Origin of the sequence: Psychrobacter cibarius, from assembly GCF_904845955.1 — a bacterium.
Lineage (GTDB): Bacteria > Pseudomonadota > Gammaproteobacteria > Pseudomonadales > Moraxellaceae > Psychrobacter > Psychrobacter cibarius_B.
Map to the genome: position 1 here is coordinate 692,057 of NZ_CAJGYX010000001.1, position 57,671 is coordinate 749,727.

General features: G+C 42.2%; 47 protein-coding genes, 2 tRNA genes, 3 pseudogenes and 1 other annotated feature (2 of these 53 running past the window's edge). Of the genes and pseudogenes, 20 read left to right on the plus strand and 32 right to left on the minus strand.

Going from position 1 to position 57,671, the window contains the following annotated elements:
- The 8 genes and pseudogenes from JMV76_RS02710 to JMV76_RS02745 all read left to right on the plus strand — a co-directional run.
- On the plus strand, positions 1–123 hold the 3' portion of the coding sequence (locus tag JMV76_RS02710; RefSeq protein WP_227675911.1) for a cytochrome c. 1,254 nt of this gene lie to the left of the window's left edge; only the last 123 of its 1,377 coding nucleotides appear in the window; its start codon lies beyond the left edge, outside the window; the stop codon is at positions 121–123.
- Complete coding sequence (locus tag JMV76_RS02715) at positions 123–1,091, plus strand: c-type cytochrome (protein WP_226950204.1); 969 nt, start codon at positions 123–125, stop codon at positions 1,089–1,091. Before JMV76_RS02710 ends, JMV76_RS02715 begins: the two co-directional genes overlap by 1 nt.
- 287 nt (positions 1,092–1,378) lie before the next feature.
- Complete coding sequence (locus tag JMV76_RS02720) at positions 1,379–2,686, plus strand: RNA-guided endonuclease InsQ/TnpB family protein (protein ID WP_201501519.1); 1,308 nt, start codon at positions 1,379–1,381, stop codon at positions 2,684–2,686.
- A 146-nt stretch (positions 2,687–2,832) separates the two neighbouring features.
- Positions 2,833–5,203: pseudogene (locus JMV76_RS15225) on the plus strand (FdhF/YdeP family oxidoreductase).
- Positions 5,204–5,288: 85 nt separating this feature from the next.
- Positions 5,289–6,386, plus strand: coding sequence for a formate dehydrogenase accessory sulfurtransferase FdhD (locus JMV76_RS02730; protein ID WP_087815049.1), 1,098 nt, complete (start codon positions 5,289–5,291; stop codon positions 6,384–6,386).
- 396 nt (positions 6,387–6,782) lie between these two features.
- Positions 6,783–6,856, plus strand: a tRNA-Cys gene (locus JMV76_RS02735).
- 123 nt (positions 6,857–6,979) lie between these two features.
- Positions 6,980–7,066 (plus strand) — tRNA-Leu (locus JMV76_RS02740).
- A gap of 165 nt (positions 7,067–7,231) precedes the next feature.
- Positions 7,232–8,590 carry a tyrosine-type recombinase/integrase gene (locus tag JMV76_RS02745; RefSeq protein ID WP_201501520.1) on the plus strand — a complete coding sequence of 453 codons (1,359 nt, stop codon included), beginning with the start codon at positions 7,232–7,234 and terminating at the stop codon, positions 8,588–8,590.
- Positions 8,591–9,298: 708 nt separating this feature from the next.
- On the opposite strand, the gene JMV76_RS02750 is transcribed toward JMV76_RS02745, so the two are convergent.
- The 7 genes and pseudogenes from JMV76_RS02750 to JMV76_RS15045 form a co-directional block, all read right to left on the minus strand.
- Positions 9,299–12,481 (minus strand): type I restriction endonuclease subunit R, encoded by a 3,183-nt coding sequence (locus JMV76_RS02750; RefSeq protein ID WP_201501521.1) that lies wholly within the window; start codon positions 12,479–12,481, stop codon positions 9,299–9,301.
- 45 nt (positions 12,482–12,526) lie between these two features.
- On the minus strand, positions 12,527–12,985 hold the full coding sequence (locus JMV76_RS02755; protein ID WP_201501522.1) for a hypothetical protein: 459 nt from the start codon (positions 12,983–12,985) through the stop codon (positions 12,527–12,529).
- Positions 12,986–13,071: 86 nt separating this feature from the next.
- Positions 13,072–14,430: a restriction endonuclease subunit S gene (locus JMV76_RS02760; RefSeq protein WP_201501523.1), complete on the minus strand. Its 1,359-nt coding sequence runs from the start codon at positions 14,428–14,430 to the stop codon at positions 13,072–13,074.
- Positions 14,420–15,499 carry an SAM-dependent methyltransferase gene (locus tag JMV76_RS02765; protein ID WP_265090261.1) on the minus strand — a complete coding sequence of 360 codons (1,080 nt, stop codon included), beginning with the start codon at positions 15,497–15,499 and terminating at the stop codon, positions 14,420–14,422. The genes JMV76_RS02760 and JMV76_RS02765 overlap by 11 nt, the downstream gene beginning before the upstream one ends.
- On the minus strand, positions 15,477–16,178 hold the full coding sequence (locus JMV76_RS02770) for an IS1 family transposase (RefSeq protein ID WP_201501524.1): 702 nt from the start codon (positions 16,176–16,178) through the stop codon (positions 15,477–15,479). Before JMV76_RS02770 ends, JMV76_RS02765 begins: the two co-directional genes overlap by 23 nt.
- The gene (locus JMV76_RS15040) at positions 16,175–16,387 is read right to left on the minus strand and encodes an SAM-dependent methyltransferase (RefSeq protein ID WP_265090269.1); all 213 of its coding nucleotides are present in this window, start codon (positions 16,385–16,387) and stop codon (positions 16,175–16,177) included. The genes JMV76_RS02770 and JMV76_RS15040 overlap by 4 nt, the downstream gene beginning before the upstream one ends.
- Positions 16,388–16,747, minus strand: a pseudogene (locus JMV76_RS15045) (type I restriction-modification system subunit M N-terminal domain-containing protein); the annotation flags it as partial.
- A 564-nt stretch (positions 16,748–17,311) separates the two neighbouring features.
- Here JMV76_RS15045 and JMV76_RS02780 point away from each other — a divergent pair.
- The 3 genes from JMV76_RS02780 to JMV76_RS02790 all read left to right on the plus strand — a co-directional run bounded on the left by JMV76_RS02780 (position 17,312) and on the right by JMV76_RS02790 (position 19,115).
- Positions 17,312–17,920, plus strand: coding sequence for a DUF2939 domain-containing protein (locus JMV76_RS02780; RefSeq protein WP_201501525.1), 609 nt, complete (start codon positions 17,312–17,314; stop codon positions 17,918–17,920).
- A gap of 13 nt (positions 17,921–17,933) precedes the next feature.
- A complete protein-coding gene (locus JMV76_RS02785) occupies positions 17,934–18,635 on the plus strand; it encodes an IS1 family transposase (RefSeq protein WP_201501526.1) in 702 nt (233 codons plus the stop codon).
- 150 nt (positions 18,636–18,785) lie between these two features.
- Positions 18,786–19,115, plus strand: a complete 330-nt coding sequence (locus JMV76_RS02790) for a hypothetical protein (RefSeq protein WP_201501527.1) — start codon at positions 18,786–18,788, stop codon at positions 19,113–19,115.
- Positions 19,116–19,240: 125 nt separating this feature from the next.
- Here the strand turns inward: JMV76_RS02790 and JMV76_RS02795 are convergent, their stop codons facing one another.
- From JMV76_RS02795 to JMV76_RS02805, 3 genes are all read right to left on the minus strand, one after another.
- Positions 19,241–20,455 (minus strand): IS256 family transposase, encoded by a 1,215-nt coding sequence (locus tag JMV76_RS02795; protein ID WP_201501528.1) that lies wholly within the window; start codon positions 20,453–20,455, stop codon positions 19,241–19,243.
- A 70-nt stretch (positions 20,456–20,525) separates the two neighbouring features.
- A complete protein-coding gene (locus JMV76_RS02800) occupies positions 20,526–21,332 on the minus strand; it encodes a tetratricopeptide repeat protein (protein ID WP_227690035.1) in 807 nt (268 codons plus the stop codon).
- 134 nt (positions 21,333–21,466) lie between these two features.
- Positions 21,467–22,561 (minus strand): hypothetical protein, encoded by a 1,095-nt coding sequence (locus JMV76_RS02805; RefSeq protein ID WP_201501529.1) that lies wholly within the window; start codon positions 22,559–22,561, stop codon positions 21,467–21,469.
- Positions 22,562–22,672: 111 nt separating this feature from the next.
- On the opposite strand from JMV76_RS02805, the gene JMV76_RS02810 reads away from it, so the two are divergent.
- From JMV76_RS02810 to JMV76_RS02825, 4 genes are all read left to right on the plus strand, one after another.
- The gene (locus JMV76_RS02810; RefSeq protein ID WP_201501530.1) at positions 22,673–23,569 is read left to right on the plus strand and encodes a competence protein CoiA family protein; all 897 of its coding nucleotides are present in this window, start codon (positions 22,673–22,675) and stop codon (positions 23,567–23,569) included.
- 50 nt (positions 23,570–23,619) lie between these two features.
- Complete coding sequence (locus tag JMV76_RS02815) at positions 23,620–24,141, plus strand: Holliday junction resolvase-like protein (protein ID WP_227690065.1); 522 nt, start codon at positions 23,620–23,622, stop codon at positions 24,139–24,141.
- Between the two features lie 70 nt (positions 24,142–24,211).
- Entirely contained in the window at positions 24,212–25,447 is a 1,236-nt protein-coding gene (locus tag JMV76_RS02820) for an AAA family ATPase (RefSeq protein WP_227690037.1), read from the plus strand.
- The gene (locus tag JMV76_RS02825) at positions 25,425–25,946 is read left to right on the plus strand and encodes a hypothetical protein (protein WP_201501532.1); all 522 of its coding nucleotides are present in this window, start codon (positions 25,425–25,427) and stop codon (positions 25,944–25,946) included. The genes JMV76_RS02820 and JMV76_RS02825 overlap by 23 nt, the downstream gene beginning before the upstream one ends.
- A gap of 36 nt (positions 25,947–25,982) precedes the next feature.
- Here the strand turns inward: JMV76_RS02825 and JMV76_RS02830 are convergent, their stop codons facing one another.
- The 6 genes and pseudogenes from JMV76_RS02830 to JMV76_RS02855 all read right to left on the minus strand — a co-directional run bounded on the left by JMV76_RS02830 (position 25,983) and on the right by JMV76_RS02855 (position 31,059).
- Positions 25,983–26,234 (minus strand): helix-turn-helix transcriptional regulator, encoded by a 252-nt coding sequence (locus JMV76_RS02830; RefSeq protein ID WP_227690039.1) that lies wholly within the window; start codon positions 26,232–26,234, stop codon positions 25,983–25,985.
- 165 nt (positions 26,235–26,399) lie between these two features.
- The gene (locus JMV76_RS02835) at positions 26,400–27,311 is read right to left on the minus strand and encodes a recombination directionality factor (protein WP_201501534.1); all 912 of its coding nucleotides are present in this window, start codon (positions 27,309–27,311) and stop codon (positions 26,400–26,402) included.
- Positions 27,312–27,450: 139 nt separating this feature from the next.
- Positions 27,451–28,572 carry a YqaJ viral recombinase family nuclease gene (locus JMV76_RS02840; protein ID WP_201501535.1) on the minus strand — a complete coding sequence of 374 codons (1,122 nt, stop codon included), beginning with the start codon at positions 28,570–28,572 and terminating at the stop codon, positions 27,451–27,453.
- 105 nt (positions 28,573–28,677) lie between these two features.
- A pseudogene (locus tag JMV76_RS02845) lies at positions 28,678–29,670 on the minus strand (DUF932 domain-containing protein).
- A gap of 36 nt (positions 29,671–29,706) precedes the next feature.
- Positions 29,707–30,018, minus strand: coding sequence for a hypothetical protein (locus tag JMV76_RS02850; protein ID WP_201501536.1), 312 nt, complete (start codon positions 30,016–30,018; stop codon positions 29,707–29,709).
- Between the two features lie 150 nt (positions 30,019–30,168).
- Positions 30,169–31,059, minus strand: a complete 891-nt coding sequence (locus JMV76_RS02855) for a YagK/YfjJ domain-containing protein (protein WP_201501537.1) — start codon at positions 31,057–31,059, stop codon at positions 30,169–30,171.
- A gap of 442 nt (positions 31,060–31,501) precedes the next feature.
- On the opposite strand from JMV76_RS02855, the gene JMV76_RS02860 reads away from it, so the two are divergent.
- The 3 genes from JMV76_RS02860 to JMV76_RS02870 all read left to right on the plus strand — a co-directional run bounded on the left by JMV76_RS02860 (position 31,502) and on the right by JMV76_RS02870 (position 34,170).
- Entirely contained in the window at positions 31,502–32,611 is a 1,110-nt protein-coding gene (locus JMV76_RS02860) for a hypothetical protein (RefSeq protein WP_201501538.1), read from the plus strand.
- 709 nt (positions 32,612–33,320) lie between these two features.
- Positions 33,321–33,671: an IS630 transposase-related protein gene (locus JMV76_RS02865; protein ID WP_201501539.1), complete on the plus strand. Its 351-nt coding sequence runs from the start codon at positions 33,321–33,323 to the stop codon at positions 33,669–33,671.
- A complete protein-coding gene (locus JMV76_RS02870) occupies positions 33,658–34,170 on the plus strand; it encodes an IS630 family transposase (protein ID WP_265090268.1) in 513 nt (170 codons plus the stop codon). The genes JMV76_RS02865 and JMV76_RS02870 overlap by 14 nt, the downstream gene beginning before the upstream one ends.
- Here the strand turns inward: JMV76_RS02870 and JMV76_RS02875 are convergent.
- The 7 genes from JMV76_RS02875 to JMV76_RS02905 all read right to left on the minus strand — a co-directional run bounded on the left by JMV76_RS02875 (position 34,157) and on the right by JMV76_RS02905 (position 43,637).
- Complete coding sequence (locus JMV76_RS02875) at positions 34,157–35,218, minus strand: hypothetical protein (protein WP_201501540.1); 1,062 nt, start codon at positions 35,216–35,218, stop codon at positions 34,157–34,159. The two genes, JMV76_RS02870 and JMV76_RS02875, sit on opposite strands and share 14 nt — an antisense overlap.
- 50 nt (positions 35,219–35,268) lie before the next feature.
- Entirely contained in the window at positions 35,269–36,330 is a 1,062-nt protein-coding gene (locus JMV76_RS02880) for a DUF6708 domain-containing protein (RefSeq protein WP_201501541.1), read from the minus strand.
- A 21-nt stretch (positions 36,331–36,351) separates the two neighbouring features.
- Positions 36,352–36,657: a hypothetical protein gene (locus tag JMV76_RS02885; RefSeq protein WP_201501542.1), complete on the minus strand. Its 306-nt coding sequence runs from the start codon at positions 36,655–36,657 to the stop codon at positions 36,352–36,354.
- Positions 36,658–36,736: 79 nt separating this feature from the next.
- Positions 36,737–37,956 (minus strand): IS3 family transposase gene (locus JMV76_RS02890; RefSeq protein WP_193837136.1). Its coding sequence is split into 2 segments (ribosomal slippage): positions 36,737–37,680 and positions 37,680–37,956, totalling 1,221 coding nucleotides; the frame shifts between segments, so codons are not numbered across the junction.
- Positions 37,565–37,681 (minus strand) — a sequence feature (AL1L pseudoknot). Its footprint overlaps the gene before it by 117 nt.
- Positions 37,957–38,146: 190 nt before the next feature.
- Positions 38,147–39,211, minus strand: a complete 1,065-nt coding sequence (locus JMV76_RS02895) for a DUF2304 domain-containing protein (protein ID WP_201501544.1) — start codon at positions 39,209–39,211, stop codon at positions 38,147–38,149.
- Between the two features lie 20 nt (positions 39,212–39,231).
- The gene (locus JMV76_RS02900) at positions 39,232–42,765 is read right to left on the minus strand and encodes a toxin VasX (RefSeq protein ID WP_201501545.1); all 3,534 of its coding nucleotides are present in this window, start codon (positions 42,763–42,765) and stop codon (positions 39,232–39,234) included.
- Positions 42,762–43,637 (minus strand): hypothetical protein, encoded by an 876-nt coding sequence (locus tag JMV76_RS02905; protein ID WP_055124373.1) that lies wholly within the window; start codon positions 43,635–43,637, stop codon positions 42,762–42,764. Before JMV76_RS02905 ends, JMV76_RS02900 begins: the two co-directional genes overlap by 4 nt.
- Positions 43,638–43,738: 101 nt before the next feature.
- On the opposite strand from JMV76_RS02905, the gene JMV76_RS02910 reads away from it, so the two are divergent.
- Together JMV76_RS02910 and JMV76_RS02915 are read left to right on the plus strand one after the other, a co-directional pair.
- Positions 43,739–44,050: a transposase gene (locus JMV76_RS02910; RefSeq protein WP_201501546.1), complete on the plus strand. Its 312-nt coding sequence runs from the start codon at positions 43,739–43,741 to the stop codon at positions 44,048–44,050.
- Between the two features lie 44 nt (positions 44,051–44,094).
- Positions 44,095–44,928 carry an IS3 family transposase gene (locus tag JMV76_RS02915; RefSeq protein ID WP_265090078.1) on the plus strand — a complete coding sequence of 278 codons (834 nt, stop codon included), beginning with the start codon at positions 44,095–44,097 and terminating at the stop codon, positions 44,926–44,928.
- On the opposite strand, the gene JMV76_RS02920 is transcribed toward JMV76_RS02915, so the two are convergent.
- From JMV76_RS02920 to tssB, 9 genes are all read right to left on the minus strand, one after another.
- The gene (locus tag JMV76_RS02920; RefSeq protein ID WP_201501547.1) at positions 44,920–47,622 is read right to left on the minus strand and encodes a type VI secretion system Vgr family protein; all 2,703 of its coding nucleotides are present in this window, start codon (positions 47,620–47,622) and stop codon (positions 44,920–44,922) included. The genes JMV76_RS02915 and JMV76_RS02920 overlap by 9 nt on opposite strands.
- 106 nt (positions 47,623–47,728) lie before the next feature.
- Complete coding sequence (gene tssA, locus JMV76_RS02925; RefSeq protein ID WP_201501548.1) at positions 47,729–48,877, minus strand: type VI secretion system protein TssA; 1,149 nt, start codon at positions 48,875–48,877, stop codon at positions 47,729–47,731.
- Positions 48,877–51,810, minus strand: a complete 2,934-nt coding sequence (gene tssH / locus JMV76_RS02930) for a type VI secretion system ATPase TssH (protein WP_201501549.1) — start codon at positions 51,808–51,810, stop codon at positions 48,877–48,879. Before tssH ends, tssA begins: the two co-directional genes overlap by 1 nt.
- A 221-nt stretch (positions 51,811–52,031) precedes the next feature.
- Positions 52,032–53,072, minus strand: a complete 1,041-nt coding sequence (gene tssG, locus JMV76_RS02935; RefSeq protein WP_193009439.1) for a type VI secretion system baseplate subunit TssG — start codon at positions 53,070–53,072, stop codon at positions 52,032–52,034.
- Positions 53,036–54,859 (minus strand): type VI secretion system baseplate subunit TssF, encoded by a 1,824-nt coding sequence (gene tssF / locus JMV76_RS02940; protein WP_201501550.1) that lies wholly within the window; start codon positions 54,857–54,859, stop codon positions 53,036–53,038. The genes tssG and tssF overlap by 37 nt, the downstream gene beginning before the upstream one ends.
- Positions 54,860–54,936: 77 nt before the next feature.
- The gene (tssE, locus tag JMV76_RS02945) at positions 54,937–55,428 is read right to left on the minus strand and encodes a type VI secretion system baseplate subunit TssE (protein WP_193009440.1); all 492 of its coding nucleotides are present in this window, start codon (positions 55,426–55,428) and stop codon (positions 54,937–54,939) included.
- 100 nt (positions 55,429–55,528) lie between these two features.
- Positions 55,529–56,032, minus strand: coding sequence for an Hcp family type VI secretion system effector (locus tag JMV76_RS02950; protein WP_025651832.1), 504 nt, complete (start codon positions 56,030–56,032; stop codon positions 55,529–55,531).
- 52 nt (positions 56,033–56,084) lie between these two features.
- The gene (gene tssC / locus JMV76_RS02955; protein WP_201501551.1) at positions 56,085–57,575 is read right to left on the minus strand and encodes a type VI secretion system contractile sheath large subunit; all 1,491 of its coding nucleotides are present in this window, start codon (positions 57,573–57,575) and stop codon (positions 56,085–56,087) included.
- 3 nt (positions 57,576–57,578) lie between these two features.
- On the minus strand, positions 57,579–57,671 hold the 3' end of the coding sequence (tssB, locus tag JMV76_RS02960; protein WP_045451928.1) for a type VI secretion system contractile sheath small subunit. The gene runs 420 nt beyond the window's last position; only the last 93 of its 513 coding nucleotides appear in the window; its start codon lies beyond the right edge, outside the window; its stop codon occupies positions 57,579–57,581.

Below are 57,671 nucleotides of genomic sequence, written 5' to 3' on the forward strand. Positions count from 1 at the left end.
GCGCCTGAAATCGATGTCAATGACGTGGTAAAAATGCGGGCTTTCCTCGCCAAAAAACCAAAAACCAGTACGGATATTGCTCCAGACTTAAGTATTGACGCGCAAACAAAAGGAGCAAAATAATGAAAAAATCTCCACTCAACTTGCCTACTATTGCTCGCGTTATCTCTCAAAAAATGACCATAGGCAACTTAACCACCGCTATCCTTACTGCTTCAGCGCTTAGTATCGCCGCTATCAGTAGTGGTTGCTCGCAGCCCGAGCCTATCGAGCAGAATGCACCTGAGTACGGCTTAGTCACCACTGATGATGCCAACGAAGATATCGGCACTTATGTGCTGCCGCAAGATACGGCTATCTTGGATGAACCAAATGCTGATGAGATATTTTATGGTAAACGCTTATTAAACGAAACTAAGCGCTTACTGCCAGAGCATGTGGGCGCGCAAATGAACTGTAACAGCTGCCATATTTCACAAGGTAAAATTCCACTGGGTGATCCGTACATCAATAGTTATAACTTCTATCCGCGCGTGATGCCACGATCTGGTAAGGAAGTTGATTTAACCAAACGTATTAATGGCTGCTTCCAGCGCTCAATGAATGGCAAACCGTTGAAACCTGAATCCCCTGAAATGCTGGCAATGTTGGCTTATATGAAGTGGCTATCGCAAAACACCCCAAAAGAGCAAAAAGTCGATATCCAAAATACGGGTAAAGTGGATGAATCATTAACCCCAGACCCTGTCCGCGGCGAACAAATTTATAAAGCTCAATGTGCAACTTGTCATGGTGATAATGGCGAAGGCATCAAAGACAGTCGCGGCGATATCGTGTTCCCGCCACTGTGGGGCGATGAATCCTTTAATATCGGTGCTGGTATGGCACGTACTTACAAGGCGGCAGCCTTTGTAAAATACAACATGCCCATGGGTATTCAGACCAAAGGCTTATGGGGTCACGGAAATGTGCTGAGCGATCAAGATGCCGTCGATGTGGCGCACTTCTTTACTCATCAGCCGCGCCCTGACTTTGCTGGTAAGGTCAATGATTGGCCAAATGGTAAAAAACCTAAAGACGCGCGTTACTGATATCTTAAGAAGACGGTATTTATAAAGACTTTACTTAAGAGGACTTCACTTAGCAGACATCATTCTATGCTCGCTTGTGAGTGAGCATTGACACGATAAACCTTTAAGAAAATGCATTTTTCTTAAAGGTTTTTTTGTTATCTATCAAACCCGCGAAAGAGGACGCCATCCGACATTAGGGTGGCGGTGAATTTCGCATCATTTTCAATGTTTAAATTACATAATATGCGCCTGAATCCAGTATAATAATTAATTATTGTAATACTTATAACTCACCACGAGCATTTATGAAAATCAACAAAGCGTATAAATTTAGGCTTGAGCCTAATACGGAGCAAGAGGTTATTTTAAATAATCTTGTCGGCTCTGCACGTTTTGTTTGGAATCAAATGCTGGCAATCTCATTTGAGATGTTTGCTAAAGATGAGTTTATTAATGCCACCAATCTGGTTAATAAAATTATAGATTTAAAAAGTAATCCTGATTTTAACTTCCTAAAAAGCAGCTCAAACGCTGTGTCTTTACAACAAAAAGTACGCGATCTGGCATCGGCTTGGTCGCGGTTCTTTGATCCTAAAGTACATGCCAGATTAAAAGACAATAAAAAGAAACCTCGCAAACCCAAGTTCTTTAAACTGGCTGACGGCACAGAAATCCAGCTACGCTCGTTGATGCCAAGATTTAAGCGCAAATCCGATGGCTGCGACTCAATTCGCTTGGTTCAGTTTGATAAATATTGCCGTGTTGAAGGTAATCGAGTAAAACTGCCTAATGGCATTGGCCTGGTGAAGTTTAGGAAGTCGCAAGACATCATTGGTACAATTAAAAATGTCACCATCAGCAAGAAATCAGGGCACTGGTACGTGTCTTTTGGTACGGAGCGAGAACTGGATGAGAACCCTCGTCACCATGCCACAAGCGCCATTGGCTTGGACATGGGTATCAGCAAACTACTCACCACTTCAAACGGTCAGTACATCAAACCGAAAAACAGTTTTAAAACCAATCAACCCAAACTTGCCAAATTGCAACGAGGGTTAGCAAAGAAAGTAAAATTCAGTGAAAACTGGAAAAAGCAAAACCGCAAGATTCAAAAGCTACACAGCCACATTGCTAATATTCGCCATGACTACTTGCATAAAGTCACCACCCGCATCAGCAAAAACCACGCCATGATTGCTTGTGAGGATTTAAAGGTCGCTAATATGTCGAAATCAGCCAGCGGGTCGGTGGAGAACAAAGGTCGTCATGTTAAAGCCAAGTCGGGATTAAACAAATCAATCCTAGATCAAGGCTGGGGCATGATGGTTAATATGCTTGAGTACAAACAGCAATGGCGCGGTGGGTTACTGATCAAGGTAAACCCACACTACACCAGTCAAACCTGTTCTCAATGTCAGCATATTGCTAAAGAGAATAGACAAACTCAGTCTAAATTTGAGTGCGTCAAATGTAGGTATGTTGCGAACGCTGATTTTAATGCGGCTCGTAATATATTAGCGGCAGGACATGCCGTTTTGTCTGCGGAAGGAGGATGCAGTAAGGGTCGCCCGTTGAAACAGAAAACAAGCGACCTTCGTGAGAAAGTCGCCTAAGAGCATCTGCTTTTAGAATCCCCCACTTGAGCTTGGCGAAAGTGGTGGGAGTATGTCAAAGTTAATGCTTCTACAAACTTCTCGCTCGTCACTATATAGTTGCTGTATATCAAAGTTCGCTACCGCCATTTACTATGAGGTCTGTCATGCGCAAAATTCCTGTCTACTCCCACCCTGCTGCCGGTTGGCCTGCGCTGATTTCCTCTACTCGTAAGCTGATGGATTATCAGACTTTTTTACGGGGTAGCGTAAGTGTGCTAAAAAGCAACCAACCTAAAGGCGGATTCGACTGTCCGGGCTGCGCTTGGCCTGACCACAAATCACATAAAGCCATCGACGTCTGTGAAAATGGTATCAAAGTCATTGCTAGTGAGACCATGACAAAAAAAGCCGATGCGCAGTTTTTTGCGCGACATAGCGTCACTGAATTACAAGGCTGGTCGGGCTATGAGCTTGAGCATAGTGGTCGTTTATCAGAGCCTGTATATTATGATGCCGCGCAAGACCGCTACTTACCAATCTCTTGGGAAGCTGCTTATCAATGTATCGCTGAGCAGTTAGGACAGCTTGATTCGCCAGATGAGGCGCTATTTTATACCTCAGGCCGTGTGACCAACGAGCCCGCCTTTATGTATCAGCTGTTTGTGCGCTGTTTTGGCACCAATAATTTACCAGATTGCTCCAATATGTGTCACGAACCAACGTCGGTAATGCTCGGTAGACAGTTGGGTATTGGCAAAGCGACCGTGAAATTGGAAGACTTTGAGCAAGCCAAACTGATATTGATGTTTGGACAAAATCCTGCGACCAATCATCCACGCATGCTTGAAATGCTTGCTCATGCTCACGAGCAAGGCTGTCGAATCCTCTCAATCAACCCTATGCGCGAACAAGGCTTACGTAAATTTAGAAATCCGCAAAAGCCCACGCATATGGCAGCTGGTCAAAGTGATGAGATGGTCGATGAGGTCATTCAAATTCAGATCGGCGGCGATGCAGCACTCTTGACCGGTATCGCTAAGTGGCTGACTAAAAACAATAAAATCGATCAAAGCTTTATCGATGAGCATACGTCAGGATATGAGGCACTCGACGCATGGCTCCGCCAACAATCATGGCCGGATGTGGAACGTGGGTCTGGTATCAGTAAAGAGGAAATCATTAATATAGCAAAACTGGTAGCGGCGAGTCCTGCGACCATTTGCACGTGGGGTATGGGCATCACTCAGCACGTCCAAGGCGATGGTAATTTAGCGATGATTACCAACCTATTATTATTGATGGGGATGATTGGTATTGATGGCGCAGGCGCGTCTCCCGTTCGTGGTCACTCTAACGTACAGGGCGACCGTACCATGGGCATCCATGAGCGCCCTGCACAAAAGCTACTAGACAGCCTAGCGTGTGTTTGAACGTCCGATGCCGCAAGAAAATGGCTTTGATGTGGTCTCTGGTGCGAAAGCATTGATTACCGGTAAGCTAAAAGTATTTATGAGTATGGGCGGTAATTATGCCGTGGCAGCACCTGATACTAGTGCGATTCAACAAGCTTTAACCACCACTCAGCTCAATATTTTTGTCGGTACTAAACTTAATGAAACTATGCTGTATCCGGGCGCGAATAATCTTATTCTGCCTTGCTTAGGTCGTACCGAACGTATTATTACTGCCAAAGGTGAGCAATTTGCCACTATCGAAGATTCCATGTGTCAGATTGTACCCACTCGAGGCAACCTGAAACCTGTCAGCGATACGTTGAAGTCTGAAGCACAAATTGTGGCAGATATCGCCACTCATGTGCTTGGTGCTGATTCGTCCATTCCTTGGCAAGCAATGAGTGAAGACTTTGACATCGTTCGTGATTATATCGCCCAAGCGATTGACGGTTTTGAAGACTTTAATCAGCGTATTCGCGAAACCGAGCGTGGCTTTCATTTGTACCATTCTGCGCGGCATCGTGTGTGGAATACTGACAGTGGCAAAGCGCAATTTGAAGTACCACAATACCCTATCACCTACGTCGCAGCACAAATGGCAGAGACCTCTTTAGCCTTTCACCATGACAAAAAACCCAATGATAATACTAATAGTGCGCCAAACAATGAACAAAAAATTTGGCAATTGACCAGTGTCCGTAGCCATGACCAATTTAATACCATGATTTTCGGATTTGAAGATCGCTATCGCCAAACCACTCGCCGTGATGTGTTGTTTATGCACCCAGATGAAATGACTCGTTTGGGTTGGCAAGCAGGTGACCGAGTAATGGTATCTCGCCATGCCAGCTCAAATGGTTCAAATAACACAGACGGTACCGCTCAGCCACGCACGCTAGGGCCGTTAGTATTGACTGAGATGGATATCGCCGCTAACGCTGTCGCAACTTATTATCCTGAATGTAATGATTTATTTGATTTAGACACGCATGCACCAGACTCTCACATACCAGCGTATAAATCGACGACCGTTGTTTTGCAACGCGTTGAGGCAAATGCTGTTACGACCGATCATGCATAGTCAGCAACGGGCGAATCATTGAATGATGCATATATTTAAAGGAGATGATAATTTTGGTAATGACCATACGATATAACGAGGTATTATGATTGCCCAAAGTGATACTGAAACTGACGCAAAATATAGCGATAATTTTTCGGTAAACACCCTAACAGATAAGACGTCAGAAACTATAGAGTCATCTGCAACGCCGCTTGCACGTAATCATTGGGCGCAAAAGCATCATTATCCGACAGATAAGTATAACTCTAACAACATTATTGAGACCCGTGTTGCTAAGACTAATATTGCACAGACCCATATGCAGCAAATCAGTATCGACTGCCAATCAGCGAGCTTAGCAGTGGAAGCTGCGGTTGCTATCGTTATCAATGGTATTCACTATGCGGTACTGATGGCAAGCCCTCACCAGCTAGAGTATTTAGCCGTCGGCTTTTTGTCTAGCGAAGGCTTAATTCAGCATAGTCATGAGCTGCTTGATTGGGAAGTTACCCAACTGAATGATATTGCAGATTATCAAAATCTCACGCAAGATTCATTTATAAAGGAACGATTTATAAGAGATGCTACGGATGAAATTTTTGAATCTGCAGCATTTGAACAAAGCTTATCGTCACTGCAAGATTATGACATTTATGTGGTGGAGCTAGTACTAAACCAGCGTTGCCATCAGCGTATCCAAGCGCAAAAACGTCAGCTAGCAGGGCGTACAGGTTGTGGTATATGCGGCATCACAGGGCTAACACAAGCACTGCCTGACTTGAGTATCTATCGTCAAAACAGACAAAAGGCAGATACACCAAGTCTTGACTGTCTATTAGCAATACGCCAGCAAGTCGATGCGATGCAGCATACTCACCAATTGACTGGTGCCGTACACGCCGCTGCGACGATGTATAATCAGCAGCTATACCTATTCGAAGATGTAGGACGCCATAATGCGCTTGATAAGCTGATCGGTTGGCAACTGCGCAATAAAATAGAGATTAGCTGCGTCCTTATGACCTCGCGCCTATCGATTGAACTGATACAAAAATCGATTCGTGGGCGCATCCCTTGGCTAGTCGGTATGTCTGCACCTACCAGTACCGCAGTGCGTGTCGCTGAGCGTTATGGCTTAGGATTAGCGGGTTTTTTGCGTGATAACAGAGTCACTTACTATTCAAATTATTCAGACCTATAAAGTTTTATGCTCGACTCTCTCATTAAGCGCACTTATTCATAAACTCTCATTTGCAGCGCTTTAATGACAGACATATAACGCTGATTTTTCGATAATAAACGGTCTCCTTTTTAGCTCAAACAAGACCTTTTTAAAACACTATCTATTCCCTATCTCGTTTTATCAAACACACAACGAAATAATAAAGATATTATTTCGTTGTGTGTTTGATAATTATGATGTTTTTTGACGAACCATTCCTAATTTTAAGCTTGATAATAGCTTAATTTGACCTCTTAATACTTTGAATAGCCATTAATTTATGGTCAAATAAGGAGAATTGAGTAGATAATTCGCATCTAGCTAAAAAATAACTTGTAATTTAAATTATATTTGCTAATATAGGCGTCCTTGATTGGCTGGGTGGCAGAGTGGTCATGCAGCGGACTGCAACTCCGTTAACGCCGGTTCGATTCCGACCTCAGCCTCCAATTATTTAGGTTAAAATTTTATTCATATTATATTAATTTTAGCTTGCTTTATTAATATAAATGCTTATAATAGCGACCACTATCTAACAAGTAGAAAGCTTACTTTTAGATAATACAAGTTTTGCCCGGGTGGTGAAATTGGTAGACACAAGGGATTTAAAATCCCTCGCTAGTAATAGCGTGCCGGTTCAAGTCCGGCTCCGGGTACCATTACATAGTCCTATACTATCTTATAGAACAGCTAAAGCCCCTGATATCAGGGGCTTTGTTGTATCTGGCGTTCCATACTGTCCTGCTCTATCTATCCCAATCCATGCACTTTGAGTATACTGTCAAGTATACCGAGTTTTGAGTCTACTCATGGAGATCTAGGATATGGAAAGAAAAGCGATCAGTTCAGACCGAAGCATCAGCAGCCATAAGCCTGAAGATAAAAAATACTTCGTTCCTGTCAAAAACCATCCTAAGCTATTCTTAATGGTACGTCCTACTGAAACCAAATCATGGATGTATCGCTACTACCCACCTTCAAATCCTAAGCAAAGTATTATCTCCATCGGTATATATCCAAGTACCTCGTATGCTCGTGCCTGTGAAGTTTGGCGTGAATATGAAGACCTACTAAGCAAAGGTATTGACCCAAAATTTCATCGTGAAGAGATAAAGAAAAGTCTTATTAGTAAAAATAAAAACTCTTTTAATCACTTTGCATGGGAGTATTTCGATAGCTTAGACCAAACTCAGAAGAGTAATACTCTCATTCGCAAGAAAGGTCGTCTTGAGCTTATATGCCAATATATTGGTGACGAGCCAATCAGCGACATCACATCTCCTAAAATGCTTGAAGTCCTGTTAGACATTCAAGCCAACTCATTAAACAAGGATGGTAAGCCTACAGATAAGGCTGTACGCTGTGCTGGTATTGCCAGTGATGTGTTTGTCTATGCTGGGGCACGAGGCTTCTGTACGAGTGATCCTGCGGCACTCATTAAGAGTCAGTTGGCTAAGTCAAGTTACGGTCATCGTCCTGCGGTTACTAAACCGCCGGACTTGGCTGAACTTCTTAGAGATATTGAAACAATAGAAGGTGATCCAAACACCATAAACTCTCTTAGGCTATTAGCGCTTCTCTTTGTTCGTAATGGTGACCTAAGACGTATGCGCTGGGCAGATCTAGACCTAGAGGCTGGCAGGTGGCAATTAAAGCCATTGAAGGGTCAAGGCAAGGTAAATATGGTCAAGGACATGGTTGTTCCCCTACCTGATCAAGCTGTAGCTATATTGCGTGAACAACAAAAGGTTAATGGACATACAGAATATGTCTTTTTTAGCCAGACGGCAAAAAAGCACCAGATTATCTCTGATGCGACTGCTAATAAGCGTCTAAAGGATTTAGGGTATAAGGATAGACATTGCGCTCATGGCTTTAGAGCGACAGCTAAGACCATACTGCAAGAGCAGTTAAAGTACTCTCTAGTGCTTGTAGAGATGGCATTGGGTCATACGACTAAAGATCCTAATGGAGGGGCTTATAGTCGATTTGAGTACATTGATGACCGTAGTGATATGATGCAAAGGTGGGCAGACTATTTAGACGCTTTAAGAGAAGGTAGAGATACGGCAGAGTTTAAAGTGAATACAGACGTAAAGGCTAATCCTACTGCACAGTTACAAGCGTTGATTGCTCAGCTTGGAGAGAATAAGGTATTGGAGCTATTGAGAAATAAGGAATAGTATTTTAATGCCTAAATAGATTGAAAAACACACTATATCTAAAAAATGCCTTTTTAGCGTATATGGTATCTAAAGAGGTATAGTTATAACGATAGTACCTTTTTATTGATGAAGTAATTATTGCGGCTACGATAGAACTGACCCCTTCTGTTAGGTATGTATATTAAGATATCTAGAATGATTATGAATTTTAGTGATAGGAAGATGAATGATGGAGGTGTTGTATTGCTATCAAACGTGTTGGATTTTCCACTACTTTTAGGCAGATTGATCTCTAATAAGAGGCGTATTTCGATGGATGCTTTAGCTTTTTATGAACTACTATGTGTGTTGTAGGCCTTGGTAATAAAGCGTTTTACGGTTCGTGAAGCAATAGTTTTATAAATAGCTATTATAATTTCTTATATGCACCTAATGTCATGATCAATATTATTCTGTTTTAGTATCTGATGATCATATCTCTCTGGTTAAGAATGAAAAATGACTTTAGCTATCAAAACTTCCCTACGGGATGATTCAATAGCTAAAGTCATTTTTTGTTGGTAATATTCCAACCCTCGTCAGAAGCTTGCAACTGGAAAGTGAACCGCCCCGACTATATCGAAGGCTGATTCACTTGAGTCAGGTAGCCATGCCTTACATGATGAAGTTAGCATAACCATGCTTTGCAAACTCAAAGAGGTCATACCAAACTCTGTCTAAGTATAACTAAACCACCCTGTTTTTCTTAAAGTTCTCAGCCTGCTCAAATATCTCTTTATACACTTCTTTTGAATCAACAGGTGGATAGCCCCATTCATCGAGCAATATCATCAAATCAAACTGTAGTTCCGCTTTGATATCATCGCGCTTATTCCAGTCAGTGTATTTAGCCTTCTCATCGATGAGCTTTTTCACTTCTTTTGACAGCTCAAGCAGTTTGTCTTCTGGATAGGTAAAGTCATACTTATGTGCCAGTGACAGCAGGATGTCGTAAAACGCTTTTTCTTCAAAGTCGATACCCATCTCTCCAAACGATACCATCTCTTCGCGCAGCTCGTGATACAGCTTGATGATTTCATCAGAGAAATCACCAATGACTTCAGCACGTAGTAAGTCTTGCTCGTCACGGTCGTTATACTTCTCAACGAGTGCATTCATCTTCTTACTGAAATCGACGCCCTTTACCTTGTTGGTCTTTTTCAGCTCACCGATGGCTTTAGCGAGGAGCTGCTGTAGTAGCTCTAACTTGGTGTTAGGTTGCTTAATCACTTCAAGCTTGGCGAGATAGTCTTCATCGAAGATATCGAACTCACCATCGGTGTTATCACCGAGCTTAAAGATCTCTTCTACGCCATCACTGATCAGCGCGTCTTTTACCAGATCACGTACCTTTTGGTTCATCTGTTCAACGTCAGGTGCGCCGCCAGTGGTGATTTTAAAGATGATGGTACGAATAGCTAGGTAGTAATGAATCTTGTCTTTATGAGTCTTGGTGAGTGCTTCACTACCCACGCAAATATCATAGGCAGACTTAAGACGCTTGGCTAAATCCATAAAGCGTTTTTCTAGCTTTTTGGATTGCAATGCAAAGTCAGCCGCTGCATTCAAGCAATTGAGCTGCTCTAAAGGCGTGCCGTTAAAGTACAGGGTGGAGTCGAACTTATGGTAGACGGTATCCAGTAGATTCAAATGGTCTTTCACCACCACGACTGACTTTTGGATATCGTCTAGGTTTTGAACCTGACCACCAGTGTAATGCGAGAGCGCAAGGTTCATCTGCTTTTTGATGCCGATGTAATCAACCACTAAGCCGCTTTCTTTGCCTTCAAACTTACGGTTAACCCGTGAGATGGTTTGAATCAGGCTGTGTTTTTGTAGGGGTTTATCTATATAGATGGTATCGAGAAATGGTACGTCAAAGCCTGTGAGCCACATATCGACGACGATGGCGATCTTAAAGTTAGATTTGCCGTTTTTAAACTGACGATCCAGCTCTTTGCGGTAGTCTTTATTACCCAGATTGTCCCACATACCTTTTTCATCATCCTTGTTGCGAGTCATGATCATCTTGACGCGCTCCATGGGCATGACATTTTTCTTGTCGCTCTCTGATAATGTTGAGCCTTCCTCACACGCTCTTACTTCATCCCATTCGGGACGCAGCTCTATAATGTCTTTATATAATTGATAAGCAGCTTCACGACTGCTACAGACAAACATCGCCTTGCCTTTTTGCGTCGTGCCCTCTTCTACTCGCGCTTCATAATGTGTCACAAAGTCTTCAGCAATGGCTCTGATGCGGTCGGGATCACCAAGAATGGTAGACATGCTCGCCATGGCTTTTTTACTTTTCTCTATCTGATACTCATTGGTGCCAGCGTCAGCACTTTCTTGATAGTATTTCTCTACTTCATCAAGCTGCTTGCTATCGAGTAGCACTTTGGCAGCGCGGCCTTCATAGACAATACGCACGGTAATTTCGTCGAATACCGACTCGACCATAGTATAGCTATCAATGACTGGACCGAAGACATCTAAGGTGGCATCAATCGGTGTACCTGTGAAGCCAACGTATGTGGCATTGGGTAATGAATCATGTAGGTACTTAGCGAAGCCGTAAGTCTTTTTCACTCCATCTTCGGTGACGGTGACCTTTTGCTGGAGATTAATTTGGCTGCGGTGCGCTTCATCTGAGATACAGATGACGTTGGTACGCTCGGTCAGTAGGGCTAAGTCTTCAGTGAACTTATGGATGGTTGTCAAGAACACACCGCCACTTCTGCGACCTTTTAACTGTTCGCGTAGATGCGCTCGACTTTCGACACTGATGATATTGTCATCGCCGATATAGGTCTTGGCATTGGTAAATGTTTCAGACAGCTGACCGTCTAAATCGGTGCGATCAGTGATTAAGATAATGGTTGGACTGCCAAGCTCAACGTCACGCATCAGCAGACGTGCGAGAAATAGCATGGTAAAACTCTTACCACAGCCAGTGGCACCGAAGTACGTACCACCCTTTCCATCTCGTAAAGCATCGCTCTCATCAAACTTGCCGTTTACATCAAGCACTTTCATATGACGTTTAATATTATCAAACAGTTTGGTAGCTGCATAATACTGCGGATAACGACAGACGATTTTCGCATCAAAGCTTGATTTGTCAGGCACATAGATGAAGTTGCGGATGACATCAACCAAACGTGCTTTATCAAATAATCCGCTGATCATGGTTAGTAAGGAATGGATACTGTCTTTCTCAAGCTTTTCATCGCCAGTGACTTTGCGCCAAGAGTAGTAGAACTCATACGGGGCAAAGAAGGAACCCATCTTTGAGTTGACTCCATCACTAATGACGCATAAGGCATTGTATTTAAACAGCTCTGGAATATCACGCTTATAGCGAGTGGTCAGCTGGTTATAGGCATCAAACATGGTGGCATCTTCACGGATGCTGCTCTTAAACTCAAACACCACCAGTGGCAAGCCATTGATATAAAGAATGCCATCAGGAATACGCAGCTCAAAGCCTTGTACTTCCATCTGATTAATGATGCGAAAGCAATTGTTATCGAGTGCTTCATAATCAATGAGCTGGATATATAAGTCTTTTTGGGTATAGTCCTCACGCTTCAAGAAAAATCCATCAGCGACAAATTTCATGATGGCTTTATTGGTATCGTACAGATCAGACGCCGGAAGGTACTCAAGCTTATGAATAATGGACTCAATCTCATACTCTGTGATCAAGTCATCTTTATAGCGAGTGGCTAGAAACTGTCGAAGATCAGACTTAATCAGCACATCGTCAGGATTACGGTCGAGTGCTTCGCCAACCGTATGTGGATAGCTTTCAGCCACTAGTAGCTCGATAATGGCTTGTTCAAGCCTGTCTTCGGTGAATTTCAATGCTTCGTCCTTTGTTATATTTTTGAAAAGAGCAATAATATTTTATTATTGCTTCTTTTTAAGCAATTCAATTTCAAGTTTTTCTTTCTCAATTTGAAGCTCTAGCAACTCATCTTTTTTAGCATACTCGATTACTTCGTGCCCCTCTTTTTTCAATTGAAGAGCAATCAACTCATCTTGCTGAGGTTGTATTTTACCTATCCATTTATAAAAACCGAATAAACCAAGGATAGTTCCAAATAAAGCAAGTCCAATTAATAAACCTTTAAAGCCTTCTCTATCTGAAACTATGACATCTCTATATCCTTTTGTAATATTTTTAGTTTCGTCTGAAAGATTGTTACTATTTGCATTATCTAATTGAATAGCAATATCTATAAGCTGAACATTAGCTTCTTTCGTAATATATGTGGTCGCACCTAAGCTAAAGATTAAAAGTATCAACCCGAAAAGAGCAAAGAACTTATATATATTATCTGTAGGTAGTGGAACTTTATTTTGCATATCTTCTCTCGCTATATTGTATTTTTGATTATAATTCTGCTCAGCATGTCAGTAAACCAGGCTTAGATAGGTAAGCAAAGCTCCTCCTAAAAAATAACATCAGAAATACGCAACTCACCTGACATTAACTTAGGTAAAAGGGTGTCGCGGAGTTTTGATAGGGTTTTTGCTTGAAGACTATTTGCTAATATTTTTTCAAAGTAAGGACTTACTAAATTGTCAAACTCCCGTGTTAAACGTCCACCGCTAAATGCTACATTAATGGATTTAAATGTATCTCCAGTAATGGTGTTGAACACAGATCCATGCCCTTTTCTCTGAAGCTCTGATACGCTTGGAAACACAAAGTAATAAACGAAAGTATTAGAAATACCTTCATTCCCTGAAACTCCATAGCATGATTGATTCATAGCCATTGGACGCGAAACCATGGCACATTTACCAACTGTTCCTCGTGCACTAATAATTGTTGTTCCAACAGATAAAATTTTAGTTGATGAGTTCTCTACACCTAAACTGGTAACGTGTTTTTCAGTATCGAGAACAAAAATATCAGATGAGGACGGAGCATCTACAACCGAGAACCAAGGAATATCGCCATTCCAATATTCAGGAATTGATGTCTTTGGCGTACCACCTCCAGTTAATTTTATTAATGCTGCAAGTGGTGTTACTTCCCCCCCCTTCGGAATCCACCCCATTTCCTCAGTGAGTTCAAACTCATCAGGAAACAAGTCCTGAATATCTGAACTGTATTTTTTCTCAATGCCTTTACGTTGCTCGGCACGTTCGGTGAACTCATCAGGAATGGCGTTACCAGCTGCGAGCGCATTATCAATAACAGGATCAAAATCGACAAACCAACTCTTAAACAATGCCTGCGCCATCGCCTCTAGCGTTTCGTTCATTTGGCGGTTTAGCTCGATTTTGTCGTCTAAAGAGCCGAGAATGTGAGCGATAGCTTTTTGTTCGGGCATCAAGGGGAGTGATATTTCAGCTTTCTTAAAATCTCTTAAAACTACACGAGGAATAGCAGCACCAGATATGAAATTTCTTTTCAGATACTCTACAGTTCGAGAGGATAAGAAATAATATTTGAGAAATCTTGAGTTAATTTTCGCAGGATTAGGTCTTAGTATTGCAACCGAGGATAAAAGTACAACTTCAGCATCTTTTTCAAAAGTACATACTGTGTCTAATGCACTATTGCCATCTTTTGCGATTAATACATCACCTAGTTCTGGCTTACAACCTTGTTTAACTAGGTCATCATAATCTTCTTCTGATATGTGACGCGCAGTTTCAAGATTCAGACCATAGAACTCCAAATCTTTTACAGATGCCATTGGTTTTCCAGAGTCAACAGACTTTGGACTTTTGTGAGCACCATCAGTTATTTTAATGCATACATCATCTAACGTAGTTTTTATCCAATCACTCGCCATAACCCAACACCTCCAAGTTCTGACGAATCGTCGCATCGAGCTTCTGTGACTCTTGCATCTGTGCATACAGAGTTTGGCTTAGATCCAGCATTTTAGTCTCAAACGATATGCCGTCATCTTCTATAGCCGCAGCACCGACATAGCGCCCAGGGGTGAGCACATAATCATTGGCTTTGATATCATCTAGGCTTGCAGATTTACAGTAGCCTGCCTCATCGCTATAGGCTTCGTAACCGCCTGCTTCCTTTTCACCACGCCATGCATGATAAGTCTTGGCAATGGCTTCGATATCATCTTTCGTGAGTTCTTTATTAGTACGGCTAATCATGCTGCCGATAGCACGTGCATCGATGAACAGCGTTTCGCCTGTGCGATTACGCAATCCACGAGCTTGGCTGTCAGCGGATTTGGCTTGTTTGTCTTTACTGATAAACCATAAACACACCGGAATCTGCGTGGTATAAAACAACTGCCCCGGTAGCGCAATCATACAATCGACCAGATCGTTTTTGATGATTTGCTCACGTATCTCGCCTTCACCACTGGTGGTGGTAGACATCGAGCCATTGGCCAGTACAAAACCTGCTGTACCATGCTCAGAGAGCTTGGATATCATGTGCAATATCCACGCATAGTTGGCATTGCCCGTCGGCGGTGTCGGATAGCCTGCCCAGCGTGGGTCATCGACCAGCTCATCAGCCGCACGCCAGTCTTTTTGGTTAAAAGGTGGGTTCGCCATAATGAAGTCAGCTTTGAGGTCTTCGTGCTGATCTTTAAAGAACGTATCGGCTGCCACATCACCCAAGTTGCTAGAGATACCACGAATGGCAAGGTTCATCTTAGCAAGCTTGTAGGTCGTGCTGGTGTACTCTTGCCCATAGATAGACACGTCTTTAGTATTGCCGTGGTGACTTTCGATGAACTTGATGGACTGGACGAACATACCGCCTGAACCGCAGCAGGGATCATAGATTTTGCCTTGATACGGCTCAACCATTTCTGCAATGAGATTGACCACGGGTGGTGTTCTAAAAAGTATGCTGTCATCAGACGTAACCATAATTGACATAAAAGAACACCAAATCAAACGTCTTAAAGTGGTTATCAAGCTTTTTTGAGAAGCAACAGGTCTTTCGAACGGCTCGACGTAATCGATGTCTAAGGCGGCAGTTATTACCTTCTATACCTACCGTATGTTGTTTGCCAATTCGTTTGTTATCACTTTTAAAGGCGGTTTTAAAGCTATCCCAGTTGTCCATACTAATAGAGTCATAGCTGACTTTAAACTGCTTTAAACGTGCTCTTAGCTTCTTAGCCGTTTTTAAGTCACGTTTGCCCCAAACATAAGCGACAATCTCATTGGTAGCACGGTCATAAGCGTAGATGAGCCAGACTTTACGCTTCTTGCGATACACGTAAGTCCAAAACTCATCAACCTCTAAGCGTTCATAGTAGCTCTTTTTAGGCGCGATCTTATAAACAGATGAGCCTATGGTGCTCAATACTTTACCAATACTGATAGACATGACAACAGCAATGTCTCTGATGCCACAACCTCTAACCGTCATCAGCCGTATGATGTCTTCTATTCTAGAGTGACAGCCTTGGTAGGTTAAGGCATGGTCACCTATGAATTGACGTTTGCAGTCCTTGCATTGGTAGTTCTGCTTACCATAGCTTTTTATGCCGTTTTTCTTTAAACTGGGGCTGTGACAGTCGGGACAGCTGATATCTATTTGTGTCTTCATAACCTCAAATATATCATCTTGCTTTGGCTGTCACCCTCCTTTATTTCCTCAGCATACTTTCTGATACACCACCTGACCACGGACTTGGGCGTATAGAACTCACCACCGCCTTTGCCTTCAGTCGCGGCAAACTTACCCAAGAAATATTCGTACACGCGCCCTACCGTGTCTTCTTCTGGGTTACCGATGGTGTCGATGTTATTGACCACATCAATCAAGGCGGCAAGCTTACTGGCCGTTAAGCCCAAACGCGAGAAGTAGTTATCAGGTAATGCACCTTTAAGCGATTGGTTGGTTTTTTCAATCGTGCTAAGCGCCGTATCGATTTTAAGCGCGATATCTTCTTGCTTGGCATTCTGCTGAATGAAACTCCAGCGACTTTCTTCTGGCAAATAGAACACATTATCTTTGGTATAGGCTTGCACCATATCGATATGCTTTTCATAGCCTGTATCGATGAGCTTTTGGCGCTGCTGCTCAAAAGTATCACTGATGAATTTTAAGAAAATCAGGCTAAGGACGATGTGCTTATATTCTGATGATTCGACGCTACCTCGTAGCTTGTTGGCCGCATCCCAAAGAGCTTATTCAAAATTACCATTGTCTGTTTTATCTTTTTTGCTTACCGGTGTTTTAGCCATGTTTTTTTGTTCTCTATGTTCTGATAGCTAACCATGCAATGAATGCATGGTTAGCCGTACAAGAAAGTGATTTGTTTTGTGGTAACAATTTTAGCGAGATTGTGCTTTTAAGCAAGCTTATCTATCAACTCATTTTTGGAAGGAACTGTTATCTCGTACTCAATATAGATCATAAACAATGGTTAATTTTTATTTTGCTGGACTCAGAATTTATATAGACCTAAGAATATTATCGTACGGACGACAACGGTGAAGTTCCTGTCGAATACTAAAAGGTATTTTTGATAAATAGAAGTTTATTAAATTGTTTTACAAGTCAACTAATGTTAGCATTAATTTCTAAATGTTACTACTATGTAAACCTATATAAGTACAGAAAACTGGCGAGGATCACATTTCTTCAGCATATCAGCTAAGCATTTCAGACTAAGCGTTAGCTATCCGTATTGCTTCATCGTCTTTTAATATTATTAAAAATTCAGGAGAGATTTTTTGAAAAAGCTTTTACCTTGGCTGGCAGGCTTGTTGGTTATATTTGCGATTTACCTTTACGCTTCACCATATATAGCTTTTTATAACATTAAAAATGCTGCTGAACAGAAAGACGCAGATAAGCTGTCAGGGTATATTGATTTCCCTAGCGTTAAGCAAAGTATAAAGGATCAAGTCAAAGCCGCTATGGTTGAAGAGCTTGCTGCAAGTGATGAGCAAGATGGCTTTGAGGCTTTAGGAACTATGTTAGCCGCTGCAATGATAGACCCACTCGTTGATGGTTTGATCACACCTGATGGTGTTGCATTAATGCTTCAAGGGCAAAAATTGGATTTTGACTCAAGTAATGACAGCTCGGAAGACAAGGCTAAAATCGACAATGAAGATATTGATTATAAAACTGGCTACCTGTCATTTAATCGATTCAAAGTTCAGATCATTGATGCCGATGATTCGGATGAGTCATTAGATGTGATCATGCATAGAGACGGTCTTAGCTGGAAAGTCACAAGAATTTCCTTTTCGTTAGACTCAAAAGATAAAAATTCGGTGGTGTATCAAAAAGTATGCTGGAGTAATAAAGGAAGGGTGACAGCCGAAGCAAGATGATATATTTGAGGTTATGAAGACACAAATACAGATCAATTGCCCCGACTGTCACAGTCCCAGTTTAAAGAAAAACGGCATAAAAAGCTATGGCAAGCAGAACTACCAATGTAAGGACTGCAAACGCCAGTTTATTGGCGATCATGCGGTAACCTATAACGGCTGTCACTCTAGAATAGAAGATCTCATACGACTGATGACTGTCCGAGGTTGCGGCGTTAGAGACATAGCCGTTATAGCCAAGGTTAGTATTGGAAAAGTGCTTAGTACTATAGGCTCATCCATTTACAAGATTGTACCTAAGAAGCGCTACTATGAACGCTTAGAGGTTGATGAGTTCTGGATTTACGTATATCGCAAGAAGCGTAAAGTTTGGCTTATTTATGCTTATGACCGTGCTACTAATGAGATTGTCGCTTATGTCTGGGGCAAGCGTGACTTAAAAACGGCTCAGAAACTAAGAGCACGTCTTAAGCAACTTAAAGTGAGCTATGACTCTATTAGCATGGACAATTGGGACAGTTTCATAACGGCCTTTAAAGGTGATAACAAACGAGTTGGCAAACAGCATACGGTAGGTATAGAAGGTAATAACTGCCGTCTTAGACACCGATTAAGACGATCGGTTAGAAAGACTTGTTGCTTCTCAAAAAAGCTTGATAATCACTTTAAAGTATTCGATCTGGTGTTCTTTTATGTCAATTATGGCTACGTCTGATGCCAGCATACTTTTTAGAACACCACCAAAAATTCTAATAAGAACATCGAAGACTCATCTGTCGCTGACTTCGGCTTGATTGATGAAGAGGTTGCAAGTGAAACATATGATGATATATTCCAAGATCTAAGTGATCAATTGGATGCTGACATGACATCCATATCAGACATGAGTGAAACTACTCATGAGATCTCAAATGATGACTACTACGATAATGGAACCGGTGATCACGCTGTAGAAACGACCGAACTACTGACACCAACGCAAGCAGCACACATTGATTACCTCGTTAATAATGATATTGAAGTGTCACAAGACATGGTAGATTTATTAAATGATTTTACACTTGGTGGCGGCACAGATGCTGATCTGCGTAAATTCGTGATTGAACGTTCAGGTTATGACGACGGATATGATCCGTTAGCCGATTGTCGTAACCCAGATCTGGCAGAAGCACAGCATATGAACAACTGCACTTGATGATTAATAATTCAAAAAAGCCACCTTAGCATTTTGCAAGGTGGCTTTTTTATGGATAGAAGGTTGTGAGCAGTTATACAGTTTTTGGGAACCTGAGACCATCCCAGATTCTGTGTAACTGCCATTTAGATTAAATGCCTGCTGATACGATCATCAAACATAATCATAAAACGATTCAGAGCAGACGTCCAGTTACGGATTGGCATCGACCACTTTTTGGATGCCTGCTGGGTGGCTAAGTACACCACTTTGAATGCTGCCTGATCAGAGGGGAACACCTTACGCTTATTCACCGCTGTCCGAATCACGCTGTTTAAAGACTCAATAGCATTGGTGGTATAAATGGCTTTTCTGATGTCTTTAGGGTAATTAAAGAACACCGTTAAGCCCTCCCAGTTATTGCGCCAAGACTTGACCACGTGCGGGTACTCTGTGCCCCAAGTCTCATCAAAGTGTTCAAGATTGGCCTCGGCTATCTCAAGCGTATCAGCTCCGTAGATGGCTTTTAAATCAGCCGCTACTTTCTTCTTATCCGTCCATGGCACAAACTTCATTGAATAGCGCAGCATATGCACGATACACAGCTGAACCTGAGCGTTTGGATAAACGGTGTTGATAGCATCAGGGAAGCCCTTTAAACCATCGACACAGGCAATGAGGATATCTTGTACCCCGCGGTTTTGTAGTTCAGTGAGAACGCCTAGCCAGAACTTAGCGCCTTCATTCTCTGAGAGCCACATACCAAGCAGCTCTTTTCTGCCGTCGAGTCCCACGCCTAAGGCCAGATAGATCGCCTTGTTGATGATCTGCTTGTCTTGACGTATCTTCACGACGATGCAGTCCAAATAGACGATAGGATAAACACTGCTCAGCGGCCGGTTCTGCCAAGCGGTGATGTCCTCTAATATGTTATCGGTGACTCTTGAGACAAGAGAGCTTGAGATGTCGACATCGTAGAGCTCTTTAATGCTCTCTACGATCTCGGTGGTGGTTTGACCCTTGGCGTAAAGGAATATGATCTTGTCATCAAGGCCACTAATACGGGTTTGATGCTTGCGCACGAGTGTAGGTTCAAAGTCACCATGACGGTCTCTTGGGGTGGAGATCTCAAGATCGCCTGTGTCACTGCGGACGGTCTTTTTAGTGTGACCGTTACGCTTATTAGGTTTATCCGCCTTTTCATGCTTGGGATAGCCGAGATGGTCTTCCATCTCAGCCTCTAAGGCAGTATCGATAAAGGATTGCATGAGCTGCTTTTGGAAGTCTTTGATGTCATCAAAGCTTTTCATGCTACCAGCCATTTGCTCGGCCAGTTTTTTAATGTCAGATTGAGTAGTCATTGCTTATTCTCCGGTTAGTGGATTATAAGCAGTTACACAGTTTTTAGGAAAGGCTCGGGAACCTCCCGTGTTACCTACTCAATAAAACATATTCAGCACAACTAGGCTCATATCCGTTATCACAAGATTTGATATACCACTCTTGTGATTTGACTTTATCTTGCTCGACACCTCTGCCTTCAAAGTACATCAAGCCAAGACTGTTCTGCGCTGCGGCTATTTCTTGATTTGCAGCTTTTAGATACCATTCGGCTGCTTTTTTATCATTGAGCTCAACCCCTTTGCCAGTTTCATACATGTCACCGATATTGTTTTGAGCATTAGCATATCCTTGATCGGCAGCTTTTCTTAGCCATTTCAGTGTTTCTGCGTAGTCCTGACTTACTCCTTGACCCTCATAGTACATTGCAGCTAAATTGTACTGAGCCAATACAAAATCTTGATCAGCTGACTTCCGGTACCATTCCACTGCTTTATAATAATCTTGCGGAATACCTTCGCCATTCTGATAAAGCGTTCCAAGATTATATTGAATTTCAGCATTACCTTGTTTGGCAGCCTTTTCATACCACTCAATAGCCTTAGCATAATTTTGACGTACGCCTATGCCATTACTATACATCTCTCCAAGTGCATATTGAGAAAACACTCTACCTCTATAAGCAGCTTCTTTAGTCTTTTCAAATGCTTTAACATCATCTTGACTAATACCATCTCCAGTAAGGTACATGTGGCCAAGAGTAGCTTGAGTAGTCGCTATACCGTTATTTACCAACTTACTTACGATACCAAGATCAGCAGTAGCTGATAAGGTTAGCCCACACGATAATCCCACTAGCATCACTTTACAAATTAATGTTCTATTGAATTTTTGCATGATAATTATTCTTTCTCATCCAGTTTTTGATTAGTATCCCAGCCTGCTTGATCACATTGATCACTTAAAAACAAGCCATGCTATGGCTTTAATAATGAAATCGGTACTGTACTAATAACAGTGTTGATGCTATCTCAACTATTCTGTGTTTCACCTGTCAAATATCTTGACACACCCAAAAAGTAACCCTTCATCGTCATCCGATCAAAGCTATAAACATGAGCATACGGCGCTTCCTTACAGCGCCCTACTAGCGGTACCTTTTGATCAGGCTTGCCATTCGCCAGCTCTATTACTCCAGAGCAAATAGGACAGGTTGCAGTGAATTCTGTGACCCTTGCTATGTTGAGCTTATCTTTGTCTCGGTACATCTCAATATCCGTATTATCAGCATTAATATTAGCAAAGAACATAGGCGCTTTAATCACGCGATGTTGAGGTAGCGACTGTAACGGCATAAGAAAATATCGCCAGTTAAGATAAGCAAAAGGAATAAACACCACGAAAACCATAGCTTGCCAAAGTTTAAAGCTTGGTAAATCACTTAATAACAAAAGGACTAGTATTGAGTATATGACAATCAAAATATCCAGCAGAGCACTTAGCATTAGTAATAACATAAGCGAGATTCCGCTAATACTCAGCATCTTGAGCTCACCTTTTTTGAAGAAAAGACGAGTGAATAAAGAGGACTTAATCTCAGAAGCCGCTTTGCGCTCATAAGTAACACTGCTTAAATCTTCATTATCTTCATTATCTTCATTATCTTCAATGTCATCAGAGTCAATGGCGGCAGATCCAGTTATCTGCTCTTCATCTACTTCCTCGTTTTCAATAGCCTTAACACTCATCCATACTAAGGTTCTGTTCTTGGCACCACCTTCTGATACAGATGAAATAACTTCTGGCAAATACCCTATATCATTAAACGCCTGTTCACAGTCTGGTTGTGACTCAATAAACCTTGCTAACTCTACATTTAATCTATCCGTTTTTATCTTATTTTTAGCAACTTGACTACTCACAGTATTTTCATTTACGCCCCTAGCTTTGGCGTAAATGACTTGCCTCGATAATTTCTCAGGCTCAAACTCTTCGTCTGAATATTTTAGTTTGTTGAGCTGTGCGTCAACTATTACTCTTAGACAATGATCATAAAAAGTATTTCTTGGAAAATTAAGTAATTGTTTTTTTAGCTCTTCAAAGACGCTTAAGTGTATGTTTTTCATAGGTAAATACCGATTTAGACCCTATTATACCCCCAATAGCAGTCTGTTTTAGGGGCAGAATTCTTTTCATATTTACCTCACTCCTAACCAACTAACAAGAGGATGGTAACTATGTCAATGTCAATCGCTGTTAATGAGCAAAAGCAAATCGTCAATGTTAAGCAAGTCGAGCGAGGGCTGGCTTGTATGTGTTTTTGCTTTGAATGTGGTGAGCCTGTGCTGGCTCGTAAAGGTGAAAAGAATGAGCACCATTTTGCACACCTAAACAATAAAGAAAGCTGCACTATTCATCCTGAAAGTATCCTACACAAGTTTGCTAAACAAGTCATTATGGAAGAAAGGTATTTAACACTGCCATCCCTACCTGATGACGAAAATAGCGAGAATAAAACTTGGCAGTTTGATCATTTGATTGAGGAACAAGCTGTTGGCTGTATTCAACCTGATATAGTCGCAACGGCTAATGATGAAATGATGTTTATTGAAGTTGCCGTGACTTCTTTCATCGATACTGATAAAGCTGAATTTATTAAGCAGCTAGGCATTAAGACTATTGAGATCGATTTGAGAGAAACCATTGCACAAGGTATGGAGTTACCAAGTGAGGAAGCCAAAGATTATATTCTAGACTGTGTCAGTAATAAGCAGTGGATATTCCCAGCACCGAAATCGTTAGCAATACCAGTAGCCCCTACACCATTGGTTGAATCCACCTATAACTGCCAAACAGTCACTGAAAATAATATCAATGAAAGCTTTGATAAAAGTTACGACACTTATCGCTTTACTATCAACCATGCTTGGGTCGACGTGAGAGTTTTTAAGTCAGGCATGGTATCTATTAAATGTGTGACCTACAACCATGATGTTATTGAGATACTCAAGCAATGGCGTAACGAAGGCGGTGGTCAATACAATCAAAAATATAAGTCATGGAATTACTTCAAGCCGTTTTCAGATACTGTCTTTCAACGACTGCAAGAAATGGATATGACCCCTACTGCTTAAATATGACCCTACTTGATACTACGGAGAATAAAACGATGACACTCACTACTATGCTGCTAATTATAATCTTACTAATGATGTCGCTACTTGTATGGACTATACAGCGAATACAATTGCAAAATAAAGCTCTACTAGAGAGCGAACGGGATATTGCGCAAATTAAGAACGATATGCTTGAAAAAGAAGCAGGCTTTCAACAGCGATTAGATAAAGACATTAAAGAGGCGCAAAAGCGTTCAAACAGCATGCAGCGCAACGTCCTAAAAGGTCAAATAGGTGAACAGTTCACGCCCTTTATTACTGACTTTCCTTACAACCCTTCAGACTGCCGATTCATGGGTGAGCCGATTGACTATGTCATCTTCCAAAACTTACATGAATGCGCTGATGGCAATGTTCCGATTGAAGACGTACATCTCATTATCGCAGAAGTCAAAACAGGGAATGCGAGACTCAACCAGCGACAGAAGATTATTAAGCAAGTAATCGAAAATGGGCAGATAAGCTTTAAAGAGCTTAGGATAAAGCAATGCGAAAATACGGAAGATATGAGAGTTCAAACAAGTAGCTAATGATACATTACAGAGATGAATATGCTATATTATCGATGAAACCACAATATTTTGTTAAAAGTGACTTAATATGATTACTTATATTCGCTTTGAAAACTTTCATTCTTATCGAGAATCTACTGAACTGTCATTTACTCTGGGTAAACAACCTACTAAGACTGACTATGACTTTTATGTTGATACCAAGCAAGATCAATATCGATTAAATAAAGTCACTGCCATACTTGGCGCTAATGGCTCCGGTAAGACCCAACTATTAAAAGCAATTGCATTTTTACGTTGGTTTATGTGTAGCTCAACCAGTAGTACTGATTCAGAAGAGGCCATACCCTTTAGTCCTTTTGCACTCAGCAAAGATAAGCAATCTTATTTTGAGCTCGGCTTTTTACTTAAAAATGCTGATGACGTCTATGAAGAGTACCGTTATGAACTGACTGTGACACAGAACAGCGTTATTAAAGAGGCTTTGTACAAGAAGACTAGTAGTCAATTTAGCTATATATTTATACGTCAGCATGACGATGACAAACTTAGCTATAAGCATCGTAACTTTGTGATCCCTTCTTTAGCAGATGATGTGAAAAAAAATGCCTCACTTATCAGTTATGCTAATTTGCTTGATGAGCCTTTGGCAGAAGCAATTACAGAGATGTTTAATAACTATAAAACCAATGTGGTTGCTATGGGTCGCATTGGTAGTATCAGCCAATCCATACCTGAAATGACAGAATTGTTTGCTAAGGATGAGGGTCTAAAGCAAACTGCTGAAAAGCTACTTTGCCAGTTCGATACAGGTATAGATGAAATTAACATAAAAAGCGTGATAACGGTAAACGAGGGTAAACAGCAAGAAATCCTGCTACCTTTTGGTGTTCATAAAGTCGGTGATGACTCGTTTGAGCTGATGATTTATGAAGAGTCTAATGGTACTCAATCTGCCTATAGCTTGCTTGGGCTCATACTGCCTGTTCTCAAAAACGGTGGTGTAGCTATTATTGATGAGCTTGATAATGACTTACATCCTCTGCTGTTGCCTGCCATTTTTGATTTGTTTCGCTCATCGCATTACAACCCTCATAATGCGCAGCTTATTTTTAGTTGCCATACCCCTGAGGTGTTTAACTTACTGAACAAGCATCAAATCTATTTAGTCGAAAAATACGAGCAGGCTTCAGAAGCTTGGCGACTTGATGAGATGGAGGGGATCCGTAATGACGATAACCTTTATGCAAATACATGGCTGGCGCGTTTGACGCGATACCAAATCTGTAAGGGGCTAGATTATGGCAAAGCGCAAACCTACTAGATTAGCCAACAAAACCACCCTACTCGTTATGGGCGAAGGTGAACACGATAAGGCATTTTTAAGTCATATGAAAGGCATCTATCATGAAAGACGCTCTGGCAGTAAAATCACTTTAGATTTTTCGAGTGGTGGCTCTCCCCACGATATTATCAAGGACACGGTTAAAAAGAGTCGTCACGTTGATTATGACCAGAAGTTTATTTTGATGGATAGCGATATTCCTATTAAGCAAGAAGATATTAAAGCAGCTAAAGATTCGGGCATTGCTATTTTATATTCAGAGCCGCTCTGCTTGGAAGGTATGCTACTTAGCATACTTGCGCAAAATGTTCCTAGTACCGCTCAAAAGTGTAAAAGCGTACTACACCCTCAATTGTCCGATAAACCTGCCTTATCGAAAAGCTACGAGCCCCTATTTGCTAAGCCAGTGCTTGATAAGACCAATCATGCCACAATCGTAAAGCTACGCTCATTACTAGGTAATAAGCAAAAAAAATAGCCATCTCACATTTGAGTGAGACGGCTGATGCACTTGCTAGGCTAATCGCGCATTGATTTTAGCTTCAATCCATTCTGCAATCTCACTTGCTACCCACACTACCCTAACCTGCGTAAGCTGTACTTTCTTAGGAAAGGTTGGATCATAGCGTTTAGAGCTTTCATCAATCATCTCATAGATCGTCGAGCGGCTAAGATTTGTATAGTTACCAACTTCTTTAATATTCAGTAGCTGTGGTATATGATTGCATTGCTCGATTGCTGGCTGTACTGCGTTTAAAGTTTCCATGATTTTCTCCTTGTAAGTGAATGAGAGCATCTCCTCTCATATACTTATCGAGTCCTATATTTTTTTACCGCATTCCATACAGCTCCACGGTTGTCCTTGATTGAAGCCATAAAAAAAGAGCTGATGACTCAGCTCTTTTTATGCTGTATATGCGTGTCAGCTGTACTAACTTACTGCCGTCACACTCTGTCGCAGCCCTTGCTCAATGCTGGTTACGTCACGAGTCGCTAATCCATTTCGATAGTCACCCTGTTGACCACTGCCAACATCGTCTGTCTCTACTGGATAAAACTCCTCTACCACCTCCATGGCATCTTCGCTATCGATACCAAAGCACGAGTTCACATAGCCAAGCTTTGCTGCTGCCTCTAATGCTGCTTGATCAAAGCCATGTTCGCTCAGCTCCTTATCAATGGCCCCAGCATCTTGTACGGCCTGTTTGAGTGTTACATCACCACGCAGTGTTAAATCCACAAAGTAAATCGGCGTACGATAGCTTTGCGTGGTGCTCTTACCTCTGAGTGTTAGTTGTAATGGCAAACATGACAGCTTATTGCCTGATACCGCAGCAAAGTAGCTTAAGCGAGCTGCCAAGGTACGGATGCTGTTAAAGCCTGTGGTACGAAAGATAAACGTACCCAGCTCATCGTCTTCACTCAGATTTGCGTATAGTCTGCCATACGGCTTACAAGCACCGCCCTGTGCCAGTGGACAACGATCAGGGGATGGGCATGGTAGTTGCTCTACGCCATTGCTAGTTCTGCGCTGACACTGCTCACCGTCACCCACGCATAGCGGGCGTCCGGTCTGTCTATCGAACAGCGTGTACTCAGCACGTAGGTTAAGCTCAGGATCATTAAACAACATGCGTACGGGTATTTGTCTGAGCTTACCGTCATTCTTTTCGCGTAGCTTTGCATCAAGTGGATGATTGATCCAGCCATCTTTATTTTGAACTTGACTGGTGATAGTGAATTGATCGTCTTTGGCAGGTAAACGCTTGCCATCTTTTACAATGACACGCCCAATGCTAATACGACCTAGAACTGGCGGGGTTATCGTTAGACCTTTAATCATGGTGATATTCCTTATGTGTTTAATAAATTATGCTTAACCATAAAAAAGCCCACCTGTGCTAGGTGGGCGGTTATGCGCTTGCTTTGATTCATTCGCTTTGACTGGTTGTTATTGTGTTGATGATTGAGTAATCGTCAGCTCAGTCATTAAGCACAACGAAGCGTCTGCTGCCTTGCTTGGTTTTACTGAACTTGGCTAATAGCTCAGGATGCACTTTGATAACGGCTTTGCTATCTAGACCAATACTGTCTTTCGAGCGCTTCCAAGAGATCGCCCCTTTATCAAACACAGCGACCTCATTATCGGCAATCAGTGTTTGCAGCTGATGCTTCACTTGGTCATGGCGTTCTTCTAGCTCCTGCATGTAGTCACGGTAGCTCAGCAATTGCTCAAACAGCTTGTTAGCACCGTCATCATCCGTTAGATCAACCTTGCTTGATGGCTTAGCCGTTGGGTACAGCTGCTTTAATGCCCGAGCTGCGGATTCAGAATGATCAGGGGTTGGTGGTGTGTCTGCTACTACGTATTGCCAAAACAGACGCTCATGCTCCATGATGGACTCAATCAAGCGCTCATCACGCTCAACCTTGTATATCTTGGCTTCATGTCCACACAGCAGCACACAGATGTGCGCAGCCTGTTTGCTTGTGACTGCCAACTGATGCTGTACTTGGCACGTCACATACAAAGGTACACCATGCTTCCAGAGCTTGGCACCATGTTCACCAGCGGTCTTACACTCTAAAATCTGTACCTCGTCATTGCCAGTGATGGCATAGTCTAGGTTAGCCAGCATAAAGGCTTTGTCAGGATCATGATGCTGCAAGATGGCATTGACGCGGCGTACCTTATTGCCAGTATGCTCTTGATAGTATTTAGCCACCATCGGCTCTAAGGTATTGCCCCAGTAGAGTGGCGAATATCCTTCAATACTCTCATCGATGTCTGATGTCATACGTCCTGTTTTAATCATCCATAGCTCAAGCATCGACAAATACGGATGAATGCCACAAGCAGCAGCGGCATCCGAGCTGCCAATGCCTTGCTTGCGAACTTCAAGCCACTTCTCATGGCTTAGGCCTTTGGTATTGATGAGGCGCTTAGCCGTTACCGAATAACTAGCGGACGGCTTGACTGGTTTATGCTTCGCTTTGGGTATCTCTTCTATAACAGTTTTAGCATTCAGGTTTGCTTTAGCCTTAACGGTTGCACGCTTAGTTTGTCTTGGCTGAATGCTGGTGTTTAATGCGATCATATTCATGATGAATTCCTTCGATAAATTTATTATTGGTAGTAAGTGAAATAACAGGCATAAAAAAACCACGCCCTCAAGCGTGGTTTGATTGGTTAAACTTACTAGTAGAATCTAGGCAATCAGTGCAAAGGCTTCCTCTAGGCTCTTGTCTTTCAGCTTTGCCCCTGCACCAAACCAAGCAGAATCTAGTCTGTGATCCGTTGACATCGCTCTACGCTCATGATCAACAAATTCCGTCATCGCGCATAGCAGTCCATAAGCGGTATCACGAGCCGCATCAAGGTCTGCACCGCGACCTTGACCGTTAAACATGCTCATCACCTGATTCATGGCTTTGGCATTAGGCACCACATCCTTCTCTTTCTTAGCGCTGTTAAATAAAATGATGTCATTATCCTGATCGTTGAACACACGGTTCAGATAATTGGCCGCTTGTGCCTGAGTGACACGGCGCTGAGTGAGCTGCTTCATCTGATACATATGCTCATCCCACTGCTTAACAGAGATGCCCAATTGCTGCTTGACTCTGTCGCCGTCAAATGAGGTGCTGTGTGGTACTTTCACTACATTACCGCCTCCACTAGCTAAGCTAATCGCAAGGGTGTTATTACACACCACACGGATAGAGGTAAACTGCGCTGTGGTCGCCAGAGTCCCGTCACAAGCCGTTGCAAGAAGCAAGTACCCATTACTAACATCACCGCCCTTAAGCGTTGCTGACTGGCCTGTACGGGCCAATGCCCACATCTTACGACCACCCTTTAAGACACCAGCCGTCTCAAGCTCAAAGTCTGATTGCTCGGTAAGATCGCGATAGAATTCTAATATCTCTCGCGGTTGTACTTCTTGATAGCGCTGACTGACAACACTAAGTGGTTCTAGCGTGTCAGAGCGATACAATACTTTATTGTTATCAAAGGGTAGGATGAGGTTTTGACCTTTATCATTGTTTGCCATGTAGCTGACGTCTTATGATTCGATACGCCAGTCCATACCAGCCTCGCGTGCCCAGACCTCGATAGGTTGATTCTTAGGTAATTGATTACCGAGACCATGCCAAGGGGTCTCGCCAACGTAAGCCATGTTTTCGATTAAATGTGCCATGATAGTATTTCCTATATTGATCAGTGAGGTTAAGGTTTAAACAAACGGATAGAGTGCTGTGAAGACTTTGTTGCAGCCTTCACAGCGATAAGCCTTTTGAGTTAAGAGTAATGACCCACGATTAGATTTAAGGTATTGGACAGCAACAATAAGCGTCATGCTAAGCACCACTTTGATAAGCGGATGCAAGCTAAGCAGATGCAAGCTAAGCGACTGGCATAGCTTGCAAACATCATGCTCAGGTATAGCAATAGCAAAGCTCAATCGTTGATCAACAGCTTGCTGATCAGTATTATCAGTTGATTCGCAAACAGAAGACGCGTGACAGTACGGACAATCTACTTTCATAAGAACTCCTTTTATTAACGGCATAAAAAAGGTCTGCACGAGGCAGACCTTTAATGGTTAGAAGGGACAAGCATTCAGACAGTAATGCTCAATCTCACGTAAGTAGTATGTATTTGAAATTAGTTAGCTATTAACTATTCATAGCATTACTCAACTAGCAGAAATAGTGCCACGACCAAAGCTACGCATGTTCGGCAGCCATGCCTTTAGGCGTTGCTCATACTTCTCAGGCCTTGTTAAATACAAAGCTGCATTAATAGCGTTTTTCACCTCTAAGTTATTATTTCCATGAATCCTACCAATACCAAGTATACCTAGCCGCTCGTACATCCGTTTTTGTTCTATAGTATTACAGTTAAAGTAGCTGCCTAGACCTTCTGTAATCTCAACCCAGTGCTTACCAACGACATCCCCTAAGAACCAATCTTGCTGACGCTTATCACCATTATAGAGTAGTAATAAATGGCAATGTATACCACCATTATCAACCCCTTGCTCTATGGCCCACGCATAACCTCTTAAATGTTTAAAACACCCTCTCTTTCGTCCAAGATCATCTCTTAAATCAGTCATAAAATTATTAAAAGCGTCAACACTCACTTTGTTTGCAAACTCTGACTTGATTTTAAGATCGACCCTAACAATGAGTAGACGTGCGTATTTATCTAAAAAATACTTTATATACTCAAGAAGTGATTGGCTATTACGCTGTTCCTGAAAAGCAAAGTCAGTCCTAGCAGCAGCGAATTCAGTATGGTAAAAACCAAGTGCAGTCAAAAAATTTTGTGTCATACCCTCATTCCAAATCACTTCGTTAGGATAGTTATTTCCACATACTAGATAACAACTACCCATAAACCATTTGATCGAATTGGCATAAACCAATTCGTCATCAAAGTTTAATGCCATTAGTTCATAGTAACTATTCAGCTGCTGGCTTATTTGCTGGTTACTGATTTGAATGTTAGGAGTGAGTATATCGCTTACCAGTTTATCGACCTTGGCGACGACGTAGTCGTGCCCTAAAATTGCGTTCATCATTTTATATTGCCTAAAGTTATGAATTCATAAACTAAGGCAACTAGATATTTTCTTACTGACGTTGCTTGGTGAGGCCAAACAACTCAAGAATAGAGAACAGTATATTAATAATATTATTTACCGGATTGGCAGTCTGTGAGGGAACATGCTACTGCATACTGGAGGGATACGATGTGCCTGCCTATACCAAGTTCCGTCAGTTGGGGAGTTGCGTAATGTACGTATAAGCTTGCTGGACTAGCAAGCAAGCTTCATCAAACTAACAAAATAGGCTAACACTAAGAAAATAACGCCTAATTAACTAACTTAAGCTAGAAATTGCTTACTATAAAATTACTCTTATATTAGTATAAAACTGTTAATTATTATGGTATATATGCTATTTCAGTTACTATTTTAGTATATCGATTATTTTTTTGAATTCTGTTTAAGGTTGATTTATATGTTAAAGGGCAAGCGTTCAACTGTTACTCCTAGAGCTTCACAAAGAGTAGTCAATTTTGTGCTTTATCAGTTGAATATAGACTACGAGGATGTGGCTTTTCCTAATACTGTCGAATATCTTGATGCCTATATTTTAGATAAACAGAAAGTAACTCAGATGATAACCACTCAGCCATATCTCATACCTAGATCATTTTTACTTCCAGAAGAATCTATACATTGGTTAGCATCAGATTTGAGAGCTTCTATATGGTTTTATGCTTATATGTCAGTCGAGGAAAAGAATTTTAATCTGAGCATGTGTGAATATGGTGATTTTCAAAAAGATTTACTTTTGAGTATAGACTGCTCACTTTTTGACCAAAGACCTTTAAACAGGAGCAACTGGAGTTTCGATTTGAGAAAAAAGAAATATACTTTAAATTACGCAAAAGCTTTATATTCTGACTTTAAAACTAAGGTCAAACATTTGAATTGGCTTGACCCTACTGACGAGAAACAGATCCAATGGGCTGTAGATTACTTAGAAGAAAAGGGGCTTCTAGTTCAACCTGTTACATTTATACCAACTACAACTAGAGATTTATATACTCAAGTCTGCGCTTCATTAGATATGCTTGACTTATTTGAAAAGTCTAGCTATTTAAATAAGGAGTATATCGACTCGGAAAAGAAAAAGATTGTTGCTATTGAAGAAGTACCAAAAGAGAAAAATATAAGATACGCAAAAATGCTTTTTGGTCAAAATGTTGGAACTGAAAAAGAACTTCTAGATGATGATGCCGTCGCCATTGATGAAGCTAATGAACCTGAAGTTGAGACGAAATCAGCTGAATTGCAATTTCATATAAATCAACAACTGTCTCCGTTCGAACGAGTTTATAATATTACTGACTTTAAGAAGCAAGCGCTAAAGAGCATGCGAAATGCTTGGAATCAAAAGACATCTAGAGATAAGGAAGATAAAAAACGTCTTCCTGATTTTAAACTGCCTCATGGGTACAATAAGAAACTGGATAAAATTGCAGAAGCCTATGGCGAGAATGCAATAGATTCCTCGAAACAGATTTTAGATAAGGAGTACAATGTTGTTGTACTCCTTAAATAGTACAACCTGTTCTTAGAAGTTCTGAAATTAGTGAATTACAATAGAATTAGCCAGTTAGAGGAAACTATTGAGTTCATACTAAGATTTATCATTTGCTGTGAAAATATAATCTTAAGTGTACTGGCAAGTATACCAACATTAAGAATATAGATAATAATTATAAAAATCAGTACCTTGAAATCAATATACTGTTCCGGCTCCGGGTACCATTATATTAAAAGGCTTCCAAGCAATTGGAAGCCTTTTTCTTATTGTGCATTTTCTCTTATTAAACTAATTTTTTTCCACTATTTAGACAATTTACTAGTAATGAACTGCTAGCTTTACTGTTAAACGTCCTTCTCACGTTTAGGGTAATAAGCTATATCAATTGTATATAATCAATAGTTAGCCACATCCTATTATCCCATTCTGAAAAGGCAAACCTTGTGTCGTAATAAAAAATAGATAGAACGATCCTAACATGATAAAAAAAGCAGCCACTTTCATAGTACTTAACGGCCTATTGGTGACACTAGCCAGCGCAAGCATTAATTTGGAATCCGTGAGCATAAATAAACACAGTGCCTGCATAAAGATAGCCTTTAATAATTGCTCATAGATTAAAGGACCGCGAGTTTGTTCAACAAACAGCAGAATCGATATATAGTCAATCCCACTTAAAAATGTTATAAACTAATTATCAAATTCAATTGTTATTATAAAGACCATGACTTACTCGCTAGATTTTCGCAAACAAGTACTAAAAAGCTTAGACGAGGGTATGACCTTTGCCGAGGCAGCTGAGTTTTATAATCTGAGCCCAACCACCATACAAAACTGGAAGCGGCGTGTTCATAGTAAAACAACCAGGCAAACCAAACCCTATAAAATACCAGATGATGTGCTACTTAATGATGTCAAAGAACATCCCGACGATTACCAGTATGAGCGAGCACGTCGTCTAAACTGTAGTAAAACAGGCATTCATCATGCCCTAAAGCGCCTAGGCATCAGTCAAAAAAAAGACCTTAAAGCATCCAAAAGCGTGTCCGATCAAAAGAGCGATATATCACAGTAAGCTTAATAGCTTTACGCAGCAAGGCTATCCCATCGTTTATATGGATGAAAGTGGCTTTGAGGCTGAAACTATTCGTCCTTATGGCTATGCACCGATTGGTAAGCCTTGTATCGATAGCTACAACTGGCAAGGTAAAAAGCGAACCAACGTTATCGGTGCTCTATATGAAAAGATGCTGTTTGCACTAGATTACTTTGAGACAAACATCAACAGCATCGTTTTCTATCACTGGTGCAAACACAAGCTAATCCCAAGTCTTAAAACCAAATGCGTGATTGTCATGGATAATGCCAGATTTCATAAGAGCAAACGCATTCAAAAGCTACTGAACAGGCACGGTCATCGTATTCTATGGCTGCCGCCGTACAGCCCTGATTTGAACCCTATTGAGAAGAAATGGGCTCAGGTGAAGTTTCTACGCCAAGGCTGGATGGAAAACGACTTATCCAAATTGTTTTATGATGTTTGTCCTAAACATAACAATTTTATTTTGAGCTGACTATATCTACGATGATCATAGTGAAAAAGGCATGTTTAACAGAGCTATTTAAATACGCATTTCCATTGTGTCGTTGGTAAACTTTGAGTCGCCTGGCTCTTTTCCTTTTTATATAACTCGTGGTAGGTTGAATAGTCATCGGGTTGGTTGCGTTAAAATACCAAATGGTTTCCCACCTTCCTTTAGTCATGTCTGGCATGATGTCTTCTGCTTGAAAATGTTGCAACTCCTGACTGGCAGGTGACCACCAATATCCTGTCTGCGGACAAGGCTGATTTGCCTCACAACGTGAAGATTCCAGTACTACACTATTGCCACCACCACTATCCGCGATACGCTCAACGAGCATCCAAGTAACAGGAGCTCTACCGACAGCGTGTGTCGTATCAGGGTCATAACCGACATTAGCTTCATTTGCTAACATGCCATCCAATAGCACTTGAGCACTGGCATCTGCTCGATTTGGTACATAAATGCCAGCGACAGGGACGACTTCATCTACCTTAACGCTATATTGTTGGTTGAGACTATAGATAGGCCATGATTCAGGCGCATTGAGCGCTCCTCTTGATTCAATGCTATAATTTTCTATTAAGTCGTATAAACACCAACCAAAATAACTGGTTATTCCCATGTTAAAAGCGCATAAGCTTGCCTCTCTTTCCCATTTTTCATAATCAAGTTGTTGCTGCTCAGGCATCCAATCGATATCATAATCCATACTGATAGCCCGAAAATCACTCTCAACATTACCGCCATATCTTATTGCCGCTAGATCCCCTTTTAACAGCTCTTGATAACCAACATTTAAGCTGTCTAGAGTATCACGCAGGTTTGGCAATACCCGTTCGCCCCAGACGATATCAGGCTGTCTATTGATAGGACGTGTACGGTAATCAAACGGTAAATCATTGACAAACAGCTCAAGCGCCTGCTCAGCAGCTTCTAACATAGTTGCAAAGGCATCGCGCATCTCTTTAAAATAAGCGGGTGAGCTGTAGCGTTCTAATAAGTAAATCTCTTGCGGTCTGATGATGTAGTTGTTCATTTTTAGCGGTTCTCATACTGCTTAATAGAGGTTGGCTGATAAGTTTTTATCTAAGCAATCACCAGCATCACATACAATATCGACCCAATAAACCATATCGCATTGATCGCAATTCCTGAATACCATTTCCGCTTAACGGCTTGATTTTGGTTTGCAAAAGCTGCTTGGCGCTCTGCTGTGACAGGCAAGATGTTATATGGGTTGTTTTGACCATCCCACATAAGCCGTCGCTGAACTTCCGGATGTAGTGCAGGATTGGCACTGGATTGATAGATGTTGCCTTCGGCAAGGTCTAAAAAGCTAACTGTACAGGCGCGTAGCCAGCCCATGATAGTGACTTCATGGCGTAGTCCTGTTAAGCCTTTGTTTTTCTTCTCTTGAGCAATATCGGCACAGGCGAGTAGCGATGTGCTGATATCTGTTGGACACGCGTGGGCATATCGTGGATCAAGCGGTAGCTCGTCTGCGGGACGTTCCATATAGGTACGGATAAACGTCCACTGGTCATAAGGGCTGAGTTGCATGTCTTCAAGGTTGATATTTTGAATGGCTTGGTTAGTGTTAGGGTCAATCACATGCAGGTTTAGGGCTTCAAAGACAACACCCTTGTTACGTCTGACTGAGGCGACAATATCCTTGTAATTAATCAGATGAAAGATAGGGTCTTGTTTGCGATTGTGCTCATAATAAGCAATTTGTTGGGTCTGTTTTAATAATACGACTTTGTTTGAATAAGACTTTTTATTTTTAAATTGCTTGTATGCTATGTACGGTAAAAATCCAAACATTAAAAAGTTTAAAATAATAATAAAAAAAGCTAAGAAATAATAAAATATAGACCCATCTTTAATAACTGCCATAACCATAGCTGTCATCAAAAAGAACGACTGCCCAAACAACCAACTAAAACAATAAGCCATTAAAAAACCAACCAATTGATGCGAGTTAATAATCGGGTGAAACAATAGATAATCTGGATTTACCTCATGCACATCACGGCTAAGTTTTTCTATACTGGGTATTTTTTCTCGATACGCAGGTATGCTCCCTTCCCAAGGTTTACTTAGTAGCTTTTCGATGGGATGGGTATTGTTAGGAGGATTGTAAATCATTATTTTTTTTGCAACCTTTCTTTAGTAGCTATTATTATCCAAATAGCTTACGTCTTTTAGAGGGTATGGCGGATTGCGACTGGTATCGGGCGTATAGGTCACAATCACTTTTGCGTTATTGATATTCTGCGGTTCAAACTTTAATAACTGCGTATCAATGATAAACTGAGGTTCCGATTCTTTTTCAGCCTCTTTTTTTGTCACTATAGGCAATAATCTCTCAAGAGCTGATGATTTGATATTACCCGCAGCAGGTTCATCACTGGCAGAATTATAGAATGTCGCTTTATATAGGTTTTGCTCTCTGCCACCTTTATCAGCAACCACCTCTATAGTCAGTTGACTTGCTTTGTCCCAATTCCCAATGTGAACCGCCCCGACTATAACGGAGAGTGATTTACTTGAGTCAGGCAGCCATGCCTGACAGGATTAAATTATCATAATACCGCTTTTCAAACTCAAAGGGTGACACATAACCAATCGTGCTATGCAGTCGTATTTTATTAAACCAATCCACCCATTCAAGGGTTGCCAGTTCAACATCATTGATACCAGTCCAGTTCTCCTTTAAATAGTCAATTACCTCAGATTTATAGAGTCCATTGACCGTTTCAGCCAGTGCATTATCGTATGAATCACCAGTCGTGCCGACAGAAGCGATGATACCAGAGTCACACATTTTGTCAGTATAGCGAATGGATAAGTACTGAACCCCTCGATCGCTGTGATGAATCACATCTTTGGGATGGTTCCTATCTGCTATCGCCTGATTTAGCGCAGCCATAACCATATCGGTATTCATGCGATTAGATACTTTCCAACCGACAATACTACGGGCAAACACGTCAATAATAAAAGCGGTATATACCCAGCCGCTAGTTGTTTTTATATAGGTGAAGTCAGCTACCCAAAGCTGATTGGGTTGACGTGCATTAAAGTTACGATTGACTAGGTCATCAGCGCGCTTTTGGTCGTCACGGCTGTTGGTGGTAATCTTGCTTTTGCCACGCCAGACACCTTGCATACCATACTGCTTCATTAAACGCTCTACGGTACACCGAGCAACCTTTAACCCGTCAGCTTTCATCTGCTGCCAGACTTTGCGCGCACCGTAACGGCACTTGCTGTCCCGCCAAATACGTTTAATCTCACCGATGTAATAGGCGTCATGCTGACTGCGCAGTGAACGCTTGTGTGGGTTGTCGCTTAAGGCTTGAACACGATAATAAGTTGACGGGGCAATCGGTAGGACTCTACAGATCAGCTCGACCCCATAAAGGTGTTTATTGTCGTCGATGAAGTGAATCATGATTTTAGTCAGCGGTCGAGCTCCGCCTGGGCGAAAAAAGCCGCAGCCTTCCTGATGATTTCATTAGCTTGCTTAAGTTCTTTATTCTCGCGTTCAAGCTCTTTGATGCGTTCTTTATCACTTTGCGCTTGCACTGAGGCAGGAATGGTTTGATCGATGTGCTTTTTATGCCATGAGCGCAGGGTTTCAGGCGTGCAGCCAATCTTAGGGGCGATGGCTTGAATCGCTGACCAGGTAGAGGGGTAGTCGCCTGCCGCTTCAATGAGCATGCGAACGGCGCGTTCTTTAATCTCAGGAGTGTAGGTTTGTCTTTTCATTGTCGTATTCTCTCAGAATGTTGAGTCTCCGACAATCCCGGGGCGGTTCAAAGGCATCGCGCATTTCTTTAAAGTAAGCGGGTGAGCTATAGCGCTCCAATAAGTAAATCTCTTGCGGTCGTATGATGTAGTTATTCATTTTTTATTGATTCTCGTACTGTCTAATCGACGTTGGCTAATCAATTTTTATCTAAGCAATTACCAACATCACATACAATATCGACCCAATAAACCATGTCGCATTCACGGCGATACCTGAATACCATTTCAGCTTTACCGCTTGGTTTTGGTTTGCAAAAGCGGCTTGACGCTCTGCTGTGACAGGCAGAATGTTATACGGATTGTTTTGCCCATCCCACATAAGCCGTCGCTGAACTTCTGGATGTAGTGCAGGATTGGCACTCGATTGATAGATATTGCCTTCGGCCAAGTCTAAGTAACTGACGGTACAAGCGCGCAACCAACCCATAAAGGTCACTTCATGTTGTAGTCCAGTCAGACCCTTGTCTTTTTTCTCTTGAGCAATATCGGCACAGGCGAGTAGCGATGTGCTGATATCTGTTGGACACGCGTGGGCATATCGTGGGTCAAGCGGTAGCTCGTCTGCGGGACGCTCCATATAGGTACGGATAAACGTCCATTGGTCGTAAGGGCTAAGTTGCATATCTTCGAGATTAATACTTTGGATGGTTTGGTTGGTTTTAGGATCAATCACATGCAGGTTCAAGGCTTCAAAAACGACGCCGTTGTTACGTCTGACTGAGGCGACAATATCTTTATAATTAATTAAATGAAAAACAGGCGCTTGCTTACGATTATGCTCATAATAGGCAATTTGTTGGGTCTGTTTTAACAATACTATTTTATTATAATGGGATTTTTTGTTTTTAAACTGTTTATATGCTATATACGGTAGTAATCCAAACATTAAAATAGACAATAGCTGTACGATAATTAAGAAAACAGCTATCCAATCAAAATCGCTTTTAAATAAAATGTCATAAAAAATAACAACTGAAATAAATAAAGTTTGCCCAAACAACCAACTAAAGCAATAAGCCATCAAAAATCCAACCAATTGATATGAGTTAATAATGGGGTGAAACAGTAGGTAGTCTGGGTTTACCTCATGCATATCACGGCTCAGCTTCTCTACGCTGGCTTTTTTTTCTCGATACGCAGGTATGCTCCCTTCCCAAGGTTTACTTAGTAGCTTTTCGATGGGATGGGTATTGTTAGGAGGATTGTAAATCATTATTTTTTTGCAACCTTTCTTTAGTAGCTATTATTATCCAAGTAGCTTACGTCTTTTAGAGGGTATGGCGGATTGCGACTGGTATCGGGCGTATAGGTCACAATCACTTTTGCGTTATTGATATTCTGCGGTTCAAACTTTAATAACTGCGTATCAATGATAAACTGAGGTTCCGATTCTTTTTCAGCCTCTTTTTTTGTCACTATAGGCAATAATCTCTCAAGAGCTGATGATTTGATATTACCCGCAGCAGGTTCATCACTGGCAGAATTATAGAGTGTCGCTTTATATAGGTTTTGCTCTCTGCCACCTTTATCAGCAACCACCTCTATAGTCAGTTGACTTGCTTTGTCCCAGTTTCCAATGTGAATCTGACTTTCAAATAATGTCAAATGCTCTTTTACAATCTCAAGGATTGGCGGAAGTCTTATCTCACTGTTTGTGCTTATTTCGTGCTCCACAGGTACATTACCTCGAAAGGTTTGCAAACGATTATTAGCTAAGAAAAAGGTACAAGCCGTGATAAAGCCACTAATGTCTTGCTCCAAAATATTGAAAGGCGACTTTGACTGAAACGGATTAATTAAATAATAATCTTGTCCTCGCATAGCTTTATGACCAAACACGCTGTTGTCTAACCTGTATTCTATCAATGTATTGTTTTTATCATCAAACTTATAGGCTAGGCGCTGAAAAGTATAGCTTAGAGTCATACCGACAAACATAATCGCTAATAGTGGTAGCGCAGGTAATGCGGCGGCTGGCGATGCTATCGCTAATAAGCCTAGATTGAATCCAGCATAGGCTGAGGCACTTATTGAAACAGCGGCTAGTCCTGTTAAACCAGTTGAAAGTCTATTCCCATCACTAAACTTACGATAACCGTAAATTGCTAAGCTTCCTACCTCAAATGTCGCTCCTACTACGCCTATCCACCCTGCGCGATAGACAAGCCTGTTTGCAAAACTGGTTCTGCCAAACACGCTAGCTCCCGATGCCGCCACATCCATACTCGCCGTGACTAGTGCAAGTCCAGAGCTGATAGTACCTAATTGCTCTTGCGTTAGCCGTAGCGGGTCGCCTGCGTATTTTAATCTGGCGATCGCTGGTACACTGGCGATCACTGCATTTAACTGGAAATATGCAATGAAAGCCGATACTCCTCCTGTCGCACCCGTCGCTATATTCTTGATGTTATTGTGCCACTCAATACCCCTTGCAGCTAATGCATCAGCATCCAGCTGATCAAGATCAATAGGCTTTTGACCATCATTGAGCTGGCTCAACTCACTTATACCTTTACCTGTTGCAAGGGCTTTATCAACATATGGTAAGACCCACTTTTCAGCCTGCTGTAGATTATCGATCTGTGGCGTACGCACAATTGTAGTGTCAGTGACAGCTTCTACGACATTCTTAGCACCATCTTTAGCTCGTCTGGCGCTATTATTAATCCTATCGATCCATGACTTCGGCAATACTGCACCCATAGCAAAGTTTGCAAAACTGACAATCGTGTCTGCTGTAGCAGTTACCTCTTTTCGGATAACTGTCAATCCTGAATGACCATATACACTAAGCTCTAGTGCTTTATACAAATTTCTGAATGCTTTTGGATCATAAAAACTCAATGCTAATAAATTTTGACTCAGTGTCTGAATCAATTTATCTTTATTGATAGCAGCGCTTCGATTACTGTTGACTGTTATCTTATTTAATGTCGCAGCACTAACCCCTTCTACCGTATAGCCTATTCCAGTACCTACTGCTTCAGAAGCTCTATCTTTCTTGCTAAAGTCATAAATAATCTCGACCAGCTCCTTATCCAAACCGCCAAGCGCTTTAAATAGCCAGTTTTGATTGATTTTGATGCTACTATTGATCTGAGGCAATAATACATTTTTAAATTCCTCTTCAGTAGCAGTGTCACTTTTTGGTGCAGTAGATTCAAAAGCATCAAGCATGCTTTGTGGAATACCAATATTACTATCATCAATACCACAGCCTGCAATACAAGAAGCAATCATTGCCTCAAAATCTTTAGCAGTCTGTTCATCGTGAACAAGCTCAATATCAAAGTCAGTTTCTATAATAAATTTGAATTCTTCATTAGTAATTGCTTTAATAAATTCTTTACGAGCATTAACAATTTTCTTTTTAAGATCAATTATTTTTTTGGAAGATTGTAGGTAAGACTCATAACTGCTCTTATCGATATGCTTAAATATCAAATCATCTGGGTCAGTATCTGAGAACCCTATATTTAACAAAGTACCAAGATAGTCGTTTTTACCTGCGTTAAAAAATTTCTTATCCTTAAACTCCGTTGTCTTAATACTTGCCTTTTCAAGATTTTTTATGATTAAAGCGTTAATAGTTTTACGAATATAATCATTATCTTCTGATAGTTCACTAAGCTGGCTAAGTAAATAATTCCGTTTTTCTGCCGCAGCTAGTACTTCGCCTACGGGATCGTGCAAGGCAACCATCATAGGTTTGACATCCTTTAGGATGTTCAAATCTTTTTGATCAGCTTCTTTGTATAACTTACCATCTTCAATATCCTCGTAGCCCTTATTTGCATAGTCTTCAATATCACTTATCTTATCATTAATACTTCTTTCCATACTTTTGTATAGCTGAAGGGCAGAACGCCAACTACCTTGAACGCCTTCTTTTCCATCTTTTTCATATATTGTGATTTTATCATCGATAGCACCGCCCTGCTCTAGCTGTTTTCGTTGATGAAAGCTATTTATATAATCTATTTCAGGTGAAAAGAAGGATATCCCATCAGTATTATTATTACCTGTTAGTTCATCAGCAACGAACTGTTGCATACGCTTATTGCGTAATGCTGCATCATAAAAGTATTTTTTTAGAGTTGCTTTACTTAGCTTGGCATGACTGACCATGAGCCATACTACCTCACCTGGCTCTAAGGTAATATATTTACTATCTAACGTACTATGCTCGTCTTTTTCACAGAGAGCTGGCTGTACCATTTCATCGAGTTCATCGTCAGGCTCATCTATATTTGTTACCTCTATTTTATTAGTATCAGCTTTGATATCTTCTTCGCCTTTCACTCTAAAGTCATTTTCGTTGTATGTTTTGATATACCTTAGTGCACCATCTTTACCAGTAAATACCTCTCTAATCGACCATATAGAACTTCCATACATATTAATTCTTTTAGATATGTAATATAAATAGGCCTGTGTAGGTAGGCTCGCAATAGCATCATGTTTGGCTGACTTTGAAGACAACCCATCCCCAAAATAACGCTTGTCATTACCGTTTACTCTATAATCATCCCGACTAAATACCACAGGTAAAATAGGTATGCCTATATCTCCACATCCGTACCGACATGAATCCCTAGTTGCAGTTACAACGATTTCATCTAGTGTGATAGACGGCAAGCCACCTTCACTTTCTGGTGTTGACTCTACAGGTCTTTCTGGTCTTTCTGGTCTTTCTGGTACATCTAGTACATCTGCTACCTCGTCATTCATTCCTAGAGCACTTTTTATAAAACCCCCAATACTCATGCCTGTACTCCTTTATCTTTAATTCGCTCTAAGCTTTTAACAATATTATTAACGGCTTGCTGCTGCGTGACTTGACGCTGCGCCATCAGTAGAGCTTGGCTTATGATAATGTCATAAACCCGATCATTTATGACTATTTGCCCTTTTAGTTGCCTTTTTATCATATTCATCCATTCTATTTGCTCAAGCAACTGCCACTGCTGTTGACTAAACCGAAAGGGTAGCGGCTTAAGCTGCCCTAACGTTTTTTGAATATTAGCAGCTGGATATACCTCATTTGGCGTAGGTAGAGTCAATACAGTCATCTCATTATTCCAATCAACATAATAAATGTGAGATAAGCCCAACTGATATATTTGCAGCTTTTGTGGGGCTGTCCAAATATAGGTTAATAGCGCTAACACTCTAGGATCCCAGTAGCGCAAATAGCGACGCTTATTTGTCCCTATTCCATATGCCTGTCCTATCAGATATATACTATGTGTAAGCGTTTCTGTGATTGGTTGATCAAATAGCCATAGACAGACGCTACGCGAATGCGGATAACCAGATATATCATGGGTGTTTTCATATAGTGCCAATGCCAGTAGCTGCTCGAGTAGCCGTTGACCTGTACTACTATCAAGTGACATCTTAATAAGTGCCAAATCATCGCTAAAGCTATGATGAATGCGTTTGATGCGCTCAAATGGCAAATCTATGCCGCAGTCTAATAAGTCAAAGACAGCTGTACCGTAAATATTTAGATCAATAAGAACTGTCAGCGTTTGATATTGATTGTCAGAGACTGTTAGATATAAAGCCTTAAGTTGCTTTTGATAATCGTCAGTCGCTTGAATATCATCGAGAAACTCTACTTTTGGTATTAGCATACCTAAACCGCTCCACCTTTATTGCCAGCACTACCTGTAGTGGCATAATAAACTTGGACAGCGCATAAGAGGTTTATACTAACCCAAAGAAGGAAAATAGTATGACCACCAAACGCAATCAATATACCCGAGAATTCAAATTAGAAGCCATTAGCTTAGTCACTGATCACAACCGCACCATACCTGATGTGGCCGATTCCTTAGGGATAGGTAAATCCACCTTGCAGAAATGGCTGAGTCAGTACCGTCAAGAAATAAATGGCGAAGCACCTAAGGTTGGCAACGCTTTAACGGATGAACAGCGAGAGCTTCAAGAATTGCGCAAACAAGTTAAGCGGCTGACTATGGAACGTGACATTCTAAAAAAGGCTTCCGCTCTGCTAGCCTTGGACAGCCTGAACGGCTATCGCTAATCAGTCAGCTTGCAGAGCAAGACAAACAGGTCAATAAAAGCCTTCTGTGCAAGCTGTTTGGCGTGATGAAGAGCAGCTACTATTATAGACTAAAGCCCAAGCCAATTAGCCTTAACACTGTCAAAACCAAAGCCTTAATACGCCAAATATTTAACGACTCGAAGCAATCAGCAGGCGCTCGCAGCATTGCCGCCATACTAATGAATGAGCATAACATTAAGCTGTCACGTTATGTGGTAGGTAAGCTTATGGCGCAGATGAGGCTTAAAAGCTGTCAATTGAAGACGCACAAATACAAGCACGCTGACGAGGCACATAAAACACATAAAAATATTTTAAATAGAGACTTTAGCCCATCAGCGCCCAATCAAGTCTGGACGGGTGATGTCACTTATATTCGCATTAAAGGCGGCTGGTGCTATTTAGCTGTCGTTTTAGATTTATATGCTCGGCGTGTGGTGGGATTTGCTGTATCAGATTCGCCTGACAGTATGCTGACAACCAAAGCGCTGCAGATGGCATATGAGACGCGCCTAAAACCAAGTAATGTGCTGTTTCACTCTGATCAGGGAACCCATTACACCAGTAAGAAGTTTGCTGAATCCTTAGCAAGTTGTAATGGTATGACGCAAAGTATGAGCCGTCGCGGAAACTGTTGGGATAATGCTCCAACCGAACGATTCTTTAGAAGCTTTAAAACAGAATGGATGCCAAAAGGTGGTTATGAGAATATCGCTGAGGCTAAAAGCGCCATTGCTGATTATATCTGGCGCTATTATCAAACCGTGAGACCGCATACTTTCAACAATTATTTAACACCGCTAGAAAAAGAGAAACGCTACTTTAATAAAAACCTCTTATCAGGTGTCCTAAATTAGTTGACCACTACAACCAGTCTTGGCAGCACAGTCGGCAAGCTCGTCTTGCGGCATAGTAATCGTTGGACTACTTTCACCCCCACTGCCCCAATCCACCTTACTCGCTTTATAGCCCACTTGACTTGGCGTGATAAACGTCACATTACCACCCGATATCTCAATGCCACTACCTGCGGCTTTCAGCGTTAGCGTATCAGGCGCGATAATCTCAATACTATCTCGGCTATGGAGTCGCAGTACTTGCTCGCTATCTAAACGCATCTCGTTCTGATGTGCTTGTATGGTCACATCGCCATGAGCGGCGGTATGAGTTTGGGCTTTATTGCTGTAGTAGTGAATATCCCCTGCCACCAATTGATTCATCTGGGTTTGACTGTGTTGATGGGTGTTGTCTGTCGCATGGCTGTGCACGCTTTGGGTACTGGTATGCTGACTGTGTTGTCCGCTTAATAGTGCGAGATGACGCTGGGAGTCGATCAGTAGATGTGCTTGTTGCCATTGACCTGCTTCGTTTAAGGTTGCGTCATTAGTGTCTTCGCTAAATTGGGCAAATAGGGTTTGCGCATCTTCTTTACTGTTGCTCTTATTATTGCTGCTGCCCTCTAGTCCCACTGCCTGATGAGTCTCGGCAAGCTGCGCGTAGGCTTGCTGATGCTGATCGGCAGTTTGTAGCTTACCGTGACTATCATGACTCATATGAGAGTTTGATGAAGGGTCTGCTTGCTGACTACTGATATGTAAGCCTGTTCCGCCTTGCACATTGGCGGCGGCTTGGGTCTCTAAACTGATACCTTGTCCTCGGGCTTGTCCTCGGGTGTGGTCGGTATGCTGATACAGATGACCAATGGTTAGGCTGCTTTGATAGCTGCTGCTATAGACGTTAATCTGTGGACTATTTGGATGGGTGTCAAACATTAGTTGATTGTGGCCATTCGCTAGACTGTCTTTGGTCGCGTCGCCTGTGCGACTGCTATCGATACTTTGAGTCTTAATGCCATCTATGGGATAAGTATGGCTTTGATTGATAAACCAAGCGGGACTGGTGGCGTCAATAGTGTCGGTATCACTGACGATACTATTATGCTGAGCATCAGTATTGCCTTGGCCGTTATGGGTGCTGCCAATGATGATGGGATGAGTAATGTCACCGCCGATGAAGTCGATCAGAACATGTTGCCCATGACGTAGCGGATGGGTCTGTCCCATGTGATCGGCGACGAGGTGGCTGGCGATGGGTATCCAGTGTGCGCTATCGTCACCTTCGCTTTGCCAGTGATATCTAATATGGGCACGGTGATTGCGGTCATGAGTGATGGCGCTGCTATCGGTGTCTATGACACTGGCGCTCATCAGACCTGACAGACTCGGATGAGGTTGTCCAAGTGTAGCAAGCTGTTCACCATATGGGATGTGATAGTGGTGCGGAAACGGTAGGTAGCAGGCATTGATATGATGGACGTTGTCGTCATTGTCGTCATCATTGTCATGAATGGCATGGTCGGTATTTGGCTGTAAGGTAATAGGATCAAAAGGTGCTACCCCCAACCAATCTGCTGGAATATGATTATTAATATGCTGATGAATAGACACTAGACTGATGGGATCGGTTAAATAAGGATTACCATCGATATAGTGGCTACTTGGCAAACTCAGATGACGGATGTTACCGGTTAGGCTGCCTAGATTGGCACGCTGCTGTTGGTTCTGCTGGTAGCGGGTGGCGAGCTTATCGAGACTGTCATCATCAAAACGGCTATGACTGTGCATAAAGCGCTGATGCGTGCTGTTTGATGAGTCGATCGGTTGCTCGCTACTGCTACTGCCGGTATAGGTACTCATCAAGCGACTGTCATAACGATGTAGGTCGCTTTGCTGAGTATGCTGAGCAATACGCGGACGAATGGCAGTAATGCGGTCTTGTCTATCAGCAAGGTTGGCAGGGTTTTGACTGAGGATGCTTTGAATGTCGTTTGCGTCTGGACGCAATTCTTCTCCATCACTAGGTAGTAAGACTAGGGTATGTTTGTCTGCTTCGTGACGGTAATAGCCTGTGATGCCATAGAGAGCAAGGTATTGGGTTAGATAAGCCAGATCGGTTTGGTTGTATTGGACGCTGTGCTGAATATGATAGTTGCTGTCATCACTGAGACGCTCGTCAATCTCAACGTTCATATCGTACGGGCTGATGATTTGAGTAATGAGTTCGCTTAGACTGAGATGATGATGACGGCGGTTATGACTAGATAAGCGTAATTGGTTGAGGGCAGGTTCGCAGATAATACGATAAGCGGCCATGCCACTGTTACTACCCAGAGCAACGACTTCAGTAATGATACCGTGGCGAGTTTGGCTTGGCAGTAGCGTGTCGCCCGTATGCCAATGTATCGAGAGACTTTGCCCTAGCCATTGCTTGATATCCAGTCCTGCTCGTGGATGCAGTAGAGTAATGCTAATACGGTAGCCGCAATAGAGGGCGAGCTGGCGCTGCTGATAAGACTGCGCTCGTTGGTCGTGATGATACGGGCTTGGATAAGCGTCAGGCGTTGGCATAAGAGCGGGCTTACTCCAAACGCTGTCGGGCAATGGCATGCCAAGTAAGCTTTCAACCAAGTCAGCCTGTTGAATGAGACTGGTGGCAATATCAGGATGGGCACTACTCAGTTGCACATGCCGCTTTGTTTGAGTCCATACCATGATAAGCCCTTTTTTATCAGTCCAAAGGTGGAAAGTTTAATATTGCAAGATTATAATTTGTGCACAGATTGCCCGTTAACTAAGTATTCATTTGTCGTTGATTCAATTAATAGCCATCGTCAGATGAATCACGTTTGGGTTTAATTCCAATCATGTCAGAGAGTATCGCTAACTGATCTTCGTTTTTGATGATATGAGTGAGCCATTGGTCGAGCGGCATATCTGCCCAATCAATCGCCCGACCGAGTAAAAACGTCACCGGGCTGTGCGGCTCATTGGTCGCAAAATAATCTTGAATTTGACCTAATAATTTAAGCGCTTGCTGACGATTGCTTTGATGATCACGGTTGCTAGGATTAAAACTGGTTGAGCTAATATTTTTTGTGCTAGCAGCTTGTCCACTACTATCAGACATTGCACTTTCACCAATACTGTCCATAGTATCGGCTACGCTTTCTTGAGCAGAAACACTACTAGTATCAGAATATTCTGGTATCAACGGTCGCAAATGTTGGGTCAGGGCAACCAATAAATCCGTGACTGGTGCGAAGACTGGCGCGTCCATGCCCATCAAATCATTTAGCTGATCAGTCAGGGCCTGCCACTGCTCAGTAACTTTTTTAAGATTACTCATCAGTGCTTGTTGCCAAGTCTCACTACTGGTCTTGATGGCGTGGTTATAGTCACTTAGCGTTAATTGATTGGACGTTTCGCTATCGGGATTTTGCTGACGCTGCTTATCATGATCACGCGCGGTTAGATAGTAATTGTAGTTATATTTTTCTGTCTTTGTATCAGAAAGTGATAGCTGCTTAATATCATCGGATAGCGCTTTGACGAACCATGACAACAGCCCTGCTCTGATGTCCATACTGTCTTCTTCACCATCTAGCGGCGGATACATAGTGAGCCAATACTCGTCATTGAGTGTCTGTAGCAGACTTAACCCCTGACTAATACCTGCTAAATGGTCGGTGTGACTCAACGCATCGACATACCAAAGTGCCAGCTTCATATCTTTACTAGTATGGCTGAGCAAATCGGCACATTGGTTTTTGACAAAATCCCAGTCAGCCACTTTTAGTTCAGTGACCCAATTGCCTTGTGCCAGTAATGGGTCATCTTCTTGACGAGCAGCAACGATGGCATTAATACGTGGATCGAATATTAAGTCTTCACCGACCCCATGACGACTGCCTTCAATCGGCGCAATAAGGGTGTCAATATTATTTACTAAAGAGTTATCGTTACTCATTATAATGACTCCTCTTTAATAGCCTTTTTAGTAGGTTTTTTGCTGGCGACTTTTTTCACTGTCGGCTTTTTAGCTGAAAGGGGTTTTCTTGGCAATTTCTCAACTTGATATTCAGTTTCATCTTCGCTGTGTTGCGCCATTTGATTGAGCGCCACAACGGCATCAGTATCCAGACGGTAGGCAAAATTATCGTCCGCATCGACGAATACGGTAATTTTCTTTAACACACTTTGACTGTCATCATGAGCCAGTAGCTGACCCGCCATCTGCGGCAGCAAGGTATGACTGATAATCGCATCGGCGTTACGTGCACCAGAATCGACCTCATGACAACGCGATAAAATCAGCTCAATCACCTCATCATCAATGACACAAGGCACATCATAATTGTTATGAATACGGCCAGTGATTTTGTCCAGCTTAAGGCGAATAATTTCTGCGAGCGCATCATCCGTTAATGGATAATAAGGAATGACCGTTAAACGACCCAAAAACGCGGGCTTAAAGGCTTTATACAAATGCGGATTAATGACTTGTTTTAGGCTATCACTGTCTGGCAGGCTAAAGTCAGTAACACTCGGATCTGTATTGATACATGCCTGCATAATCGCAGACGAACCAACATTACTTGTCAATAAAATAAGCGTGTTTTTGAAATCAATTAAACGCCCTTCGCTGTCTTCCATCACCCCTTTATCAAAGACCTGATAAAACAAATCCAATACGTCTGGATGGGCTTTTTCTACTTCATCAAGTAAGAGTACGCTATAAGGACGACGGCGAATCGCTTCGGTTAATACACCACCTTCACCATAGCCAACATAACCTGGAGGCGAGCCTTTTAACGAAGCAACGCTATGGGCTTCTTGATACTCTGACAGGTTAATCGTAATAAGGTTACGCTCACCGCCGTACAGCACCTCTGATAGCGCCAGCGCGGTTTCGGTCTTGCCTACACCACTTGGCCCGACGAGCATAAACACACCTTGCGGACGATTGGGATCATCTAAGCGGGCTTTTGCGGTATGAATCCGCTTGACGATAGCGGCCACCGAATGATCTTGGCCGATGACCCGGGCTTGCAAGGTATCAGCCAAACCCAAGATATGGTCTTTTTCATTACCTGCCATATCATTCAGCGGTATTCCAGTCCAATCTGAGATGATCTGCTTGATGACCTGACGATCCAATACGGGATGAATAAGGCGCTGCGTCTCTTGTACTTGTTTTAACGATTGCTCGATACTTTGATATTCAGCTTGTTTGTCTAAGCGCTCTTTTGCACTAAGCGCATCAGAACCATCTGTCTTGTCATTCAACTGCTGATTCAAGGAATCAAGCTGATCATTAAGCTCGCGCTGTTCGTGCCAACGACTGGTCATATCAGCAATGCTTTGCTGATTGGTTTGGCGCTGCTCATCTAATACGGCAATTTTTTGGCTGACTTTTTCTTTTTCGTCCACACCGCCGATACGCTCGAGCTGCTGACTGAGATTATTGATATGCTGCTCTAACTGCACCCCTTTGGCGTTTAATCTGTCAAGTTGATTGGGTATGGCGGTCTTGGATAAGCTCACCCGTGCCGCCGCCGTGTCTAATACACTGACCGCTTTATCAGGCAGCTGCCTATCGCTGATATAACGTGCGGATAACTCAACCGCCGCTTGTAGCGCATCGTCATCGATTAATATACCAAAATGATTCTGCATCTTGGCACTTAGACCACGAATCATCGCTACTGCTGTCTCTATATCAGGCTCATCGACTTTGACGACTTGGAAGCGACGTGACAATGCTGCGTCTTTTTCGAAGTACTTTTTATATTCTGACCATGTCGTCGCCGCAATGGTTCTGAGCTCACCACGAGCCAGCGCAGGCTTCAGTAAGTTCGCCGCGTCATTTTGACCCGCTTGCCCACCAGCACCAATCAAAGTATGCGCTTCATCAATGAATAATATAATAGGCTGTAGCGAGGCTTGTACTTCTTCAATGACTTGCTTGAGACGGTTCTCAAACTCCCCTTTGACGCTTGCCCCTGCTTGCAGCAAGCCCATGTCAAGACTACGTATCGTCACATCTTTGAGCTGATCAGGCACTTGACCGGCGACTATCTTTTGCGCCAATCCTTCTACCACTGCTGTTTTACCTACCCCTGCCTCACCCGTCAAAATAGGGTTATTTTGGCGGCGACGAATCAAAATATCGATCAACTGATGAATTTCAAACTCACGGCCAATGACAGGGTCTATTTGCTCTGAACTGGCTTTAGCAGTCAAGTCATAAGTATATTTATCCAACGCAGGGGTTGGCTTAGCTTCAGTTTTCTTAGTGTCTAAAGATTCTTGATTGTTAGCATCATTGTCTGCACTATTCGCACCATCATCAGCACCCTTATTGACGCCTTTACTATTGGTAATTTTATTACTGCTTGATCCACTGCCCTCAGTACTACCGAGACATTGACGCTCATAATCATCTTTTAGGGTAAAGCGGTCGATATACTGTAGTGGCTCAGGAAGAGTTTTGAGTAGCGACTGATAACGCTCATACGCCAATAGCACGAGCAATATATGACCAGAGCGAATTTCTAGCGGGCTATTTTTATCAGCACTTTGATTATATTGGCTACTGGCTAGCTCCCACGCATCTTCTAGTAACGCCATCAAACCTTGACTAAATACTGGCGTTGAGCCTGTTGCCTGACCAAAGGTGTTTAGCAAATCAGTTATATCTGCTAGTAATGACTGCTGATGAATCTTATTAAATTTAAGTATTTGAGCCACATCATTGTGCGGCGTGGCAATCAGTTCATGCAATAGATGGACAGTATCGACTTCACGATGCCCATTATTAATACAAAGCCTAGCTGCCTGCTGCAAACACTGTCGACAGCTTGGGCTTAAGCGGGTAATCACAGCTTTTAACTGGCTCATAATCTTTTCCTTTAACATTCTTATTAGACTTAATACCAAACCCAAAAAGTAAGATTAGCTGTGTCAAACTCGCTTAGCCTACAAGACGTAGTACTTTCACTCGTTTTCCTTGCCACTCTAATTTCTGTGAATGGTATAAAATTATTTTTATTAAACAGCAATATAAAATTGATGCATGGCTCTTCATAATAGGTAAAATCTGTCTATTAACCATGAAATACTTACTGAATCGGCAGCGCATAGCGAGTGTCATCATGATGCTGCGTCGCAGGCTGCGATATCAAAAACCCACCCTGACCCAAACCACCAAAACTGCTCTCTGATAATGACAACGGGGTGATGTATTGCTTGTCTAACTCGAGTTGCATCTCGACCGCCAAGCAAACACCGCACCATTTACGGATAAAATCAATAATGACTTGATACATATCCCCTGCTGGTAACAGTCTTAAATAGCGTTTGGCATCCAACTGATGAAACACAATTCTAATCTTGCTATCAAACTGTACGACGCGCGCACCGCAAAATGCGGACAACCCAAGGGCAGCATGCTGACCACCAAGTGCTGTCTGTTCACTGGCTGGTAGATCAAACCACTCCGGTACGAATTGCTCGACACTGACGGTGCTATCTAAAAAATGCGACAGTACATGTGACAACTGATCGGCTGTCAGGCGTCCTGGGGCGATCATGCCAGCATAAGCAATCAAGCTATCGATGGCGGTTAGCTTCTTCGGCTGACGCGCCAATGCCCGCAAGCTCAGTAGATAGTTGTCTTTTTTATTATTTATCTCATACTGTAATGGCAAGTTATAAAACCAACTCGCTTGCACGTACAAATCCGTCAATCGATGGTTAAATAAATCTAAAAATGCTGGTGCCGCTTTATCTTTTGCATGATTGACTCGCGAGGCTAGATGGTCGGTATACATCGCTGGCAAGGCTGACAACGGGCCAGTTAATCCAATAATTGCGGGGCAAACCTCTATCCGTCTGATTTTTAATGAACTAGCCTTTACTTGACCATCCTTTAATGAGCTGCCACTGTCTTCCATATTATCCTGAGCAATGAGCGCCATCGACTCAATTTCAGCTTGCGGATAGGCCAATGACAACGAGGCACGGTAACGTACCTCAATAGGTGCATACCCCATACTGACTTCATGCCGAACCAAACGTAGTGCTTGTAATAACTCATAAGATTGCGGCGCCGCCATTAAAGCCGTTAAATAAGAGGACTGAGACCGCTGCGTGGCTGACATCTGTATATCTCCTCTTTGGTTACGGCATCACTGATGGCCAACTCGACGAAGCTATTTAAGCTAGCGTGATAGCCAAACACATGCGCCAATAAATGGGCAAACTGGCGGATACTCACTCCAGCAAAATTCTTTTGGTTGATTTGAATATTGATCAGTGTACCGCGCACAAAACCAGGCTGTGGCAAGCGCTGAATACGTCGAGCTTCGATACTGGTTTCGACAGACACAATACCTTCGACCAACAGTTTGTTAGAAGCAGACTGGGTAATGTCGTATAGCGATAAATACTCTTTCATCAGCTCCGCATCTTGGGCGGTAAGCGATAAAAAATTCAGACTAATCAGCGATATCAAGCGCCAACGTTCCTCACCGGTATAGTCGAAGCGTGCCGTTCTGGTCGGCTGCTTTAGCAACGATAAGCTGCTAAAGCCAGTCATCCCTTCGCTAAACAAATCGCCACGGCTTTGACCGAATACCACTTGAGCCGGCAAATCTCTATTGGTACACAATAAAGACGCACTCATGCTCACCGCACCTGATAAATCTTCGCGATTTTTTTCTACAAACATAATCTGATATTCAAAACCCTGTTTGAACTCAGCCATATCCTTATCACGTTTGATATGGTAATAACGACCATCATCTTGCTGCTCATAATGATTGAGCGCATAAAATGGATGATATTCACGTTGTATCAAACGATTGTCACTTTGCTTGGACTCTATGACTTTATTAACCTCATAGATTTCATGTTGAAACAGCGCACGAGTATCGGGCACTAAATCGTAATAGATCGAACGATGGGTCACTTGAATAGGCTTGGCAGCCGCCTTGAATAAATTGACAACGGGCGTACAAAACAGCTTGATACTGCTGGCACTGAGCTGCTGCAAGTTTTTTAGGCGGATGGTATTTTTTTTATCAAATCTAAAGTAACAGCGAATCTCAAAGCCATTGCTATCGATCTTTAAATTTGGACAAACCTTACCAAGATTAAGGCGCAAGAAATTGAATTTTTCAGGGAAATAGAAGTATTCCTTTAATAAGGCAGAGGCAGCATTACTCACTCGATGACTCGGAAGAATTTGCTGCTCAGGATCGAAGCCTATAATCTCAAACGGACTACCCGTAATCTTATTGACCTGCCTACCATGCAGATGCGTTTGCTTGACATCACACCCTAGTAAATCCCATAGACTAGTACCCTGACTGGCGTCCTCGTCTATATACAAATCTAACGAGTGGTTTAATAAGGCTTGATAGTCAAAGCTTGAATTAAGCCCCTTAAATTTGATACTGATACAGCCATTCAGCAGTCCATGCTGATTGTCATACACCTCTTGACGAGTTTCAAAGTCGACGCTATCTATCTGTAGCGGCAGCAAGGTCACATCTTGGGTTGACTGAAACTGGCAAGGCGTGCCATTTATTTTTTGGCTGGCGAAAGGGCTGTTTTTAGGGACTAAGACTGCCTCGCTCATCGCATTGCCCTGTACGCCTAGATTAAACTGTGCAATAGAGACCGATGGAAAAGGTTTGAGATAATCGGGATAAACGACTTCTAATAGAGATTCGGTAAAATCAGCGTATGAATCGTCCAATTTTTTATTGATGCGCGCACTGATGAGCGAAAAAGCCTGTATCAACCGCTCTATATGCGGATCATCGACGGTATCGTGCCCCATCAACAACCGATTGGCTATTTTGGGATATTTTTTGGCAAATTCTTTTGACTGTTTATTAAACAGGCTAAGCTCATGCTCAAAGTAAGGAAGTAAACTGTCCATGACGCCTCAATATATTGATCGCTGCTAACTGTATAAATTGAGCGGTAGTAGTAGTTATTTCATTAATGGGATAATGATTATTTTATTAAATAACGCTGAGAGCTTGGCTCAAAGAACGCATCGAAGCTGACCAGCTCTTGTGCTGGATAAACCTTTAATAATGCTTCAATAGAAAAACACAGTTGATTGACATCAACAGCGCCAATATCTAGCGATACGCGAACGTTTTTTAGCCGGGTATCTTGTTGCTCGACTGTTTGGGCTATTTGGCGACAGATATAATCACAGTCAGTAGGATTGGCACTGCTGAGTCCCACAAAATCTAATATGCCAAAATTCAATATCGATGAGCGCACGTGTTGATAGGCCTGAAGCTTACTTGACACCACACAACGCGTATTTAATAAAGCTTCAAGGTCTCGTGCGACCGAAGACTTTAGCTCATCGATATTAAGACGACGAACCACGAGCTCATGCGACAAATGACGGGGCTGATCATCAAATAACTGCTCGAACAAATTTGGACGAAAGCCAATTTCTTTGTTAGAGGCGTTAGTGGCGTAATTCATTGATATAATCATTCCTATTTAACAAACAAAAAAGAAAGGCCTAGATATAAACCTTTCTTTTTCGGTACGACACAATAGATGACACCTGATACAACCTAAATTAGGCGGTATAAGTAGCAGTGTTGTTGGCTAGTGACCATTTTTTAGTCACAGCGCCTTTAGCAGTACCATCGATATCTTGCTGGGTGTAAGTCCACTCAACAGCAGCATATTTGATACCGACTTTTTCGATTGGTACGCCTTCAGAACGTACCGTTGGCTCGACACTTGCGATCAGCGCATGCTTAAGTTTTACTTCAAGATATTTAACGCGTTTGTCACCGTTGGCACGATAAAAATCAATTTGAATCTCATCAAAAGTATAACCAGCAGAACACGCTTCCCATAGTTTAGGACTGGTTGAGTCCAAATCTTTCATAAACGTCATGTCAGCATGCTCACAACGCTCAGAAGTATGGCCACCAACGCTACTTGCTGTCGCTGATTTTGGCTGACGGATCAAGTGATCCCAAGTATTTACTTCAAGCCAACCTTTATGCTCGCTATCACGAGACTCGCCATCAATTTTATATTTACCGCGGAACTGAATATAAATATCTTTCATATCACATACCTTTTTTTAAAATTTAAATTTCACGTTAGTTTTTAATAAACGATTAGCTGTTGCTAGATTGCGGCAGTTGAGTGACCAGACGCAAAGAAACAGACAATTCGTCAAGTTGAAAGTGTGGTCTCAAAAAGACCACGGACTTGTAGACACCAGGCTTACCCGGCACTTCTACAACTTGTACAGAAGCTTCGCGCAGTGGGTACTGGGCTTTTGCTTCTTGTGAGGCGCCGTCATCTAGCAAGACATAACGAGAAATCCAGTCATTTAAAAACGACTCAACATTACCAGGTGCTAAGAAGCTACCTACCTTATCGCGCATCATTGCTTTTAGGTAATGGGCAATACGTGACACCGCCATAATGTATTGGATCTGCGTCGATAGCGCAGCATTGGCATTGGCATCATCGTTTTGATAAGTTTTGGCTTTTTGCACGGATTGCGCGCCAAAAAAAGCAGCGTAATTGGTATTTTTGCAATGGACTAACGGGATAAATCCTAAGTCGCTCAACTCTTTTTCTCGGCGATCGGTGATAGAGATTTCTGTTGGACACTTAAGTGCCAAATCCCCTTCATCCGTCTTAAAGGTATGAACAGGTAACCCTTCAACCAAGCCACCACCCTCAACGCCGCGAATGGCAGCACACCAACGATAGTCAGAGAAAGCAGCCGTCAAGCGTGAAGCAAAGGCATAAGCTGCGTTCACCCATAGATAATCGTCACGATTATTACCAGAGACTTCTTCCGTAAAATTAAATCCTTCAACCACCGTGCCATCTTTAGGATCGTAAGGCAGACGACCTAAAAAGCTGGGCACGGTTAACGCAACATATCGCGCATCTTCTGACTGTCTGAACGCGCGCCAGCGGATATATTCAGCGGTTTCAAATATCTTTGACAAATCTCGCGGGCGACCAATGTCGGTAAAGGAGTCGAGACCAAACATTTCAGCGGAAGCCGCCGACACAAAAGGTGCATGAGAAGCGGCCGCAACATGAGACAATTGCTCAAGCAGATACATGTCTGAGTTTTGGCGAGTAAATTCAAAGTCACCAACGATAGCGGCATAAGGTTCACCACCGAAGCTACCGAACTCTTCTTCGTATATTTTTTTAAACAGCGTGCTTTGATCAAAATCAATTGACGATTGAAAATCTTTAGTCAGTTCGCGCTTCGTAGTATTCATCATACGAATCTTTAGCATGGATTCCGACGGAGTCTGGCTACATAAATAATGCAAGCCACGCCAGCTGGACTCTAGCTTTTGAAACTCGGGCGCGTGCATGACGGTGGTCAGCTGCTTGGAGATCAATGCGTCAATTTGGGCAATACGCGCGTCAATCGATGCAGCCAAATTATCTGACAACGTTACGGTGCCTTGCATGACTTCATTGGCAAGCTCTGCAATTTGCGACTTGGCACGATTTTTTTCGTCATCAGACTTGGCAACGTTACTTTTATTGACGATTTCTTCGAGTAAGTCGTAACTATCATTATTTAACGCATCAGGTGCTAGATTTTGCTGGGCTTGGGCACTCATCGTTTAATCCTCACCGTCGGTTTGATTTTGTTCCGCCATTTTTTTGACTTGCTCAGTATTTTTAAGCACGTCATCTAATAGGTCTTCAAGTTTTTC

What these genes read in the sequence shown, in the direction of transcription:
- JMV76_RS02905 (WP_055124373.1), bottom strand. Translation starts at nt 43,637, where the DNA reads ATGCTAATACCAAAAGTAGAGTTTCTCGATGATATTCAAGCGACTGAC.
- JMV76_RS02800 (WP_227690035.1), bottom strand. Translation starts at nt 21,332, where the DNA reads ATGCAAAAATTCAATAGAACATTAATTTGTAAAGTGATGCTAGTGGGA.
- JMV76_RS02835 (WP_201501534.1), bottom strand. Translation starts at nt 27,311, where the DNA reads ATGATTAAAGGTCTAACGATAACCCCGCCAGTTCTAGGTCGTATTAGC.
- JMV76_RS02805 (WP_201501529.1), bottom strand. Translation starts at nt 22,561, where the DNA reads ATGAAAAACATACACTTAAGCGTCTTTGAAGAGCTAAAAAAACAATTA.
- JMV76_RS02920 (WP_201501547.1), bottom strand. Translation starts at nt 47,622, where the DNA reads ATGGTATGGACTCAAACAAAGCGGCATGTGCAACTGAGTAGTGCCCAT.
- JMV76_RS02720 (WP_201501519.1), top strand. Translation starts at nt 1,379, where the DNA reads ATGAAAATCAACAAAGCGTATAAATTTAGGCTTGAGCCTAATACGGAG.
- JMV76_RS02795 (WP_201501528.1), bottom strand. Translation starts at nt 20,455, where the DNA reads ATGACTACTCAATCTGACATTAAAAAACTGGCCGAGCAAATGGCTGGT.
- JMV76_RS02760 (WP_201501523.1), bottom strand. Translation starts at nt 14,430, where the DNA reads ATGGCGAGTGATTGGATAAAAACTACGTTAGATGATGTATGCATTAAA.
- JMV76_RS02765 (WP_265090261.1), bottom strand. Translation starts at nt 15,499, where the DNA reads ATGTCAATTATGGTTACGTCTGATGACAGCATACTTTTTAGAACACCA.
- JMV76_RS02815 (WP_227690065.1), top strand. Translation starts at nt 23,620, where the DNA reads ATGCTGCTAATTATAATCTTACTAATGATGTCGCTACTTGTATGGACT.
- tssE (WP_193009440.1), bottom strand. Translation starts at nt 55,428, where the DNA reads ATGAATTACGCCACTAACGCCTCTAACAAAGAAATTGGCTTTCGTCCA.
- JMV76_RS02895 (WP_201501544.1), bottom strand. Translation starts at nt 39,211, where the DNA reads ATGATTTACAATCCTCCTAACAATACCCATCCCATCGAAAAGCTACTA.
- tssA (WP_201501548.1), bottom strand. Translation starts at nt 48,877, where the DNA reads ATGAGTAACGATAACTCTTTAGTAAATAATATTGACACCCTTATTGCG.
- JMV76_RS02745 (WP_201501520.1), top strand. Translation starts at nt 7,232, where the DNA reads ATGGAAAGAAAAGCGATCAGTTCAGACCGAAGCATCAGCAGCCATAAG.
- tssH (WP_201501549.1), bottom strand. Translation starts at nt 51,810, where the DNA reads ATGAGCCAGTTAAAAGCTGTGATTACCCGCTTAAGCCCAAGCTGTCGA.
- JMV76_RS02785 (WP_201501526.1), top strand. Translation starts at nt 17,934, where the DNA reads ATGAAGACACAAATACAGATCAATTGCCCCGACTGTCACAGTCCCAGT.
- JMV76_RS02860 (WP_201501538.1), top strand. Translation starts at nt 31,502, where the DNA reads ATGTTAAAGGGCAAGCGTTCAACTGTTACTCCTAGAGCTTCACAAAGA.
- JMV76_RS02715 (WP_226950204.1), top strand. Translation starts at nt 123, where the DNA reads ATGAAAAAATCTCCACTCAACTTGCCTACTATTGCTCGCGTTATCTCT.
- tssG (WP_193009439.1), bottom strand. Translation starts at nt 53,072, where the DNA reads ATGTCAGCCACGCAGCGGTCTCAGTCCTCTTATTTAACGGCTTTAATG.
- JMV76_RS02900 (WP_201501545.1), bottom strand. Translation starts at nt 42,765, where the DNA reads ATGAGTATTGGGGGTTTTATAAAAAGTGCTCTAGGAATGAATGACGAG.
- JMV76_RS02790 (WP_201501527.1), top strand. Translation starts at nt 18,786, where the DNA reads ATGACATCCATATCAGACATGAGTGAAACTACTCATGAGATCTCAAAT.
- JMV76_RS02810 (WP_201501530.1), top strand. Translation starts at nt 22,673, where the DNA reads ATGTCAATGTCAATCGCTGTTAATGAGCAAAAGCAAATCGTCAATGTT.
- JMV76_RS02730 (WP_087815049.1), top strand. Translation starts at nt 5,289, where the DNA reads ATGATTGCCCAAAGTGATACTGAAACTGACGCAAAATATAGCGATAAT.
- tssC (WP_201501551.1), bottom strand. Translation starts at nt 57,575, where the DNA reads ATGAGTGCCCAAGCCCAGCAAAATCTAGCACCTGATGCGTTAAATAAT.
- JMV76_RS02880 (WP_201501541.1), bottom strand. Translation starts at nt 36,330, where the DNA reads ATGATTTACAATCCTCCTAACAATACCCATCCCATCGAAAAGCTACTA.
- JMV76_RS02840 (WP_201501535.1), bottom strand. Translation starts at nt 28,572, where the DNA reads ATGAATATGATCGCATTAAACACCAGCATTCAGCCAAGACAAACTAAG.
- JMV76_RS02875 (WP_201501540.1), bottom strand. Translation starts at nt 35,218, where the DNA reads ATGAACAACTACATCATCAGACCGCAAGAGATTTACTTATTAGAACGC.
- JMV76_RS02770 (WP_201501524.1), bottom strand. Translation starts at nt 16,178, where the DNA reads ATGAAGACACAAATAGATATCAGCTGTCCCGACTGTCACAGCCCCAGT.
- JMV76_RS02825 (WP_201501532.1), top strand. Translation starts at nt 25,425, where the DNA reads ATGGCAAAGCGCAAACCTACTAGATTAGCCAACAAAACCACCCTACTC.
- JMV76_RS02950 (WP_025651832.1), bottom strand. Translation starts at nt 56,032, where the DNA reads ATGAAAGATATTTATATTCAGTTCCGCGGTAAATATAAAATTGATGGC.
- JMV76_RS02865 (WP_201501539.1), top strand. Translation starts at nt 33,321, where the DNA reads ATGACTTACTCGCTAGATTTTCGCAAACAAGTACTAAAAAGCTTAGAC.
- JMV76_RS02755 (WP_201501522.1), bottom strand. Translation starts at nt 12,985, where the DNA reads ATGCAAAATAAAGTTCCACTACCTACAGATAATATATATAAGTTCTTT.
- JMV76_RS02820 (WP_227690037.1), top strand. Translation starts at nt 24,212, where the DNA reads ATGATTACTTATATTCGCTTTGAAAACTTTCATTCTTATCGAGAATCT.
- JMV76_RS02850 (WP_201501536.1), bottom strand. Translation starts at nt 30,018, where the DNA reads ATGAAAGTAGATTGTCCGTACTGTCACGCGTCTTCTGTTTGCGAATCA.
- JMV76_RS02830 (WP_227690039.1), bottom strand. Translation starts at nt 26,234, where the DNA reads ATGGAAACTTTAAACGCAGTACAGCCAGCAATCGAGCAATGCAATCAT.
- tssF (WP_201501550.1), bottom strand. Translation starts at nt 54,859, where the DNA reads ATGGACAGTTTACTTCCTTACTTTGAGCATGAGCTTAGCCTGTTTAAT.
- JMV76_RS02910 (WP_201501546.1), top strand. Translation starts at nt 43,739, where the DNA reads ATGACCACCAAACGCAATCAATATACCCGAGAATTCAAATTAGAAGCC.
- JMV76_RS02855 (WP_201501537.1), bottom strand. Translation starts at nt 31,059, where the DNA reads ATGATGAACGCAATTTTAGGGCACGACTACGTCGTCGCCAAGGTCGAT.